The following is a 57,671-nucleotide window of genomic DNA, read 5'->3' on the forward strand; positions in this document are numbered from 1 at the left end:
GGTGCGGGTAAGGGCTCCGGTTCTACCGACACCGGCTCCGGCGCGGGCAAGGACGCCGGCTCCGGCGCCGGCAAGGGCTCGGGCGGCGGCCACGGTGGTGGCACCGGCGACAACGCCGGCTCCGGCGCGGGTCACGGCGATGACGCCGGCAAGGGTCACGGCGATGACGCCGGCAAGGGCACCGGCGACGATGCCGGCAAGGGCACCGGCGATGACGCCGGTACCGGGACCGGCGGCGGCTCCGGCGATGACGCCGGCAAGGGCGGGGACTCCGGCACCGGTGACTCCGGCTCCGGCGACCACACGCCGCCCGGCACGTACAAGCCCGGGCCCGACGGCGAGGTCCCGAAGATCAAGCGTCACGACGCGGACTTCTCGGACACCCACAACAGCAAGGGTCAGCGCAAGAGCTACCTCAACGAGGACGGCGACCTCGTGCCCGCCAACCCGCACGGTGACGCGTCGATCGTCGACCACATCGTGGGGCGTGAGCCGAAGAAGTCGGAGAGTCCTTACACCTCGACCAGTGAGGACGGCGCCAACGCCAAGGACTACGGCGGCCAGAAGATCCAGATCGATCTGCCCCGGCTCGTGGACGACATAGCCAAGGGCAAGGTCAAGGGCGTGGAGGTCTACTCGCCGAAGGAGGTCGAGGAGGCGATCCAGCAGGCCGCCGACAAGACCGCCGGCCGGCACGTGGACCTCACCGTCCCGCGGGACACCCCGCACGACGTGATCGACGCGAAGGCCGCCGAGATGGCCAAGGAGCTCGGCCTGGGCAAGGCCAAGACGAAGAGCCTCGCGCAGCGCATGAAGGACATGATGCACACACGCCGGGACTCGGAGTGGCTCATCAAGGGCGTCGTGCCGAAGGAATACATCACCGGACCGTGACGACGACCGACGGGCGGAATGCGAAAGGATGCCACTCATGACCCGCTTCAGTGAATTGCTCGGCACGGATTTCGACGGCGAGCCGACATCGGACATCGACGACGTGATCTACGGTGCCTTCGACGAGCCCGGACACCGGGACCGCGTCCCCGGGCTCGTCGAGTTGATGAACGACCCCGCCGAGCCGGAGATCGAGCGTTTCCTGGCCTGCGTGGCGCTGACGTACTGGGGCGAGGCGGCCGGGTACGAGGCGGTACTGCGGGCTGCCGCGGACCCCCGGAACACGCCCTGGTACGACTTCTCGATCGACCGCAAGTTCTCCGTCGACTGCACGTTCGCGCAGCTCGCGGACGCCGTGGCCGACCGGGACCTGACGCAGGAGAAGGGGACCGAGGGGCTGCGCCTGGAGGCCGCCCGCGCTCTGGTGCGGCTCGCCGACAGCGAGTACTTCGAGGACAAGCTGGGCGAGTTGTTCGACAGCGCCACGATGCTGGCGCTGCTGGACGACATCAAGGAGGTCGTCGGCCGGGGCGTGCGCTCTCTGGCCGCGGGGGAGAAGTACCGCTTCGAGCTCTCCACGCAGCTGGTCGACCTGGCGAGCGGGGTGTCGGCCGTCGACGGCCCCCTGGGCGTGGAACTGGCCATGAGCGTGCTGAACGTCGCTTCCCACCCCCGCGCGCTGAAGCACGCCGTCCCCGTCGTCGGCCGGGCCAAGGGCCCGGAGGGCCGGCAGTTCGGCGAGTACCTGATGTCGATCGGCGACGAGAAGGTGCAGCAGCAGGTCCGCGAGACGCTGAACGGGGTCTGAGCGGACCGCGTCGACCCGGGCCCGGCGGGTTCCCTCTTCGAGGACCCGCCGGGACGAGGTCGCGAGGGTGCGGCATTCGCCGGTCATCTGCGCAATGCCGGCGGCGCTTTGCGTTTCCCCGGCAATTGTTGATAGTCATGGCGAACGGTGCGTGTCATGCCCGCGCCGTTCCGACGTGAAGTGAATGATTCGGGGGACATTCGTGGCGACTCCGCCGCAGCAGCCGTTTCCGGCACAACAGCCGATTCCGGCACAGCAGTCCATTCCGGGGCAGCAGCCGTTCCAGCCGCAGCCCGGATTTCCGCCCCAGTCCCAGCCCCAGTTCCAGCAGGGCTTTCAGGGGCACGCGCCGCAGGGCGCCTACTGCCGCCTCTGCGGCGGTTTCCCCGCCGTCGAGACGACCGTTCGCGGGCACCAGGGCATTTTGATCATGATGCGGTTCCTGAGTCTCAAGGGGCCGTTCTGCCGCAATTGCGGGACGTCCGTGCTGCGGGACATGACCGGTAAAACGTTGCTGCAGGGCTGGTGGAGCCCCCTCTCCCTGGTCATCCTGACCCCGTTGACGCTCCTTTGGAACGTATTCGTCAGGGTCAAGCTCAATAAGCTCCCGCCCCCGGTCCCCGGTCAGCCCGGCCCGCAGCTGGACCCCGGTCTGCCGCTGCGCCGGCGGCCCGCCGTCTGGGGTGCGCTGATCCCGGTGCTCTGGCTGGCGTTCATGGCCTTTCAGATCGCCCGGGGTTCGTAGGCCCGTAAGGCCCACCCGGTCCCTACCGTCCATACCGGTTCAACCGAGCCGGCAGAGCGGGGAATGATGGCGAAGGATTACGACAGTCAGCTGCTGGAGTCGGTGTCGGTACGACGCCGGCGGATGCGTGATGCCCTGCTCTTCGGCGCCCAGCGGGCCCGCCGTACGGCGGACGAAAGGCTGGGCAAGATATTCGCGGGAATCGCCATCGCGGCGGTGCTGTGCGCGGGGTGCGTGGGGTGGTCGTTCATCCAGCACACCCTCGCCAAGCAGAAAGAGCAGCAGAAGCAGCAACAGCAGCGCTATGCGCCGCAGGTGACGCCGTCACCGTCGTTGTCTCCTTCGCCGTCCCCCTCGCACACGAAATCGGCGAAAAATCCGAAAGGAACGCACAAAGTGACGGAGCCGGCCCAGTGATAGGTTCTGCCGCGTGGTGAGCGTGGGGGCGAAGCAGCGTACGGAATTGAGCAGGGTGACGCTCGTCGGCGACCGCCGCCGGGTGGATCTCGTGCTGCCCGCGGACGAGCCCATCGGGCGGCTCCTTCCCGACGTCCTGCGGCTGTTGGGCGACAAGGTCGGCGACCGTCCGGCCGCACGACACCTGATCACCGCTGACGGAACGGTTCTGCCGCAGGACGGCACCCTTGCCGAGGCCGGCGTGCCCGACGGCGCGCTGCTCCGGCTCGTCCGCGTGCACGACGCGCCCTCCGCGCCCGTCGTGCACGACGTCACCGACGAGCTCGCCGAGGACCTGGACGTACGGGCCTGGCGCTGGCGTCCCGCGGCCCGGCAGTGGACCGCGAGCCTCGCCACGATCGTGCTGGCCCTGACCGCCGGAGTGCTCGCGCGCGACAGCCTCGGGGCGGCCGCCGTGGCCGGCGGCCTCGCCGGGATCGCCGCGCTCGTCGCCGCCGTCGGTGCCGTCTCCGCGGCCCTCGGCGGCCGGAAGGCCCGCGAGGAGCGGGGCGGCGCCCCCGCCGGCCGTGAACTCGGCACCACCCTCATGCTCACCGGCGGCGCGCTCGGCCTCCTCGCCGCGTGGACCGCCGCCGACGCGCACGCCTGGTCCGGGCCCGCACGGCTCGCCGCCGTGGCCGGTGCGCTGGCCGTGACGCTCGCGCTCCTCGGACTGTTCTCGCCGCTCGGCAAGGGCGGACTGATCGGCGCCGCGGCGATCGTGGCGACCGCCGGGGCGTGGGAGGGCGTCGCGCTGCTCCAGGACGAACCGGCCCGCGTCGGCTCCGTCATGGCCGTCGTCTCCGTGGTCGTCCTCGGTCTGCTGCCGCGTCTGGCGCTGATGGCGGCCGGTCTCACCGGGCTCGACGACCGCCGCTCCGGCGGCGCCTCCGTCAGCCGGCACCAGGTGGAGACCGCACTGGCCGCCACCCACCGCGGGCTGGCCCTGGCCACAGTTGTCGTCGCGGCGTCCGCGGTCGGCGGCGGGATGCTGGCCGTCACCGCGCCCACGTGGTGGACGGTCCTGCTCACGGCCGTGCTCGCCGTCGTCCTGCTCTCCCGGTCCCGGGCCTTCCCGCTCGTCGCCGAGGTCGTGGTGCTGCTGGCCGCCGCCCTGGTGCTGCTCGTACGCCTCGCGGTGCTCTGGATCGACCACATCCCCGGTACCCCGGCCGGGCCGCTGGCCGCGCTGTGCGTCGTGGCGGTCGCGCCACTGGCCGCGCTGGCCGTCCGGCTGCCGGAACACGTCGGCGTCCGGCTGCGCCGCGCCGTGGACCTCGTCGAGACCATCGGTGTGATCGCGCTGTTCCCGCTCGCGGTCGGGGTGTTCGGCGTCTACGTGCGCCTGCTCCACCAGTTCTGACCCAGGAGTTCCAGGAGAGACGCATGGCCCAGGACGACTGGCAGGGCGACGTGCTGCGCAACCTGCGCGGCGTGACGGACAGCCTCAAGCAAGAGACGGACGAGGCGAAGGGGGCGGGCGAGCAGGACGCCCCCGCCGCCCCGCCCGCGACCGCACCCCCGGTGGCCGACGCGGCCCCGGGGGCCGTCGCCGACCCCCGGCCCGTACCGGCCCCGAGGCCCCTGCCCACGCCCGTCACCATGGAGCTCCCGCTCCCCGAGGAGCTGATCAAGGGCAAGCCGCTCAGCGGGGACTCCGCCGCCAAGCGGACCTCCCGCTCGCTGCGCCGCCTCGTCGGCTCCTCCGCCACCCGCGAGGTGGAGGAGGCGACCCGCGTCGCCCAGGCGCTGCAGCAGCCGCTCACCACGGGCCGTCAGATCGTCGTCACCAGCATCCGCGGCGGCGCGGGCAAGACGACCGTGAGCGCGCTGCTCGGCCGTACGTACGCGCACTACCGCCAGGACCCCGTGCTGATGCTGGAGGCCGACCCCGCGCTGGGCACGCTCCCGGCCCGGCTCGGTGCCACCAAGGTGCGCTGGACCACCAGCGACCTGGCCCGGATCCTCGATCCGTCGATGCAGCTGAACGACGTCGTCGGCTATCTCGTCCAGCTCCCCGACCGGGGCTGGCTGCTGCCCGGCAGCCAGGGCCGGGTCGGCAACCGGCTGGAGCTCGACGAGTACCGCTCGGTGATGGTCGCCCTGCGCCGCTACTTCGGCATCACCGTCGTCGACTGCGACACCCTCCCCAGCGAACTCTCCCGCACGGCCCTGGCCGCGGCCCAGGCCCGGGTGCTGGTCACCCCGGCCACCGCCGAGGGCATCACCAGCACCCGCGCGGTGCTGGACTGGATGGTCTCGCTGGGCAGGCCCCGGTTGCTGGAGGGAACCGTGGTGCTCGTCGCCGCGTCGTCCCCCCATATGACGCTTGACGTGACCGCGGCGAGCGAACACCTCAGGGTCGACGGCGTGAAGGTGCTGACCCTCCCTTACGACCGGCACCTCGCCACCGGCGGCCGGATCCACACCGACCTGCTCGGCCAGGCCACCCGCGAGGCCGTCACCGAGCTCGCCGCCGACGTCCTCACCCGAGCCATGAGCAGGCGAAGCACCCGATGACCACCCGCATAGTCCACCGCCCCGCCCGGACCACCCGGCCCCTGGCGGCCCCCGAGGCACGCACCATAGAGCCGCCGCCCAACCTGCCGGAGGGCAAGACGGGCGGCGCCCTGCACACCCTCATGCCCATCGCGGGCGTGATGAGCTCCGTCGTGATGATGACGATGGTGCGCAACAGCCAGTTCGCCGGGCTCGGCGCGATCGTCCTCGTCGTCACCGTCATCGGCTCGGTCGGCATGCTGCTGTCCCAGCGCGGCAAGGCCCAGCGCACCCGGCGCCAGCAGCGCGAGCGCTATCTGGAGTACCTCGAGGAGCTGCGCGAGGAGCTCGGCGCCGAGGAGCGCGAGCGCCGTGAGGCCGCCCGGCTGCTCGACCCGCCGCCCGAGGCGCTCTACGACCTCGTGCGCGACCCGGCCCGGCTGTGGGAGCGGCGCCGCCTGGACGGCGACTTCCTGCGCGTCCGCGTGGGCACCGGCCGGATGCCCGCCCGGCAGCTGACCATCGGTGAGCAGGGCAGCAGCGTCCTCACCCCGCCCGACCGGTTCATGCTCAATGAGGCCGGGGCGCTGAAGAATCGATTCTCCACTGCTGCCGACCTGCCCCTGACCGTCCCCCTCGACCGGGCCGGCAACATCAGCGTCGTCGGCGACCGCGACGGCGTCCTGCGCGTCGTGCGCGCCCTGCTCACCCAGGCCGCCGTCGCCCACGCCCCCGACGACGTCGCCTTCGCCCTCGCCTGCCCCGGCGACCGCATGGACGACTGGGCCTGGATCAAGTGGCTGCCCCACACCCTCGACCCCGAGGAGCACGACGGGCCCGTCAACGCCCGCCGCATCGCCCCCGCCCTGGCCCCGCTCGCCCGCCTGATGAGCCGCGACCTGCGCGCCCGCGCCTCCTACGCCGCCGAGGTACGCCGCGGCCTGTCCGGCAAGGACGCCCTCGAGATGGCCGGCCGGCTGCTGGTCGTCAGCGACGAGTACGGCGAGGACGCCCACGAACTGCCCCGCCCCGACGACGCCGTGACCCTGCGGGACATGGGCGTCACCGTGCTGCACCTGGTCGCCGAGCGCGTCCAGGAACCCGGCCAGGTCTCGCTGCGCATCACCGTCGACGGCGACCAGGTCCACATCGAGGACCTGCGCCCCGCCGAGCCCCTCACCTCCGAGGGCACCAGCGACCGCGCCACCGCCGCCGGCGCCGAAGGACTCGCCCGCCTGCTGTCCCCCCTGCGCCTGTCCGCCGAGTCCCTCGTCGACGCACCCCTGTCCGGCCCCGTCGACTTCGCCGAAATGCTCGGCATCGACGACCCGGCCGCACTCGACGTCGCCTCCCTGTGGCGGCCCCGCGGCGAACGCGCCTTCCTGCGCGTCCCCATCGGCGTCAGCGACAGCCGCGAACCCGTCCTGCTCGACCTGAAGGAATCCTCCGAACTCGGCATGGGCCCGCACGGCCTGTGCGTCGGCGCCACCGGCTCCGGCAAGAGCGAACTCCTGCGCACCCTGGTGCTGGCCCTCGTCGCCTCGCACCCGCCGGAGGACCTCGCCATGGTCCTCGTCGACTACAAGGGCGGCGCCACCTTCGCCCCCTTCGCCGACCTGCCGCACGTCGCCGGCGTCATCACCAACCTCGAGAACCAGGCCGGCCTCGTCGAGCGCGTCCACTCCTCCCTCGCCGGCGAGGTCCAGCGCCGCCAGCAGGTCCTCAAGGACGCCGGGAACATCGCCGACATCGGCCACTACGCCGCCCTGCGCGAGACCCGCCCCGACCTCGACCCGCTGCCCCACCTCTTCGTGGTCATCGACGAGTTCGGCGAGCTGCTCACCGCCAAGCCCGACTTCATCGACCTGTTCCTGTCCATCGGCCGCATCGGCCGCTCCATCGGCGTGCACCTGCTGCTCTCCAGCCAGCGCATCGAGGGCGGCAAGCTCAAGGGCCTGGACACCTACCTCTCCTACCGGCTCGGCCTGCGCACCTTCTCCGCCGACGAGTCCCGCACGGTCCTGGACACCACAGACGCCTTCCACCTGCCGCCCATCCCCGGCTTCGGCTACCTCAAGGTCGACACCAGCGCCTACGAGCGGTTCAAGGCCAGCTTCGTCTCCGGCCCCTACCGCGGCCCCGCGCTGCCCACCGAAGAGGACGGCGGCCCCGTCGTCCTGCCCTACCCGGACTTCAACACACTCGGCGAGCCCGAGACGGCCGCCGGCGACGCGGAACCGTCCATGCGCCACCGCAACCCCGGCCCCACCACCATGTCCGTCGTCGTCGACCAGCTGCGCGGCGCCGCCGCCCCCACCCGCGCCATCTGGCTGCCGCCACTGCCCAAGGCCATCGCCCTGGACGCCTCGGCCGGCCCTGTCCAGGCCGGCGTGCGCGGCCTCCAGCTCGCCGTACGGCCCGGCCCGCTCAAGGTGCCGCTCGGCCTCCTCGACGACCCGGCCAAGCAGTGGCAGGGCCAGTGGGTCCTCGACCTGACCGTCGCCGGCGGCCACGCCGCCGTCATCGGCGGCCCCCAGTCCGGCAAGACCACCCTCCTGCGCACCCTGGCCCTCTCCCTGGCCATGACGCACACCCCGCGCGAGGTCGGCATCTACGGACTCGACCTCGTCGGCGGCGGCCTCGCGGCCCTGGCCGGACTCCCGCACGTCGGCGGCATCGCCGGCCGCGCCGACCGCGAACGCGCCGCCCGCACCGTCGAAGAGGTCCGCGGCATGCTCGCCGCCCGCGAGGAGCTCTTCCGCGAGCACGGCATCGACTCCGTCGAGCGCCTGCGCGAGCTGCGCGCCGAGGGCCGCCTGCCGGAGCTGTCCTCCACCGAGATCGTGCTGATCATCGACGGCTTCGGCGCCCTGCGCGACGACTTCGAGGAGATCGAGGACGCGGTCACCGACCTGCTCAAGCGCGGCGGCGGCTACGGCATCCACGTCGTGGCCGGCATGCTGCGCTGGAACGACGTCCGCATCGCCACCCAGGCCATGTTCGGCACCCGCGTCGAACTGCGCCTGAACGACCCCGGCGACTCCAGCATCGACCGCAAGCTCGCCGAGACCCTGGGCCCGGACGAGAAGGGCCGCGTCCTGACCGACGGCAAGCTCTTCGCCCAGACCGCGCTGCCCCGCATCGACGCCCTCGCCTCCACCACCGAGCTGGGCCCGGCCGTCGAACAGGCGGCCATGGTGATCCGCTCGGCCTGGTCCGGCGACGGCGCCCAGCGGGTCCGGGTGCTGCCCGCGCGCATCCCCGCCGCCTCCCTGCCGTCGGTGACGGCCGAGCCCAACCGGGTGCCCCTCGGAGTGGACCAGACGGCGCTCGCGCCCGTCCTGCTCGACCTCTTCAAGCGCGACCAGCACCTGATGATCCTCGGCGACAGCGAGTGCGGGAAGACCAACCTGCTGCGCCTGGTCACCCAGGGGCTCATGGAGCGCTACTCCGACGAGGAGATCGTCTTCGCGGTCATGGACCCCCGCCGCGGCCTGCGCAAGCTGGTGCCCGAGGAGTACCGCGGCGGCTACGCCCACAACTCCAAGCTCTGCGGCGCCCTGGCCACCGGCATCGCCACCGAGCTCGAGAAGCGCATGCCCGACGACCTCGCCGCCCAGGACGCCCTCGCCTCCGGCACCTGGTACTCGGGCCCGCGCATCGTCATCCTCATCGACGACTACGACATCCTCACCACCGCCGGCCAGCAACCGCTCGCGCCGTTCCTGCCGTTCATCCCCTCCGCACAGGACATCGGCCTGCACTTCGTCGTCACCCGACGCGTCGCGGGCTCCTCCCGGGCGCTGTACGAGCCGTTCCTGATGACGCTCCGCGAGAGCGGTACGACCGCGGTCGTCATGACCGGCGACCGGCAGGAGGGCCAGCTCTTCCCCGGGGTGTACGCCAGCGCCCAGCCGCCCGGCCGGGGCACCCTCGTGCGCCGGGGCGAGACCACACGGCTGATCCAGACGGCGCTGGCCGAGGACGACGGCGACAAGGACATCTGATGACCAAAGACGTGATCGCGCTCACCGAGCGGATGCCCGACACCGTGAGCATGCTCGCGGGCCTCCTCTCCGGCGGCCCCGACCTGCAGGTACGGACCCTCGGCGACGGGGCCGTGGTGCAGCTGTGCAACGCCGAGGGGCGGCCGCTCGTCTCCATCGAGGCGCCCATGCTGCTCCAGGTGCCGGGCGAGGCCGCCCGGCTGCTCGGACCCGACGCCGAGCCGGCCTCCGGCACGGCCTGGTGGATCGAGGCCCGCGCCGCCACCTCCGTGCCCCAGGCCGAGGAGCTCGCCGGGGCCTTCGCGGCCCGCCTGACCATGATGCTGGGCGGGACGATCTGGCCGCCGGACGTCCCCGGCACCACCGACCCCGCCCACCCCGTCGACACCTCCGGCATCACCGCCGTACCGGCCCCCGCGGCCGCCCAGCCGGCGGTCGACATGCTCACCCCGCGCACGGCCATCGTCCTGCAGGACCGGCCGGTCGTCCCGATGACCAGCTGGCTGTCGGAGGCGCTGCGCGCCGCGCTGGAGAGCGACCGCGGCCTGCAGATCGTCACCCCCGGCCACTGCCGCATCTCCCCGGCCCTGCGATCGGTGCTCGACGCGCCCACGCGCTGGGTCGTCCAGGACGAACGGTGCGGCTACTACGACGGGACGTCCGGCGCGGTGCTGCGCTGGGAGGACGGCGCGTTCGTACCCGACCGCGACGAGAGCGGCGAGACCCCGGTCGCCGAGTCCTTCGCCGACCTGCGGCCCACCGACGAGCGCAGGCTCATCGTCTCCTTCCGCACCGTCCACGCACCCGAGGCCGACCTCGTCCTCGGCGGGGCCCTGGAGACCGTCTGGCGGAAGCTGACCGGCGCCCCGCCGGCGGGCTGGAGCACCGCCGAACCGGTGAACGTGCCGTGGTCGCGGCGGCAGCTGACCGACCTGGCCTACGAGCGCGCCCCCCGGCCCACCTGGACCGCGGTCGTCGGCCACCCCGACCGCCCGGCCTTCGCCACCCTGCGGGTCATCCGCACCCCCAAGGGCGTCGAGGAGGACGTCACCCTCACCCTGGGCTACGGCCCGGGCGAGGAGGTGCCCCTCGCGGAGCTGCCCGCGCTGGCGGACGAGCTCGTGACCCGGTACGGGCTGGCGTCGCTGGTGTGCCAGCTGCGCGAGGCGGGCCGGGACCTGAGCGTCCCGCCCCGCCTGGAGCTGCCGCCGGTGCCGGTCGGCTTCGCCCTGGGATCCGAGGAGGTGCGGGAGGTGGGCAGGGCCCACGCGTCCCGCACGCCGCTCCGCGAGGCCCCGGTGCGGCTCGGCCCGGCGTCCCGGCCCGGCTACTACTACGGGCTGGGCGACGGCGAGGGCCCGGAGGGCTGGGAGGCCATGAAGACCCTCATGCACTACCTGAGGTCGGGCGGGGAGGACTTCGCCGGGGCGGCCGGCTGACGGCCCCGCGCGCGGGACCGCCCACGGCCCCGCGCGCACGGCCCGCGCCTCACTTGGCGGAGGTGCGGAACGCCCAGTCCATCCGCGGCTCCACCACGCAGCGGAACACCCGCCGCACGGGGGCGGTGCACAGCACGGTCATCATCCCGATCGCCAGCACCGTCACCACGACCCCGCCCACCGGCCGGCGGATCCACTCGGCGGCGTCGTACCACTCCCACCACCGCGAGAGCTTGATCAGGAAGCCGTGCAGCAGGAACCCGTACAGGGTCCCGCCGCCCAGCGCGGTGAACCACATCCTCCGGCGCGGCACCCACGCCAGGAAGCAGGCCGTGAGCACGGCGGCGCAGGCGAAGAGGGCGAGGAGGGCGACCGGGGCGGTCCAGGCCGGCTCGTGCAGGCCCTGGGCGCTGTCGTTGTGGAAGAACCACTCGGTGTTCAGCTGCGGCGGCGGCCAGTAGTTCACCGCGATCACCGCGGCGAAGACCGGCACCGCGGCGATCCGCACCCAGCGCCGCCGCACCAGGTCGAAGTGGTGGCGCTCCAGGTGCAGGCCGATCACGAAGAAGGGCAGGAACTGCAGCACCCGCTGCAGGTCGAAGTCGCTGCCGATGTCGGGGGAGACCGCGGCCAGGACGGAGATCACCAGGGCGACCGGCACCGGCCAGCGGATCGCCTTCCAGATGGGTGTGGTCAGCCGCCAGACGAACAGCGCCGCCAGGAACCAGTTCAGGTACCAGGGGTTGGTCAGCGAGATCGACTCCGGCGGAGCATCGTCCTCCGCCCAGTGCTGGAAGTACGTGTAGGCGACCTCGAAGACCACGTACGGCACGACGACGCCCGTGACCAGACGTTTGACCTTGGCGGGACTCAGATCGAAGCTACGCGAGAAGTAGCCGGATATGAGGATGAACGCCGGCATGTGGAAGGCGTAGACCGTGTAGTACAGCGCTGTCGCCGTACGGCTGGTGTAGGTGAGCGGCTGCCACGCGTGACCGAGGGCGACCAGCACGATCGCCAGGTACTTCGCGTTGTCGAAGAAGGGGTCGCGCCCCGTGGGGGCGGTGGCGCCGGCCGTGGCCGGACCGGGCGCTGTGACCACCGTGGCAGGGGTGGCTGTGGGGGACATCCGAGGCACCCTAGCCCGGTGGGTGATCTCGTGGAACCCCCGTCCCCGGGTCGCCGACCGGTCCGACAACTGCTCCGTCCGCGTGGATTCCGGCCGGAACCCTCCGTCAAGAACCCCTGGTAATACCCCGATGAATCGTCACGGCATCGCCCAGGACGGCGAGTTGGTGGCACGATGGTTGCGAGTGGGGGGCGTGCGGAAGGGCATGGCTCCCGGGCCCGGCCAGGCGTTTCCGAGCGAAGGTGTGATCAGTCGTGGTCGTTTCACTGTCCGTGGTGCTGCTCTTGGCCATCGTCCTGGTGGTGATGATCCGTAGCAACAACATCAAGGCGGGCCCGGCGATCGTCGCCATCCTCTTCGGGTTCTTCCTCGCCTCCACGGGCATGGCGCCGTCCATCACGAGGTTCCTGAACTCGCTCGCGGTGACGATAAGCAACATCAAGCTCTGATGTCTCCCGGGCAACGCAGAACGCCCCCGGCGAAGGCCGGAGGCGTTGCGGTGGAGCGGGCGACGGGAATCGAACCCGCGTAGCCAGTTTGGAAGACTGGGGCTCTACCATTGAGCTACGCCCGCGTGCGCCGTCGAACACCCGGAAGTGGTGCGGCACGTTGTGCATCGTAGCGGGTCGGGGTGGTGCGTCGCACATCACCCCCGCGCTGCGGGCGGATCGCGCCACCGACGGCCGGGTGCCAGTGCCCCGAATGCGGCAACCGACGCCCTCCCGGGCATGTACCCTACGTCTCGCACCGACGGGGTGTGGCGCAGCTTGGTAGCGCGTCCGCTTTGGGAGCGGAAGGTCGTCGGTTCGAATCCGGCCACCCCGACCAGCAAGATCACATTGTGGGGCCCATCCTGCTTGCGGTTACTATGCAAGCTGCGCGTCTGTGTGTCTTCCTACCGGGCGCGGTCCGCTGAACATCAGCACCCGCTGAGCAGCAGAAACCCAGAAGTCAGCCCCAAGGAGACCGAACCGTGAAGAGCGCCGTGGAGACCCTGAACCCGACTCGGGTTCGGCTCACTGTCGAGGTGCCCTTCGAGGAGCTCAAGGCCAGCCTCGACGCGGCGTACAAGAAGATCAACCAGCAGGTCACGGTGAAGGGCTTCCGCTCGGGCAAGATCCCGGCGCGCGTCATCGACCAGCGCTTCGGCCGTGGTGCCGTGCTGGAGGAGGCCGTCAACGACGCGCTTCCGAAGTTCTACACCGAGGCGGTCAACGAGGCCGACCTGAACCCGCTGGGTCAGCCCGAGGTCGACATCACCGAGCTGAAGGACGGCGAGCTGCTGGCCTTCACCGCCGAGGTCGACGTCCGCCCGACCCTCGAGATCCCGGACTACTCCGGCATCGAGGTCACCGTCGACGCGGTCGAGGTCACCGACGAGGACGTCGAGAAGTCGGTCGAGCAGCTGCGTGAGCGCTTCGCGACCACCTCCCCCGTCGAGCGCGCCGCCGCCGAGGGCGACATCGTCACCGTCGACCTGGAGGCCAAGGTCGACGGCGAGGTGCTGGAGGACGGCGTCGCGTCCGACGTCGACTACACCATCGGTTCCGGCCAGCTGCTGGACGGCATCGACGAGGCCGTCAAGGGCCTCGAGGCCGGTGCCTCCGCCACCTTCACCTCGCAGCTCAAGGGCGGCAGCGCCGAGGGCAAGGACGCCGAGATCAAGGTCGACGTCAAGTCCGTCAAGGCCCGTGAACTGCCCGAGCTGGACGACGACTTCGCCCAGATGGCGAGCGAGTTCGACACCCTCGAGGAGCTCAAGGCGGACAGCCGCAAGCGCCTCGAGCGGATGAAGACGTTCGACCAGGCCACCCAGGCCCAGGAGAAGGTCCTCGAGGAGCTGCTGCAGCTCGTCGAGGTCCCGATGCCCGAGAAGCTGCTCGAGGACGAGGTCAACACTCGTAAGCACAACCTCGAGAACCACCAGCTCGCCCAGATCGGCATGACCCTGGACAAGTACCTGGAGATGCAGGGCAAGTCCGCCGAGGAGTTCGACGCCGAGCTCAAGGAGCAGGCCGAGAAGGGCATCAAGACCCAGTTCGTCCTCGACGAGATCGTCAACAAGGAGAAGGTCTCCGTCGGCCAGGAGGAGCTCACCGAGCACCTCATGCGCCGTGCGCAGTCCTCCGGCATGAGCCCCGACCAGTTCGCGCAGGCCGTCGTCGAGCAGGGCCAGGTCCCGATGCTCGTCGGCGAGGTCGCCCGCGGCAAGGCCCTCGCGACCGTCGTCGAGGCCGCCACGGTCAAGGACTCCAACGGTGAGGTCGTCGACCTCGAGGACGAGGACGAGACCGAGGCCGCCGCCGAGACGGTCGAGGCCGCCGAGGACAAGACCGAGGCCTGAGCCCCGCTCCCCTCGTAGGTCCTCCGTACGGACCCGTAAGGGTCCCGTACGGGCCTCGTACGGATCCCGTACCGAGCGTGTTCAGGACGGGCCCGGACGTGAGCCCCCCGCCATCCGGCGGGGGCCCGCGGCCGGGCCCGTCCTGTTCCCTGCGGGGCCGTTGTGCGCAGTGGCCGAACCTGCGCTCAGAGCGAACAGTTACTGATGCGGGATGGCGCCTGCCGACCAGCGCGTTAGGGTCCGTAGATACGAGGGCAGGGGAGACATGGCAGCGCGCCGGGACCGTTCCGGCCACGCCATCCCCCGGTCCCCAGAGAAGACGCGGAGACGGCCCGTTGCCGTCAGAGACGAGCAGGTGGATACGTGACTAATCTGATGCCTTCCGCCGCCGGTGAGATCGCCATCGGTGGTGGCCTCGGCGACCAGGTCTACAACCGGCTGCTCGGGGAGCGGATCATCTTCCTGGGTCAGCAGGTCGACGACGACATCGCCAACAAGATCACGGCGCAGATGCTCCTCCTGGCCGCGGACCCGACCAAGGACATCTACCTCTACATCAACAGCCCCGGCGGTTCGGTGACGGCCGGCATGGCGGTCTACGACACCATGCAGTACATCCCGAACGACGTGGTCACCATCGGCATGGGCCTCGCCGCCTCCATGGGCCAGTTCCTGCTGACCGGCGGCACCGCCGGCAAGCGCTTCGCGCTGCCCAACACCGACATCCTCATGCACCAGGGCTCCGCGGGCCTCGGCGGCACCGCCACGGACATCAAGATCCAGGCCGAGCAGCTGCTCCGCACCAAGAAGCGCATGGCGGAGATCACCGCCGCGCACACCGGCCAGACCGTGGAGACGATCATCCGCGACGGTGACCGCGACCGCTGGTTCACCGCCGAGGAGGCCAAGGAGTACGGGATCATCGACGAGATCATCACGCACGCCGCTGGTGTTCCGGGCGGCGGCGGCACGGGCGCCTGACGCCCCCTGCCGGACCGCCGACAGCCGTATTCCAGCCCACCGACCGCCATCAGGATGGTGAACACCCGCATGAACATCTCGTCGCCCAGCGGCCTCTACACCGGCCCCCAGGCTGAAGCCCGCTACGTCGTGCCGCGCTTCGTCGAGCGCACCTCGCAGGGCGTGCGCGAGTACGACCCGTACGCGAAGCTCTTCGAAGAGCGCGTGATCTTCCTCGGCGTCCAGATCGACGACGCCTCGGCCAACGACGTCATGGCGCAGCTGCTGTGCCTGGAGTCGATGGACCCGGACCGCGACATCTCGATCTACATCAACAGCCCCGGCGGCTCGTTCACGGCCCTCACGGCCATCTACGACACGATGCAGTTCGTGAAGCCGGACATCCAGACGGTCTGCATGGGCCAGGCCGCCTCCGCCGCCGCGATCCTGCTCGCCGCCGGTACCCCCGGCAAGCGCATGGCCCTGCCCAACGCCCGCGTGCTGATCCACCAGCCCTCCAGCCAGACGGGCCGCGAGCAGCTCTCCGACCTGGAGATCGCCGCCAAGGAGATCATGCGCATGCGCACGCAGCTGGAGGAGATGCTGGCCAAGCACTCCACCCAGCCGATCGAGAAGATCCGCGACGACATCGAGCGCGACAAGATCCTCACCGCTGAGGACGCGCTCGCATACGGTCTGGTCGACCAGATCGTCTCGACGCGCAAGTCGTCCGTGACGGTCTGACCGGTCTCACCCACCGGTCGGCCGGTTCACTCCGGCAGACCCTCCCGGCCGGTCCTTCCGGCCGGTCCGGTCTCGGCCACCGTGCCGCCGACGACGGGCTCTCCCTTGGCCGAGTAGGGCCAAGGGGGGCCCGCACGGGGGGCCCGGCAAGGTACCGTCGATAGGCAAGCACCCGGGTCCGCAGAGCAAGGCGGATCCCAGGCGAAGGGGAAGCACCTCGTGGCACGCATCGGTGACGGCGGCGACCTGCTCAAGTGCTCGTTCTGCGGCAAGAGCCAGAAGCAGGTGAAGAAGCTCATCGCGGGTCCTGGTGTGTACATCTGCGACGAGTGCATCGACCTCTGCAACGAGATCATCGAGGAAGAGCTCGCGGAGACCTCCGAGGTGCGCTGGGAGGAGCTGCCCAAGCCCCGTGAGATCTACGAGTTCCTCGAGGGCTACGTCGTCGGCCAGGAGGCCGCGAAGAAGGCCCTGTCCGTCGCCGTCTACAACCACTACAAGCGTGTCCAGGCCGGCGAGAACGGCGGCCACAACCGCGACGACGGCATCGAGCTGGCGAAGTCCAACATCCTGCTGCTCGGCCCCACGGGCTCCGGCAAGACGCTGCTCGCCCAGACCCTGGCCCGCATGCTGAACGTCCCGTTCGCCATCGCCGACGCCACGGCCCTGACGGAAGCCGGCTACGTCGGCGAGGACGTCGAGAACATCCTGCTGAAGCTGATCCAGGCCGCCGACTACGACGTCAAGAAGGCCGAGACCGGCATCATCTACATCGATGAGATCGACAAGGTCGCCCGAAAGAGCGAAAATCCGTCGATCACACGGGACGTGTCGGGCGAGGGCGTCCAGCAGGCCCTCCTCAAGATCCTCGAAGGCACCACGGCCTCCGTCCCGCCCCAGGGCGGCCGCAAGCACCCGCACCAGGAATTCATCCAGATCGACACGACGAACGTCCTGTTCATCGTGGGCGGCGCCTTCTCCGGCCTCGAGAAGATCATCGAGTCCCGGGCCGGCGCGAAGGGCATCGGCTTCGGCGCCACGATCCGCTCCAAGCGCGAGATCGAGGCCAGCGACCAGTTCCAGGAGGTCATGCCGGAGGACCTGGTGAAGTTCGGCATGATCCCGGAGTTCATCGGCCGCCTCCCCGTCATCACCTCCGTCCACAACCTCGACCGCGAGGCGCTGCTCCAGATCCTCGTCGAGCCGCGCAACGCCCTGGTGAAGCAGTACCAGCGGCTGTTCGAACTCGACGGCGTGGAGCTGGACTTCGACCGCCCGGCCCTCGAGGCCATCGCCGACCAGGCGATCCTGCGCGGCACCGGCGCGCGCGGCCTGCGCGCCATCATGGAAGAGGTCCTGATGTCGGTGATGTACGAGGTGCCGTCCCGCAAGGACGTCGCCCGCGTCGTCATCACGGCGGACGTCGTCCAGTCCAACGTCAACCCGACGCTGGTCCCGCGCACACGGGGCAACGAGCCGGGCGAGCGGCACGAGAAGAGCGCGTAGCGCTCGGGGTTCTACGGACGTACGAGAGGGGGCGCCCGGCTTGTTGGCGGGGCGCCCCCCTCAGCGCTTTATCGCGAGGACTCAGCCGCCGTGGACGAAGATCTCTTCGGCAGTGGATACGGTGACAGCCGCCTCCAGCCAATACCCCAAGGTGTCCATGTAGGCGCAGGTCATGATGCGCTCACGGACTGCGGGTGACACGGGAATGTCCCGGCTTTCCAGGACACGCAGCACCGACAGCGCACTTTGCTTCAGTCGGCCCTCGGCCTCGCCTTCCAGCCACGTCTCCTCGATGAGGGTGCCACGGCCGGGGAAGAAGGTACGCGGCATGAGTTTCCTCCAGATCTCTCGCGCCGGGGTGTTCCCCAGGCCGATCTCCAACAGTTCCGAGTAGTAGGCGTTGGACTCCGGGTCGGCGGACGCCAGGGCGCTCGCCAGTGCCTCCAGTATGGCCGGAGCCTCCTGCTCGCGGGCATGAGTCATGGCGGAGAACGCCGTCAGAGCCAGGTTCCGGGCGGCGCGGTCCGGACTGGTGATGACTGGAACGTTCTCGGGCCCGAGGACCAGCGGATGCACTGACAGCGCGGTCCAGCCCTCGGGGCCGAGGCGGAACGGGCCGGCCGCCCAATCGGCTGTCGCCTTGTCGTGGCAGACGACGAGAAGCAGCGCGGGACAGGCGTACTTGGCCTTCAGGAACGACAGGTAGTACGCCCAGCTGACTGACTTGTCCGGGTCGCGGCGCCCCTGTGCCTCGATGGCGAGGATGAAGCCGCTGCTGTTGTCGGGCGGCTTGATGCGCAGCACGCTGTCCACGCGCCGCTCCAGCGGCCTGATCTCCGTGGCATCCGCCGAGAGCACCTCGACGGATGCCTTCTCCGGTAACGGCACGTCCAGGATTCGGAACACTGGCGCGAGCAGCTCCGGACGGTCCTGAAAGATCCGGTGAGCCGCCTCGTGGTGTGAAGTGACCATGGCCTGACGTTATGACCGCAGGGCGGGGGTGTGTGCGGGCATTCGCGGGCGATCACCCGTTCGAGTGGCTCCCGGGTGTTCTTCCGCTACCGCTGGGTCACTTCGCCTGCTTCGGGATTTCGACGCGGGTCTCCGTGCGGACCTTCACGGTGAGGTCGGCGGCCACGTTCAGGGGGACGTCCTTGGTGGCCAGGGCCGCCGACGCGTCGGTGAGGATGGTGACGCCGACGGTGCTGCGGTCGGCCCAGAAGCAGATCGGCATGGTGACGCCGTTCTTGAACTTGCTGTTCACGTACTTGGCGTTCTGGCACTTCATCACGGCGTCGCCGAGCCCCGCCGGGGTCATCTTCTGCGGGCTTCCCACGAGTTCCACGGTCCCGCCGCCTTCGGCGCGCTGCTTCCTCTTGCTGGCCTCGAAGAAGCCGTCCACCACCCGCTCGGGGTTCCTGACCTTGCCCCAGGCGCCGCTGAACTGCAGGTACCGGCCGCTCTCGCCGTCGCCGGCCTTGTAGTCGGCACCGGTGGTCTCGGCGTCCGCCACACCCAGCGCGCGGAGCTCGGCCATGTCGCCGGAGTCGAAGCCCTCGCCGGGGTCCTCGGTGTCCTTCTTGAACTCACCCGCGACGGTGTCGGGCGTGGTGAGCTTGTACCGCTTGCCGTCGTCCGGCACGGAGCTGGTGCCTCCGCCACGGCTGGCCAGCAGCAGGAAGCCGCCGCCCGCGACGGCGCCCACCAGCACCAGGACGCCGATCGCGATGGCGATGCCCTTGCCCGCGCCACCGCCCTGCGGCGGCACCGGCGGCGGATACATGCCGGGCCCACCCGGCTGCTGCCCCCACCCGTACGGCGCCTGCTGCTGCGGCGCCCCGTACGGGCCGGGCTGCTGCGGGTACCCGTAGCCGGGCTGCCCTTGCTGCGCCTGCGGCTGACCCCAGGGGTTCGGCTGCTGGGGCGGCATCGGCTGCGGGGCGTACGGGCCCGGCTGGTGGTGGCTCATCGGGGTCCCCCTGAGGGCTTCGGCTGATCGGGTGAGGACAACCCGCGAATCCTGCCATGGCCCCTCGGCGCCGCTTCTACCGGCTACTTCGCCTTGCGGACCTCGCTGCGGACCTTGGCGGTGGCCTCGGACAGGTCCTTGGCGGACATGACCTCGCCGGTGGCTTCGGACGAGCTTCCCGAGCCCTTCGTGACCCGGTGCTCGACGATGCCCATCGCGCTGGCGTCGCCCCAGATGCAGGTGCTCACGTCGGTCGCCGTCGAACTGCTGAGCGAGCTCTTGACGCGCTGCGTCTTGCACTTGAGGGACACACCGTCGAAGCCGAGGGGTCGGTACGCCGCGGTCTCCGACACCGTCTCGATGCGGTCCTTGTACTTCGCCTGGCTCTTCTCCATGTCGGCGAACAACGCGTCCACGGTCTTCGCCGGGTCGGCGAGGTCGCCGTAGACCGTCGTCACCTTCAGCCGCTGCTTCTCGCTGTTCTCGTAGGAACCCTTCTTGCCGGTCCCGTTGGCGATGCCGAACTCCTTGGCCTTCGCGTCGTTGCTGAGGTCTTCGGAGTCCTTGCCCGAGGACGTGGAGCTCTTGGTGTACTTCCCGTCCAGCAGCGTCTGCGGCATCTCGATCGTGTAGGGCGCCATCTTGGCGGGTGCCCCGCCGCCACCGGCGTCCCCACCGCCGTTGCCGCTGTCGCTGCCACCGGTGAAGAAGAGGACCCCGCCCACGATGGCGCCCACCACCACGAGCGCTCCGATCGTGATCCCGATGGCCTTGCCCTTGCCGCCGCCCCGGGGCGGCACCGGCGGCGGGTACTGGGCGTACGGCCCCGGGGCCTGGGGCTGGCCCCAGCCACCGGGTGCCGGCTGCTGGGGGTAGCCCTGGTCGAAGCCCTGGTTGTACGGGTTCGGCTGCTGGGGCGGTATCGGCGGCGGGGCGTACGGGCCCGGTTGGTTGTGGCTCATGGCTACTTCTCCTTGCGGACCTCGTTGCGGATCTTGGCCGTCGCTTCGGCAAGTTCCTGGGCGGACATGACGTTGCCGGTGGCGCCGGCGGCCCCCGCCATGCCGGAGCTCTTGCTGACCTGGTGTTGCACGACGCCCAGTGCGCTCTTGTCGCCCCAGATGCAGGCAGAGGTCTCGGCCGAGGACGAGATGCTGCCGAAGGAACTGGTGATCTTCTGCGTCCTGCACTTCATCACCGCGCCGTCGAAGCCACTCGGCGAGAACGCGGTCCAGGGCGTGACCGTCTCGACGGTTGCCTTGAACTTCTCCGCGTTCTCCTTCTGCTTCTTGTCGCTCAAAGCGATCATCGCGTCGACCGTCTTCGAGGGATCGGCGACCGTGCCGTAGGCACCGCTGACCGAAAGCGCCTGCTTCTCGGCATTGGTGTAACTCGAGCCGACGGACGTGCCGTTCTCGATGCCCATCGCCTTGGCTTCCGCGTCATCGGCGATGCTCTTGGGCTGCTTGTCCGGCGTCGTCGCAGACGCCTTCGTGAACTTCCCGCCCAGCAGCGACTCCGGCATCACCATCGTGTACGGCTTCACATCGCCGTCACTCCCGCCGCCCAGGAAGAACACCGCACCGCCCACCAGCGCGCCCACCACCACGAGCGCCCCGATCGTGATCCCGATGGCCTTGCCCTTGCCGCCGCCCTGGGGCGGCATCGGCGGCGGGTACTGGCCCGGCATGCCCGGCTGCTGGCCCCAGCCGGCCGGGGCCTGGGGCTGCTGGCCCCAGCCGCCGGGGGCCGGCTGCTGGGGGGCGCCGTACGGCGGCGGGGGCTGCTGGCCGTAGGCGGGGGCCGCGGGGGGCTGCTGGGGGTAGCCGTAGCCGGGCTGGCCGTAGGGGTTGGGGCCCTGCGGCGGCTGGGGAGGCTGGCCGTACGGGCCCGGCTGGTTGAAGCTCATCGGTGTCTGCGTCTCTTTCGCTGAGGGAACTCTCGCGTCAGTTCTGCGCCATCCTTCCGGACGCCTTACCGGCGCTTTACCCCGGGGCCGCAACGGTTTCGGAACAGTTGACGTCCAGACCCATTTGTTGATCTTGATGGGCGTGGCATTGCGGAGTTTTCGCTCCGACTTCGGCCCATTCGGCTATTTCTGCGGTTCGCCGACGTCCTCAGCGGACCTCTACGCGTACGTCCTGCCGCAGCTTCGTCACCCGCTTGGCGGCCTCTTCGAGGGTGAGGTCCTGGCCCTGCACCATCAGCGCCGTGTCCAGGGCGAACACCGTGCCGACCGTGCTCTTGTCCGACCAGATGCACAGCGGCATCCGCAAGGGCCTGGGCAGAGCGGTGTCCACGTACTTGCCCATCTGGCATTTCATCACCGCGTCACCGATCCCCTCCGGGGACATCCGCTGAGGGGTGCCCTCGAATTGGATCTTGGAGGGGTCGGTGTCGTTCTTGGCGCCCTTCGTCGCGTCCTCGAACATTCCGTCCACCACCGCCTCGGGGTTCCGTACGTCATCGCCCCACGCGCCGGTGAACCGCAGGGTCTTCTGGGCGCGCTTGTCCTCGCCGGACTTGTACACGGCCGTGGCCTTCTGCGGGTTGGTGACGCCCAGGACGGTGAGACGCGCCAGGTCCCTGGAGCTGAATCCGCTGCTGGTGTCGGCGGTGTCCCTCGTGTACTCACCCGCCACCGTGTCGGGCGTGACGAGCTTGTAGCGCTTCCCCTCCGGTGTCGCCGACGGCGAGGCGGAGGCGCTGGGCGAGGAGCTCGCGGGTGCGGTGGGGGAGTCGGCCTTCGCCTTCTTCTCCCCGTCGCCTCCCGCGAGGACCAGGACGCCACCCACGATCGCTCCCACCAGGGCCAGCGCGACGACCGCGATCCCGATCGCCTTGCCCTTGCCGCCGCCCTGGGGAGGGACCGGCGGCGGGTACGGGGGCGGCATGCCCGGGCCCCAGCCGCCCGGCTGCGGCTGCTGGGGCTGCTGCGGATAGCCGTACCCGGGCGGCTGCGCGTAGGGGTTCGGCTGCTGCGGCGCCCCGTACGGGCCCGGCTGGTGCTGGCTCATCGTTGCCTCTGCGTCTCACGGGAGATCGAATTCGAGACCATCCTTTCGGATGACATGTTCGCGCCTTGTCCCGGGGCGGAAACGGGTTCGTGAGCTGTCACCCCCGCCCCGTAGAATTCCGTCCGTGACCGATAACACTCAGCGCCCCGACAGCGGGCCGAACGACAGCACCCCCGAACTGCCGACCCAGTACGCGCCGGCCGAGGTAGAGGGGCCGCTGTACGAGCGCTGGGTAGAGCGGGGCTACTTCGAGGCCGATGCGACGAGCGACAAAGAGCCGTACACGATCGTCATCCCGCCGCCGAACGTCACCGGCTCGCTCCACCTGGGCCACGCCTTCGAGCACACGCTGATCGACGCCCTCACCCGCCGCAAGCGCATGCAGGGCTTCGAGGTGCTGTGGCAGCCCGGCATGGACCACGCCGGCATCGCCACGCAGAACGTGGTCGAGCGCGAGCTGGCCAAGGAGGGCAAGTCCCGCCACGACCTCGGCCGTGAGGCGTTCGTCGAGCGCGTGTGGCAGTGGAAGGCCGAGTCCGGCGGTCAGATCTCCGGCCAGATGCGTCGTCTGGGCGACGGCGTGGCCTGGAGCCGCGAGCGGTTCACCATGGACGAGGGCCTCTCCAAGGCCGTCCAGACGATCTTCAAGAAGCTCTACGACGACGAGCTGATCTACCGCGCCGAGCGCATCATCAACTGGTGCCCGCGCTGTCTGACCGCCATCTCCGACATCGAGGTGGAGTACCAGAACGACGAGGGCGAGCTCGTCTCCATCCGGTACGGCGAGGGCGACGCCTCCATCGTGGTGGCCACCACCCGCGCCGAGACGATGCTCGGCGACACCGCCGTGGCCGTCCACCCCGAGGACGAGCGGTACAAGCACCTGGTCGGCACCGAGATCGAGCTGCCGCTCACCGGCCGCCGCATCCCGGTCGTCGCCGACGAGCACGTCGACCCGGAGTTCGGCACGGGCGCCGTCAAGGTCACCCCGGCCCACGACCCCAACGACTTCGAGATCGGCCAGCGGCACGACCTGCCGTCCATCACCGTCATGGACGAGCACGCGGTCATCACCGTCCACGGCCCCTTCCAGGGCCTGGACCGGCTGGAGGCCCGCAGCGCCATCGTCGGCGCCCTGCGCGCCGAGGGCCGCATCGTCGCCGAGAAGCGCCCCTACGAGCACTCCGTCGGCCACTGCTCCCGCTGCAAGACGACCATCGAGCCGCGCCTGTCGATGCAGTGGTGGGTCAAGGTCGGCCCGCTGGCCGAGTCCGCCAGCAAGGCGGTCCGTGACGGCGACGTCGCCATCCACCCCAAGGAGATGGAGTCCCGCTACTTCGGCTGGGTCGACAACCTCCACGACTGGTGCATCTCGCGCCAGCTGTGGTGGGGCCACCGCATCCCGGTCTGGTACGGGCCGAACGGCGAGATGGTCTGCGTCGGACCGGACGACGAGGCGCCCACGGGCGAGGGCTGGCACCAGGAGACCGACGTCCTGGACACCTGGTTCTCCTCCGGCCTGTGGCCCTTCTCCACGCTCGGCTGGCCCGAGAAGACCGACAGCGTCGCGAAGTTCTACCCGAACTCCGTCCTCGTCACCGGCTACGACATCCTCTTCTTCTGGGTCGTCCGGATGATGATGTTCGGCATGTACGCGATGGACGGCACCCCGCCGTTCCACACCATCGCCCTGCACGGCATGGTCCGCGACCAGTTCGGCAAGAAGATGTCGAAGTCCTTCGGCAACGCCGTCAACCCGCTGGACTGGATGGACAAGTACGGCTCCGACGCCGTCCGCTTCACCCTCGCCCGCGGCGCCAACCCCGGCGTGGACGTGCCGATCGGCGAGGACTGGGTCCAGGGCTCGCGGAACTTCGCCAACAAGATCTGGAACGCCACGCGCTTCGCGCTCATGAACGGCGCGACGGTCGAGGGCGAGCTGCCGCCCGCCGAGCAGCTGTCCGCCACCGACCGGTGGATCCTCTCCCGGCTCAACTCGGTCGTCGCCGAGGTGGACGCGTACTACGACGACTACCAGTTCGCGAAGCTCTCCGACACGCTGTTCCACTTCGCGTGGGACGAGGTCTTCGACTGGTACGTCGAGCTGTCCAAGGCCACGTTCGCCAAGGGCGGCCCCGAGGCCGAGGCCTCGCGCCGCGTGCTGGGCGAGGTCCTGGACGTCACGCTGCGCCTGCTGCACCCGGTCGTCCCGTTCGTCACCGAGACCCTGTGGACCGCCCTCACCGGCCGCGAGTCCGTGGTCATCGCCGACTGGCCGGCCGACAGCGGCTTCCGTGACGCCGCGGCCGAGCAGGAGATCGCGACGGTCCAGCAGGTCGTCACCGAGGTCCGCCGCTTCCGCTCCGACCAGGGCCTGCAGCCGGGCCAGCGGGTCCCGGCCCAGCTGGACCTGACCGGCACGGCGCTGGCCGCCCACGAGGACGCGATGCGTCTGCTGCTGCGCCTCCAGCCGGCCGGCGAGGGCTTCGCCGCCACCGCCTCGCTGCCGGTCGCGGGTGCGACCGTGGCGCTCGACCTGTCCGGCACGATCGACGTCGAGGCCGAGCGCAAGCGGCTGACCAAGGCGCTGGCCGCGGCCGAGAAGGACAAGGCGCAGTCCACGGCCAAGCTCGGCAACGAGGCGTTCCTCGCCAAGGCCGCCGAGGCGGCCGTGGCGAAGATCCGCACCCGCCTGGCGACGGCCGAGGCCGACATCGAGCGGATCACCGCCCAGCTGGCCGCCCTGCCGGCGAAGTAGAGGCCCAAGGCCTCGTACGACCCGGGTCCCACATGGGACCCCACGGCCCTTCCACAGGCCCCTCTTCCACCCGGTCGAGGGGCCTGTGCTGGTTGCGGTCCCGCCGGTCCCGTACGGGGGCGAACAGCACGTACGCCGTCGACACGGCCACGAAGCCGAGCCGGATCAGGCCCTTGACCGACTCGTCGGGCACCATGAACACGCTGCCGTAGAGGACGATCAGCGCGATCCAGCTCCACCACGGCACCAGGCGCCGCTGTCCGCACACGTCCCACAGCAGGGTGCCCAGCAGCACGGACGCCGTGTAGTAGGTGTAGACGCTGGGGTCGAGGACGATGCGGGCGTTGGCGCCCAGCAGCACGACCGCCGCCCACCGGCCCCGCCAGACGGCGATCGTGCCGAGGGCGAGGCCGAGCGCGGCCTGGGCGGGCCGGGCCCAGTCGGGGGTCACGGGGGTGTTGCCGCCCAGCCAGCGCAGCGCGGAGGCGGGGCTGTTGGGAATGGTGAACTTCGCCGCGGCGAAGGACTGCGGGTCGACGACGAAGAACGGCAGCCAGGCCACCGCCACCAGGCCCACGCACCACAGGCCCGCGCGCAGCCACCGCTCCTTGGGCAGGGCGAGCAGCAGCGGCAGGAAGGCCAGCGCGGTGGGCTTGGAGTCCAGGGCCAGGGCCATGCAGATGCCGGTCGCGGCGGCATTGCAGCGCGTCAGGTAATAGACCGCCAGGGCGGTGAAGAAGAGCGCGAGGACGTCGTCCAGATGCGCGAAGCGGACCGCGACCTCGATCCACATGGGGATGAAGGCCAGGCCCGCGACGAGGACGCGCTGCCGCAGCCGCTGGTGGTTCGTGCCCGTGCCCAGGAAGTGCCGGGCGGCGCTGCGGCCGGCGAGGACCAGGATCACCAGGCCCAGCACCGACATGAACGCCTCGGCCAGCACCTGCCCGACCTCGGCGGGGAAGGGGTTGAACAGGCCCGCCACGAGGAAGCTGATGGGCCCCATCTGCAGCTCGGGGTGGCGGGCGTAGAGGTTGAGCCCGCCGTCGCCCGAGGAGCCGTAGATCAGCTCGCCGCCGGTGCGCAGGTAGTGCCAGGAGAAGCCGCCGCTGGGCTCGACGATCACGAACCAGAGCACCGCCCACGCGGTGAGCAGCAGCAGATGCGTCCGATTGCTCAGTTGTGGTATCCGCACAACGCTCCGTTCCGCCACCCGGAACCGTTCCGGGCATAAATATCACCGGCGGTCAGATGACGGAAGGGAACGGAAAGTTGCCTCGTCGGTCTCTTCTGTGACCGATCTCATGAGGCCCGTGCGGCCCGTGCGGCCCCATGCGGCCCGTGAGGGGGCTCAGGCCTCGATGGCCACCGGCCCGGACTCCACGCGCTCGGCGTTGCGCCGGGTCTTCGCCCAGCCGTTGCGGCCGCGCAGCATCCGGACGAACCCGCGCGCCGAGGCGGGGAAGAGGTGGTACGCGTACAGCCACAGGGCCAGCCCCCACAGCAGCGCGGTCAGCATCGACCGGTCGGCGGCGCGGTCACGGCGGTAGAGCGGGCCCCACAGCACGAACGGCAGCACGGAGACGACGGCCAGCGCGAGCACCAGCGGCCACAGGGCCAGCATGCCGTCGAACGCCTCGCCCACGCCGTCCTGAGCGGCCGTCAGGCCGAGGAGGGTGAACATGACCGCGCACAGCGCGAGGGTGACCAGGTGGGCGACGGGCTGGAGGAAGGTGTAGAGCGTCTCCAGGACGCCCTTGCCGCCGTAGTGGCGCGAGGAGACGATGCGCGGCGCGTAGCGCACGCACTGCAGGTTGCCCTGGGCCCAGCGGGTGCGCTGGGTGAGGAAGCGGCGGCCGTGCGGCAGGCCCTCCTGGGAGACCCAGGTGTCGGCTATGTGGGCTATGCGGTCACCGGCCAGGATCATGTGCAGGCCCAGCTCGTAGTCCTCCAGCAGCGCGCCGCGCTGCCAGGGGCGGCGCTCGGCGGCGGCTATGCGGTCCAGCGAGGTCAGCCGGGTGAACTGGCCGTTGCCGCCGAGGCCCACGGAGCCGGTGCGGCCGCGCAGCAGCTGCATGCCGGCGTTGGAGACGGAGAACTCCATGTCCTGCATCCGGACGAGGAGGCGCGCGAAGGCGTTGCTGACGCGGCCGCGGTCCTCGCCGAGCGGGCGGGGGTCGTCGGTGTTGCGCATCCGGACGCTGACCTGGACGCCGCCGATCTCCGGATCGCCGAAGCCCTGCGGGCCGGCGACGCGGGGGAGGGCGTGCGGGTCGAGCTGGCCGTCGGCGTCGATGACGCACACCACGACGCGCTCGCGGTCGGCGTCCTTGGACAGGAACTGGTTCAGCTCGTCGTACGCGGCGTTGAGCGCGGCGCCCTTGCCCTGGCGGGCGTGGGGGCGGCGACGGCTCACGAGGTGGACGCGGCGGTCGTCGTCGGCCAGGGCGGCGACGATGGCGCCGGTGCGGTCCTCGCTGTCGTCGTCGATGACCCACACGTGCGCGCCCGGGTGGTCGGCGCGCAGCCGGCGCACGGTGGTGCCGACGACGGCCTCTTCGTCCCGGCACGGGACGAAGAAGTGCCAGTCGAAGGCACCGGGGTCGCCGTGGCCGGCCTCGGGGCGGCGGGTGTAGGCGTGGCGGGCGCCGGCCCAGTAGAGCAGGAAGCACAGGAGGAGGAAGAAGGGGAAGGCGAGGAGGAGGGGGCTGGAGAACATGCGGGTGGGGGCTCCGGGGGGGGGTGCGTTTACGGGGGCGGTGCGTGCGGTGCGGTGCGCGTTGCGGAAGGGGCCCCGGTCCCGCCCTTTCACCGTTTCTTGTCCTCAATCGCCGGACGGGCTGGAAGGTCCAGCCCGTCCGGCGTTTGAGGACCGGGGGTCCGGGGGCGGAGCCCCCGGTTGCGGGAAGGGGCGGGGTGGGGGAGGGATCAGGCCGCTGCCGCCAGTTGTTCCGGCGCGCCGATCGCCGTCAGCAGCGCCACGATGCGGTCCGACGCCAGCCCGTCCCCGAAGGGACTCGGCAGGGCGGCCAGTCGTTGCAGTTCCTGCGCGCCGGAGGCCAGCCGGCGGCGGGCCGCCTCGCCGATCTGCCGGCCCGGCTCGACCAGGTCCGCGAAGTCCCCCATCGCCTCCGGCCGCTCCGTCGAGCGGCGGACGACCACCAGCGGGCGGCCGAGGACCGTGCACTCCTCCTGGATGCCGCCCGAGTCGGAGATCAGCAGCGCGGCGTGCCGGGCCAGGGCCAGGAACTCGGAGTAGCCCAGGGGAGCGGTCACCGTCAGCGGGGTCAGCAGGCCGGTGAGGCCCGCGGCCTCGATGCGGGCGCGGGTGCGCGGGTGGAGCGGCAGGACGACCGGGCGGTCGGCGGTGGCCAGGGCGGCCAGCTCGGTGAGGATGGCGCGCAGGGCCCCGGGCGAGTCGGTGTTCTCGGGCCGGTGCACGGTGGCCAGGACGTAGCCGTCGGCGGTCAGGGCGTGCCGGGCCAGCAGCGCCGTGCGCTCCGCCGCGTCGGGGAGCTGGTTGCGGACGGCCTCGACGACGGTGTTGCCGGTGACGGCGATGCGGGCGTCGTCGATGCCCTCGGCGAGGAGGTTGGCGCGGTTGTCCTCGGTGGCGGCGCACAGCACGTCGGCGATGCGGTCGATGAGGACGCGGTTGTGCTCCTCGGGCATGTCGCGGTCGTGGCTGCGCAGCCCGGCCTCGACGTGGAGCAGGGGGATCCCGCGGGCGTTGGCGGCGAGAGCGCCGGCGAGGGCGGCGTTGGTGTCGCCCTGGACGACGACGGCCAGCGGAGGCTCGGCGGTGAACAGCTCGTCGAGCTGCGCGAGGGCGGCGGAGATCTGCACGGCGCGCGGCTGTCCGCCCACGCCGGTCAGGAACGTCGGCTCCGGCAGGCCCAGCTCGGTCAGGAAGCGGCCCGACAGCTCCTCGTCGTAGTGCTGCCCGGTGTGGACCAGGTGGGCGGCGGGGCCCAGGAGGCGCACGAGGTCGGTCAGCTTGACGAGCTCGGGGCGGGTGCCGAGAACGAGGGCGACGCTACGCGGGGGCAGGGACAGCACGAGGGGGACTCCTGAGGCCGGCGGCGGGGACGGCTACGAGCCTGCGGTGCCCCGGTTGCGCGTCAGGAGGGTCTTCGGTTGCCGGACGGTTGCGAAGGGATGATCGAGGACCATGGTCCCGGGCCGGTCAGGGACCTTCGACCCCCTCGTCCTCGCCATTGCCGCCGCCGTCGGGGCGGTAGCGGTAGCCCAGGCCGCGTACGGCCTCCAGGGGGTCGGCGGCCTCGTCGCCGGCGGCCTGGCGCAGCTTGCGCCGCAGCCGCAGCACCGCGAACTTCACCCGCTCGCGGCCGGTGCCCTCCGGGTCGTCCCACACCCGGTCCAGCAACTGGTCGGTGGTGATCACCCGGCCCCGGTTGCGGACGAGCACCTGCAGCAGCCGGTACTCGATGTCGCTCAGCCGCGCCTCGTGGCCCTGCCACACGGCCGAGCGCCGTTCGGGCACCAACCGCAGCCCGTCCCCGCCGAAGGAGTCGCCCGCCCAGCGGGTGGGCTCGCTGCGGCGCAGCAGCGCCTCGACGCGGGCGAGGAGCTCGTCGTTGCCGAAGGGCTTGGGCAGGTAGTCGTCGGCGCCGGCGCGCAGGCCGCGCACCCGGTCGGACTCGGCGCCGCGGGCGGTGAGCAGCAGGACGGGCAGGTCGCTCATGTCGCGGGTGCGTTCGAGCACCTCCCAGCCGTCGAGGCCGGGCAGGCCGATGTCGAGGATCATCAGCCCGGGCCGCTCGGCGAACAGCAGGCGCAGGGCCTCGCGGCCGTCCTCGGCGCGGACGGCCTCGTGGCCGGCGCGGGTGAGCAGGACCCGCAGGGCGAGGGCGAGGTCGGGGTCGTCCTCGACGAGGAGGATGCGGGTCATGGCCGGGTCCCCGCTCCGGGTGCGGGCGGCGGCCCCTCCAGGGGCAGCCGGATGCGGAAGACCGCGCCCTCGCCCTCCCGGCCGCCGACGGTGATCGTGCCGCCGTGCAGCTCGACGACGGTACGGGCGATGGCCAGGCCCAGTCCGGTGCCGGGGTAGCCGCCGGAGCGGGCGTTGGGGGCCCGTACGAAGCCGGTGAAGATCTCGTGGCGGGCCTGCTCGGGGACGCCGATGCCGGTGTCGGCGACCTCGATGTCCCAGTGGACGCCGCGGGGGGCGGCGGTGACGGTGATCCGGCCGCCGGGCGGGGTGAACTTGGCGGCGTTCTCCAGCAGGTTTCCCAGGACGTGCTGGAGGCGGTGGCGGTCGCCGCGCAGGGCGGGGCCGGGCGCGCAGTCGAGGACGGCGAACAGTTCCGCCCGTTCGATCGCGCCCATCTGGTCCATGACGGCGTCCTCGAGCATGTGCGGTACGTCCACGGGGGCGAACTCCAGCTCGGGTCCGGCGGCCCGCATCCGGGTGGTGAGCAGCAGGTCGGAGATCACCCGCTGCATCCGTTCGGCGTTGCGCCGGATGGCGTCCAGGAAGGAGGACTGCTCGGCGCCGAGGCTGCCGAAGGCCGGGTCGGCCAGCAGCTCGCCGAAGCTGCAGATCGAGGTGAGGGGGGTGCGCAGCTCGTGGGAGGCGGCGGCGGTGAAGGCGTTGCGCTGTCCGGCGAGCTCGGTGAGCGTGCGGTTGTCGCGCTCCAGGTCGCGCTCGCGCCGCTTGGCGTCGGTGATGTCGGCGAACACCCACAGGGAGCCGAGGTAGGCGTCGCCGTGCCGCAGCGGCTCGACCTGGCGGCGGATGGTCCGCCCGTCGGTGAGCGGGATCTCGGCCACCCGGTGCACATGGCGGCCGGCCAGGATCTCGCCGGGGGTGCCCGGTCCGGTGTGGCCGGGGGCGAAGAAGGCCCGTACGAGCGGGGCGACGGGCCGCATGGGGGCGCCGGGGGAGAGGTCGGCCCGCCCCTCCAGGTCGAACATGCGGACGAACCGTCGGTTGACGGCCAGCACCTCGTCGGCCGGGCTCTGCAGCAGCGCGCCGGCCGGCAGCGCCTCCAGGACCGCCTGGAGCCGGTCCCGGTCCTCGGACCCCATGGCTCTCCTTCGCGCGCACCGCCGAAACTCACTCAAGGGATCTTCCGGAAAAACCGTATGCCAAAGCGGATGCACGCGCTCCCGATGTCGTGGGAGGTGCCCCCGCTCTCCCGGGCGCCCCGGTCCGTAGACTGGGCCCCGTGAGCGAGCGCCCCCTGAACGACGAAAACGGCGAAAACGAACCCGGCGAAAACGGTGAAACCGACCGGTTCGCCGAGATCGTCGAAGCCGAGACCGACCGCGACCCCGACCTCGCCGTGATCGAGGCCGGCAGCCGCACCCTGCGCGCCCAGTCCGGGCCCCCGCAGGGCGACGGCGTCCCGGCCCGGCCGCAGGACCCGGAGGTGGACCGGGCGCTGCGCGAGGTGGAGAGCGAGCTGGCGGGCCGCTGGGGCGAGACCAAGCTGGACCCGTCGCTGGTGCGCATGGAAGCCCTGATGGACATCCTCGGCCAGCCGCAGCGCGCCTACCCCGCGATCCACATCACCGGCACCAACGGCAAGACCAGCACCGCCCGCATGATCGAGGCCCTGCTGGCCGCCTTCGACCTGCGCACCGGCCGCTACACCAGCCCGCACGTGCAGTCCGTGACCGAGCGGATCAGCCTGGACGGCGCCCCGATCGCCGCCGAGCGCTTCATCGAGACCTACCGCGACATCGAGCCGTACGTCCGGATGGTCGACGAGCGCGAGGAGTACCGCCTCTCCTTCTTCGAGGTGCTCACCGGCATGGCCTTCGCGGCCTTCGCCGACGCCCCCGTGGACGTGGCCGTCGTCGAGGTCGGCATGGGCGGCACCTGGGACGCCACCAACGTCGTCGACGGAACGGTCGCCGTGGTCACCCCGATCGCGCTCGACCACACCGACCGGCTCGGCTCCACCCCCGGCGCCATCGCCGCGGAGAAGGCCGGGATCATCAAGCCCGACGCCACCGTCGTGCTGGCGCAGCAGCCGGTGGACGCGGCGCAGGTGCTCCTCAAGCACTCCGTCGAGGTGGACGCGACCGTCGCCCGCGAGGGCATGGAGTTCGGCGTCACCGCCCGCGAGGTCGCGGTCGGCGGCCAGCTGCTGACCCTGCGCGGCCTGGGCGGCGAGTACGAAGAGGTCTTCCTCCCGCTGTACGGGGCCCACCAGGCGCACAACGCCGCCGTCGCCCTGGCCGCGGTCGAGGCGTTCTTCGGCATCGGCTCGCAGCACGCCCGCATCCTGGACATCGACACCGTCCGCCGCGCCTTCGCCTCCGTCACCTCCCCGGGCCGGCTGGAGGTCGTGCGCCGCAGCCCCACCGTGGTGCTCGACGCCGCCCACAACCCGGCCGGCGCCCGGGCCGCGGCCGAGGGCGTCACCGAGGCGTTCGGTTTCAGCCGTCTCGTCGGCGTCGTCGGCACCAGCGCCGACAAGGACGTGCGCGGCCTGCTGGAGGCCTTCGAGCCGATCTTCGCGGAGATCGTCGTCACCCGGAACTCCACCCCGCGCGCCATGGACGTGGACGAGCTGGCGGCGCTGGCCGTCGAGGTCTTCGGTTCCGAGCGCGTCCAGGTCGAGCCGCGGCTGGACGACGCCCTCGAGGCCGCGATCACCCTCGCGGAGGAAGAGGGCGAGTACGCGGGCGCCGGTGTGCTGGTGACCGGCTCGGTGATCACGGTCGGCGAGGCCCGGCTGCTGCTGGGAAGGGGCTGACATGAGGACGCTGTGCGCGAGCACCCTGATCGGTGAATTCTTCGTCATCGGCTTCGCCGGCCTGGTCGCCATGCAGACCTCCGACCTGTCCACGGGCACGGTCTGGGCCGTCAGCGGCACCGCCATGGTGCTCAGCGTCCTGCTGTGCGGGATGCTCACCCGGCCCGGCGGCGTCCAGCTGGGCTGGCTGCTGCAGATCGGCCTGATCGCCAGCGGCCTGGTCGTCCCGATGATGTTCATCCTCGGCGCGGTCTTCGCCGGCCTGTGGTGGGCCTCGGTCCACTTCGGCCGCAAGGTGGACGAGGCCAAGGCCCGCTTCGCCGCGGCCGCGGCCGAAGCCTCGTAGTCCGGTTGTCGGTGGGCCGGGGCGTCCCTGTACCCTTCGGCCCACCGCATCCGTTTGCCTGCCCGCAAGGAGCCCGCAGTATGAGCCAGCGCACCCTCGTCCTTCTCAAGCCGGACGCCGTCCGCCGCGGCCTGGTCGGCGAGATCGTCGGCCGCATCGAGCGGAAGGCCGGCTGGACGATCGCGGCGCTGGAGCTCCGCACCCTGGACCGTGCCACCCTCGAGCAGCACTACGCCGAGCACGTCGGCCGTGACTTCTACGAGCCGCTGATGGGCTTCATGTCCTCCGGCCCGGTCGTGGCCCTGGTCGTCGAGGGCGAGCGCGTCATCGAGGGCGTCCGCGCGCTGGCCGGCCCGACCGACCCCATCGCGGCCGCTCCCGGCTCGATCCGCGGCGACTTCGGGACCATCACGCGCGAGAACCTCATCCACGCCTCGGACTCCCCGGAGTCCGCGGAGCGGGAAATCAAGATTTTCTTTCCCGGCCTCGCCTGATACCGGATCAGCCGAACGTCCATTCTGATCAGGGGCGACCGATTTCTTTTCGGTCGCCCTCAGGCATATGCCGCGCCGAACGAGGGAACCTCTCACTCCGACACGACGTCACCATTACTGGGGCCAGCTCGTGTTCCACCCACAATGGCGGAGGAACCCTCGCACCGCGTTCGAGTGGGCGAGACTACGATGAAGCCTCGGCGCCCCGCAGCGCACCACACCTGCCGTCCTCAAGTAAGCAATCGCTCAAACTGGGAAGGCCAGACGTATCCTCATGGGGAACAACATGTCGTTCATCGGCCGTGACATGGCTGTCGACCTCGGGACCGCCAACACGCTGGTTTACGTCAGAGGCCGCGGGATCGTCCTCAACGAGCCGTCAGTCGTCGCGATCAATACCAACACCGGTGGGATCCTCGCGGTCGGTGCCGAGGCCAAGAAGATGATCGGCCGAACCCCCGGCAACATCGTCGCGGTCCGCCCGCTCAAGGACGGTGTGATCGCCGACTTCGAGATCACGGAGCGGATGCTCCGTTACTTCATCCTCAAAATCCACAAGCGCCGCTGGATGGCCCGCCCGCGCGTCGTGGTCTGCGTGCCCTCCGGCATCACCGGCGTCGAGCGCCGCGCCGTCATCGAGGCCTCCACCCAGGCCGGTGCCCGGCAGGTGCACATCATCGAGGAGCCCATGGCCGCCGCCATCGGCTCGGGGCTGCCCGTCCACGAGGCCACCGGCAACATGGTCGTGGACATCGGCGGCGGCACCACCGAGGTCGCCGTGATCTCCCTGGGCGGCATCGTCACCGCGCAGTCCATCCGGGTCGCCGGCGACGAGCTGGACAACGCGATCATCCAGCACATCAAGAAGGAGTACAGCCTCCTCCTCGGTGAGCGCACCGCCGAACAGATCAAGATCACCATTGGTTCGGCCTACGACCTGGAGCAGGACGAGCACACCGAGATCCGCGGCCGGGACCTGGTCAGCGGCCTGCCCAAGACCGTGGTCATCTCCGCCGCCGAGGTCCGCAAGGCCATCGAGGAGCCCGTCAACTCCATCGTCGACGCGGTCAAGACCACCCTCGACAAGTGCCCGCCGGAGCTCTCGGGTGACGTCATGGACCGCGGCATCGTTCTCACCGGCGGCGGCGCCCTCCTGCGCGGCCTCGACGAGCGGCTGCGCCGTGAGACCGGCATGCCGATCCACATCGCCGAGGACCCGCTGGACTCCGTCGCCCTCGGCTCCGGCAAGTGCGTCGAGGAGTTCGAAGCCCTCCAGCAGGTCCTGGACGCCCAGCCCCGTCGGTGACGAAAGGGGCGTCCCGTGCCGGACCGGAGGCGCTCGCTCCATGGCGCGCCGACGGCGCCTGCCCCAACTGATATACAGGCAGAACGCTCCCCGATGACCGTCCGGACCCGCAGCCCGGCGGTCCGACGAGAAGGGCCCGCCGCCGCACGTGAGGGACACACGAGAGAGCCGGCTGCTGCTGGTGCTGCTGATCGCGATCGCCTTCGCGCTGATCACGGTCGACATCCGCGGCGGTGAGCAGTCCCCGCTCGACGGCGCGCGGCACGCCGCCGCCTCGGCCTTCGGCCCGGTGGAGAAGGGCGTGGCCGCCGCCGTCGACCCGGTCGGCGACGCCATCGCCGCCGTCCGCGACTCCGGCGACCGCAGCGACCGCATCAGCGAGCTGGAGCGCGAGAACACCACCCTCAAGCAGCGGCTCGGCAGCGACGACCGCAACCGCGGCCGGCTGCGCGAGCTCGACGCGATGCTCAAGACCGCCGGCCGGGGCCAGTACGGCATCAAGGGCGCCCAGGTCATCGCCATAGGAGCCGCGCAGGGCTTCTCCTGGACCGTCACCATCGACATCGGCGGCAACGACGGCGTCAAGCGCGACATGACCGTCCTCAACGGCGACGGCCTCGTCGGCCGCGTCACCACCGTGGGCCCCACCACCTCCACCGTCCTGCTCGCCAGCGACCCCAAGTTCACGGTGGGCACCCGCATGGAGAAGACCGGCGAGATCGGCTTCGCCAACGGCCAGGGCGACCGCTCCCTGCGTGTGGAGCTCCTCAACGGCAAGGCCGCCGTCCGCGAGGGCGACCGCCTGACCACCTTCGGCTCCAGCCGCGACAAGCCCTTCGTGCCCGGCGTCCCCGTCGGCGAGGTCACCCGCGTCGAGCCCTCCGGCGGCGGCCTCACCCGCACCCTGCAGGTGCGGCCCTTCGTCGGCTTCAGCAAGCTCGACCTCGTCGGCGTGGTCGTCCAGCCGCCCCGCGAGGACCCCCGCGACACCGTCCTGCCGCCCAAACCCGAGGCTCCCAAGCCGGCCCCCACCGTGACCGTCACCGTCACCCCCTCCCCGAGCGCCAAGCCCCAGGACTGACCGATGCGCCTGAACCGGATCCTGCTCTCGACCGCGCTCGTGGTGGTGGCACTCGTCGTCCAGGTGAGCGTCTTCGCCCGCCTCCACCTGCCCGGCGCCGTCCCCGACCTGCTGCTCCTCGTCGTCGTCGGCCTCGCCCTCGTCTACGGACACACCGCGGGCGCCCTCATCGGCTTCGGGGCCGGCCTGCTCGCCGACCTCGCGCCCCCCGCCGACCACGCCACCGGGCGCTACGCCCTGGTGCTGTGCCTGATCGGCTATCTCATCGGCCTGGCCAGACCCGAGAGCGGCCAGCTGCGCTCGGCCACCGCGCCCATGCTCGCCGTCGTCGGCGCCGCCATCGCCTCCACCCTGCTCTACGCGGGCGTCGGCTCCCTCGTCGGCGACACCGCCGCCCGGCACGTCGGCCTGACCGGCCTCGTGGCGACCGCGGCCCTCTACGACCTGCTGCTCGCGCCCTTCACCGTGCCCCTGATCATGGCCGTGGCCCGGCGCACCCTCGGTGATCCGCTCACCGGCGACGGCACCGCGGTCGCCGGCGGCGGCGAGCCCGCCTACCGGCGCAACACCGGCGGCAGCTTCCGCCTCGGCCGCATCAGCCGCAAGGGGCGCCTCGGCGGCCGCACCAGCCGCATCGGCAGCCAGCGCACCAGCCTGCTCGCCAAGCCGCGCAAGCCGAAGCTCAAGGGGGTCAAGCGGCTTTGACCAGTCGTCCTGAGACCGGGCGGACCTCGCGCATCACGATCCGGCTGGTCGTCATCCAGATCCTCGTCTTCTCGCTGCTGCTCACCCTCGGCGGCCGCCTGTGGTACCTGCAGATCCGCAACGGCGACCAGTACACCGCCGAGGCCGCCGACAACCACATCCAGCAGGTCGTCGCCCCCGCCACCCGCGGCTCGATCCTCGACGCCCGCGGGGTGCCGCTCGCGGACAACGAGACCCGGCTGGTGGTCTCCGCCAGCCGCACCGACCTGATGAAGATGAAGGACAGGGGCAAGGCCGTCCTCGCCCGCCTCGCCGGCGTGCTGAACCTCAAGCCCGAGGACGTCGCCGCCAAGGTACGGCTGTGCGACGCCAAGACCCCCAAGCCGTGCTGGGCCGGCTCGCCCTACCAGCCCATCCCCATCACGGACGAGGCCACCACCCAGCAGGCCCTGCAGATCCGTGAGCGCCAGGAGGACTTCCCGGGCATCACGGCCGAGCCCACCGCCGTGCGCCGCTACGCCGGCCCGGGCGGTTCCAACACCGCGCAGGTCCTCGGCTACCTCTCGCCCGTCAGCGACGAGGAGATCACCAAGGCCAAGAACGGCCGCTCCCCGCTGCTGCGCTCCGACCAGATCGGCCGCTCGGGGATAGAGCGCCAGTACGACACCGAGCTGCGCGGCAAGGCCGGCGTGACCCGCTACGAGGTCGACAACCTCGGCCGCGTCATCGGCAAGGCCAAGAGCGACAAGGCCGAGCCCGGCGCCAACGTCGTCACCAGCATCGACGCCCGCGTGCAGGCCATAGCGGAACGCGAACTGGACCAGGCGATGAAGGACGCCCGCAAGGAGATCGACCGCAACACCGGCGTCCCCTACAAGGCCGACGCCGGCGCCGTCGTGGTGATGGAGTCCAAGACCGGCCGGGTCGTCGCCATGGCCTCCAACCCCACCTACGACCCCAACGCCTGGGTCGGCGGCATCTCCGGCAAGGACTACAAGGAACTCACCGGCAAGGACTCCAACTACCCGCTGCTCAACCGCGCCATCCAGGGCCAGGCCGCCCCCGGCTCCATCTTCAAGGTCATCTCCACCACGGCGGCCGTCAACGCCGGATACGGCTTCGACGACGGCTACAACTGCTCGAGCTCGTACAGCATCGGCAACCAGGTCTTCAAGAACTTCGAGTCCCAGAGCCACGGCTCCATCAACCTCGGCCGGGCGCTGGAGGTCTCCTGCGACACCGTCTTCTACGACCTGGCCTACCGTCAGTGGCAGAAGGACGGCGGCAACAAGCCCAAGAACCCCGCCGACTGGTTCTACAAGACCGCCCACCAGTTCGGCCTCGCCAAGGAGACCGGCATCGACCTCCCCAACGAGGTCCGCGGCCGCGTCCCCGACCGCGAGTGGAAGAAGAAGTACTGGGAAGCCAACAAGGACACCTGGTGCAAGCAGGGCGACAAGGAAGACACCAGCTACGCCGGGAAGATCGCCAAGGAGAACTGCGAGTCCGGCATGCGCATGCGCGCCGGTGACTCCGTCAACTACTCCATCGGCCAGGGCGACACCCTCGTCACCCCCATCCAGATGGCCACCATCTACGCCGCCATCAGCAACGGCGGCACCCTGTACAACCCCACCGTCGGCAAGGCCATCGTCTCCAGCGACGGCAAGCGCGTACGGGAGATCAAGCCGGCCTCCCACGGCCGGCTGCCCTTCGAGGGCCGGACCCGCGACCAGATCGACGCCGCCCTCGCCGGCGTCGCCACCAACGGCACCGCCGCCTGGCGGTTCCAGGGCTGGCCCCAGAAAGAGATCCCCATGCACGCCAAGACCGGCACCGCCGAGGTCTACGGCAAGCAGACCACCTCCTGGTTCGCCACCTACACCGCCGACTACACCGTCGTCATGACGATCTCCCAGGGCGGCACCGGCTCCGGCGCCTCCGGCCCGGCCGTCCGCAAGATCTACAACGGCCTGTACGGCGTCGACGAAAAGGGCAAGATCGACGAGAGCAAGGCGCTGCTGCCGCACCCGCAGACCGGGCTGCCGAAGATCGAGAAGGACGGCACCATCGAGGCACAGCCCATCGCCTCGCCCACGCCCAGCCCCTCGGCGTCCGCCTCGGACGGCTCCTCGGCCCCGCCCTCGGGGGGACCGGCCTCGCCGGAGCAGTCCCCGTCCCGGAAGGAGGACGAGGACCGGTGAGTACCGCCAGCGGCTACCGCGTCCGCCGATTCACCCCCGAGCGCGGCACCTGGTCCCGGCTCACCGCCCGCGACTCCGTGCTGCGCCGCCTGGACTGGGTCATGCTGCTCGCGGCCCTGGCCCTGTCCGCCATCGGCACCCTGCTCGTCTACTCCGCCACCCGCAACCGCACCGAGCTCAACCAGGGCGACCCCTACTACTTCCTGCTGCGCAACCTCCTCAACACCGGCATCGGCCTGGCCCTCGCCCTCGGCGCGGTCTGGGTCGGCCACCGGGCGCTGCGCGGCGCCGTCCCCATCCTGTACGGCATCTCGGTGCTGTTCACCCTCGCCGTGCTCACCCCGCTGGGCGCGACCATCAACGGTGCCCGCTCCTGGATCCAGCTCGGCGGCGGCTTCTCCATCCAGCCCTCCGAGTTCACGAAGATCACCATCACGCTGGGGATGGCGATGCTGCTGGCCGGCAAGGTCGACGCCGGCGACCGGCGCCAGCCCGACCACCGCACCGTCATGGAGGCCCTCGCCCTCGCCGCGCTGCCGATCGTCATCATCCTGCTGATGCCCGACCTCGGCTCCGTCATGGTGCTCGTCGTGATCGTGCTGGCCGTGCTCCTGGCCTCCGGCGCCTCCAACCGCTGGATCGCCGGGCTCATCGGCACGGGCGTCGTCGGCTGCCTCCTCGTCTGGCAGCTCGGCGTCCTCGACGAGTACCAGCTCAACCGCTTCGCCGCCTTCGCCAACCCCGCCCTCGACCCGGCCGGCGTCGGCTACAACACCAACCAGGCCCGCATCGCCATCGGCTCCGGCGGCCTCACGGGCTCCGGCCTCTTCCACGGCTCCCAGACCACCGGCCAGTTCGTCCCCGAACAGCAGACCGACTTCATCTTCACCGTCGCCGGGGAGGAACTCGGCTTCGTCGGCGCCGGAGCGATCATCTTCCTGCTCGGCATCGTGCTGTGGCGGGCCTGCCGCATCGCCCGCGAGACCACCGAGCTGTACGGGACGATCGTGGCCGCCGGCATCATCGCCTGGTTCGCCTTCCAGAGCTTCGAGAACATCGGCATGACCCTGGGCATCATGCCCGTCACCGGGCTCCCGCTGCCCTTCGTCTCCTACGGAGGCTCGTCGATGTTCGCGGCCTGGATGGCGGTGGGACTCCTCCAGTCGATCAAGGCGCAGCGCCAGATGTCGGCCTGAGCCGCCGGAGGCGGTCTGCCGCGACGCCCGTTCGAGGACTAGATTCGGCGTCATGGCGGACACCGTGAGAGAGATCGAGCGGAAGTACGAAGCCGGCGACGGTACGGGCCCGGCCCACCTCCCCGACCTGAGCGGGGCCGCACCCGTGGCGGCCGCCCGCGACCGGGGGACGGCCGAGCTGGACGCCGTCTACTACGACACCGCCGACCGCCGCCTGGCCGCGGCCGGCATCACCCTGCGCCGCCGCACGGGCGGCACCGACGCCGGCTGGCACCTGAAACTGCCGGTCGCCCCGGGGGTACGCGACGAGATCCGCGCCCCCCTCGCGGCCACCGTGCCGCGCGCCCTGACCGCACTCGTCCGCTCGCGCACGCGCGACGCCCCGCTCCGGCCGCTGGTGCGGATCCTCTCCCGCCGGCAGGTGCACCACCTCCACGACGCCGGCGGCACCCTGCTCGCCGAGGCCAGCACCGACACGGTCACCGCCACCGCCCTCACCGACGGCGGCGCCACCGCCCGGTGGACGGAAGTGGAGATCGAGCTCGCCCGGGGCGGCGACGAGGACCTGTTCGACGCCCTCGAACCGCACCTGCGCAAGGCCGGCCTACGCCCCTCGGACGCGCCCAGCAAGCTGGCCCGGGCCCTGGCCGAGACGGGCATCGCGCCCCTGACCGAGCCGCCCGCCACCGGCCTGCCCCCCAAGGCCACCGCCGGCGACCACGTCCTGGCGTACCTGCGCGAACAGGCCGAAGCCGTCCTCACCCTCGACCCCGGCGCCCGCCTCGGCACCGAGGACGCCGTCCACCAGATGCGCGTCGCCACCCGCCGCCTGCGCAGCGCCTTCCGCACCTACGCGGGCGTCCTCGACCGGCGCGCCACCGACCCCCTCGCCGCGGAACTGAAGTGGCTCGCCGCCGAACTGGGCGTCGACCGCGACCGCGAGGTCGTCACCGAACGGCTGCGCGAACACCTCGACGAACTGCCCCGCACGCTCGTCCGCGGACCCGTGCGCGCCCGGCTGCGCATCTGGTCCAGCCGCAACCGCATCGAGTCCCGCAAGCGCCTGACCGGCGTCCTCGACGGCAAGCGCTATCTGGCGCTCCTCGACGGCCTCGACGCCCTCCTCGCCGACCCGCCGCTGCGCACCGCCGCCGCGAAGCCCCCGGCACCCGCGCTGGCCAAGGCAGTGCTGCGCGACTACGCACGCCTGGCCGCCCGCGTCGAGCACGCCCTGGCCACCGCGGCCCCGGGCCCTGAGCGCGACACCGCCCTGCACGACGCCCGCAAGGCCGCCAAGCGCACCCGCTACGCGGCGGAGGCCGCGACGGCCGGCCTGGGCAAGCCCGCGAAACGCTTCGCCAAGCAGCTGAAGACCGTCCAGTCCCTGCTGGGCGACCACCAGGACAGCCTCATGGCACGCGGCGCCCTGCGCACGATCGCCGCCCAGGCCGACGGGGCGGGGGAGTCCGCCTTCACGTTCGGGCTGCTCTACGGGCGGGAGGAACGGCGGGCGGAACGGGCCGAGCGGGAGCTGCCCGAGGTGTGGGCGGCGGTGTCCGACAAGCGGTGGCGGGAGGGACTGGAGGCCCAGTAATTCCGGGCGCCCCCTGTACGGCCGGCGGGCACGTTACCCTTGAGGGTCACCCCTGCCCGCTCATGAGAGACACCACTGCGAATGCCTGTCGAGTCGGTCTTCCCGCGCCTCGAAGCTCTCCTCCCGCACGTGCAGAAGCCCATCCAGTACGTCGGCGGAGAGCTGAACTCCACCGTCAAGCCCTGGGAGGAGTGCGACGTCCGCTGGGCGCTCATGTACCCGGACGCCTATGAGGTGGGACTGCCCAACCAGGGCGTCATGATCCTCTACGAGGTCCTCAACGAGCGCGAGGGCGTCCTCGCCGAGCGCACGTACAGCGTGTGGCCGGACCTCGAGGAGCTGATGCGTGAGCACAAGGTGCCGCAGTTCACCGTGGACAGCCACCGGCCCGTCGGCGCGTTCGACGTGTTCGGCCTGAGCTTCTCCACCGAGCTCGGCTACACCAACATGCTCACGGCCCTGGACCTCGCGGGCATCCCGATGGAGTCCAAGGACCGCGGCCTCGACGACCCGATCGTCCTCGCGGGCGGCCACGCGGCGTTCAACCCCGAGCCCATCGCGGACTTCATCGACTGCGCGGTCATCGGCGACGGCGAGCAGGCCGTCCTGGAGATCACCGACATCATCCGGGCCTGGAAGGCCGAGGGCCGCCCCGGCGGCCGCGACGAGCTGCTGCTGCGCCTGGCGAAGACCGGCGGCGTGTACGTCCCGCGCTTCTACGACGTGGAGTACCTGGCCGACGGCCGCATCGCCCGTGTCGTCCCCAACCGCTCCGGCGTGCCGTGGCGGGTGTCCAAGCACACCGTCATGGACCTGGACGAGTGGCCCTACCCCAAGCAGCCGCTGGTGCCGCTCGCGGAGACCGTGCACGAGCGGATGTCGGTGGAGATCTTCCGCGGCTGCACGCGCGGTTGCCGCTTCTGCCAGGCCGGCATGATCACGCGCCCCGTGCGGGAGCGAAGCATCACCGGCATCGGCGAGATGGTGGACAAGGGCCTCAAGGCGACCGGCTTCGAGGAGGTCGGCCTGCTGTCGCTGTCCTCCGCCGATCACACCGAGATCGGTGACATCGCCAAGGGCCTGGCCGACCGCTACGAAGAGGACAAGATCGGCCTCTCCCTGCCGTCGACCCGTGTGGACGCGTTCAACGTCGACCTCGCGAACGAGCTGACCCGCAACGGCCGTCGTTCCGGTCTGACGTTCGCCCCCGAGGGCGGCTCCGAGCGCATGCGCAAGGTCATCAACAAGATGGTCTCCGAAGAGGACCTCATCCGGACCGTCTCCACGGCCTACGGCAACGGCTGGCGCCAGGTGAAGCTCTACTTCATGTGCGGTCTGCCGACCGAGACCGACGAGGACGTGCTGCAGATCGGCGACATGGCGGTCAACGTGATCGCCAAGGGCCGCGAGGTGTCGAAGTCCAACGACATCCGCTGCACGGTCTCCATCGGCGGCTTCGTGCCCAAGCCGCACACCCCCTTCCAGTGGGCGCCGCAGCTCTCCGCCGAGGAGACCGACGCCCGCCTGCAGAAGCTGCGCGACAAGATCCGCGGCGACAAGAAGTACGGCCGCTCCATCGGCTTCCGCTACCACGACGGCAAGCCCGGCATCATCGAGGGCCTGCTCTCGCGCGGCGACCGCCGCGTGGGCTCCGTGATCCGCGCGGTCTATGAGGACGGCGGTCGCTTCGACGGCTGGCGCGAGCACTTCAGCTACGACCGCTGGATGAAGTGCGCCGAGCAGGCGCTGCCCGAGCAGGGCGTCGACGTCGCCTGGTACACCACGCGCGAGCGTACGTACGAGGAGGTCCTGCCCTGGGACCACCTGGACTCCGGTCTGGACAAGGACTGGCTCTGGGAGGACTGGCAGGACGCGCTCGACGAGACCGAGGTCGAGGACTGCCGCTGGACCCCGTGCTTCGACTGCGGCGTCTGCCCGCAGATGGACACGACCATTCAGATCGGCCCGACGGGCAAGAAGCTGCTGCCGCTGACGGTCGTCAAGTAGTACGAGTGTTCCAACGAGGGCCCTGCCGGATCGGCAGGGCCCTCGTTGCACGTACTCTAGGTAGCAGAATGACCGCACTCACGAGGGACTGAACGACACTGGGCAAGCGACAGCCCGAAGGCCCGCCGCCCGCACCCGCGGTGCAGCGCATTCGTCTGCGCTACACCAAGCGCGGCCGCCTCCGGTTCACCAGCCACCGCGATTTCCAGCGCGCCTTCGAGCGGGCGCTGCGCCGCGCCGAGGTGCCCATGGCCTACTCGGCGGGCTTCACCCCGCACCCCAAGGTGTCGTACGCCAATGCCGCACCCACCGGCACGGGCAGCGAGGCCGAGTACCTGGAGATCCAGCTCGCCGAGCGACGCGACCCCGAGGTCCTGCGGGCGCTGCTCGACGAGTCGCTGCCGGACGGGCTCGACATCACCGACGCGGTGGAGGCGCACACCTCCTCCTTCGCCGACCGGCTGCAGGCGTCCGTATGGGAGCTGCGGCTGGAGGGCGTCGAGCCCCAGGACGCCGAGAAGGCCGTCGCGGCCTTCCTGGCGGCGGAGACGGTCGAGGTCCAGCGCCGGACCAAGAACGGCATGCGGACCTTCGACGCACGCGAGGCGGTACGCCGACTCGAGGCGCTGGAAGCCCCGGCCGATAGGCCCGGCGACGGTGCCTGTGCGATACTGCGGCTGGTTGTTCGGCACTTGACACCTGCCGTGCGACCCGACGACGTCCTGTCCGGTCTCCGCGCTACGGCCGACCTGGCGCCGCCGGTCCCCGCTGCGGTGACCAGGCTGGCGCAGGGGCTGCTCGATGAGGAGTCCGGCACGGTGACCGATCCGCTCGCGCCCGACCGCGACGCCGCCCCGGCCGCCCCATCCACGGCCGCCGGGCCGAGTGCCGCGCAGCAGGTGCCGGAAGGTTCCGCGTAAGGACGGCCGTCGAAGCGCCGCCGGTCCACCAGGGAGCCACCCGGTGCGGCAGGCGCACTGACCAGGAGACTTTCGCCGGTGCCGATGAGCTTCGGAGCCGGCGAGCGAGACGACAGCTCCCGTGCGGCGACCGCGCCCCGGACGGCGGTACCGCGCTCATTACGCGGACCGGCGGGTCGGACCACGACGCGGCGCCCGGGAGCGTGACGGGAGAACCGCCCGCATGCTCGAATCCATTGAGCCCACCGAGGCCGGGGCCGCGCAGAACGCGCCCGGCAACACCACAGACGCTTCCCCCAGCGACACGCTGCCCCCGCGGCGTCGTCGCCGGGCGGCGTCCCGCCCGGCGGGTCCGCCCGCCGGGGAGGCGGCCGTGACGGCCGCCGCCGAGCCGGCCGCGGAGGCCGCCGAGACTCCGGCCGCGCCGGAGACCCCGGCCCGCCCGCGCCGCCGTGCGACCCGCAAGACCACCGCCGCCGCACCCCAGGCCGCCGAGGCCGTGGCCGAGCCCGCCGCCCCGGCGGAGGAGGCCGAGGCGGAGAAGCCCGCCCGCACCCGTCGCCGCGCCACGCGCAAGGTGGCCGCGCCGGCCGCCGAGGCCGTCGTCGAGGCGCCCGAGGCCGCTGCGGAGGAGGCTCCCGAGGCTGCTGCCGCCGCTCCGGCGCGTACGCGTCGTCGTGCCACTCGTAAGGCGACCGCTCCGGCGGGTGCGCCGCAGGTGGAGGCCGAGGAGGCCGCCGAGGTCGTCGCCGAGGTGGAGGCCGAGCCGGTCGCCGAGGAGGCGCCCGCCGCCCCCGCTCGTACGCGTCGTCGTGCGACCCGTCGTGCGTCGGCTCCGGCCGGTTCGCCGCAGGGCGCCGCCGAGGTCGTGGAGACCCCGGTCGTCGAGGCCCCCGAGGCCGTCGCCGAGGCGCCTGCCGAGGAGCCCGCCGCCCCCGCCCGTCCGCGTCGTCGTGCGACGCGCCGTGCGTCGGCTCCGGCCGGTGCGCCGCAGGGCGCCACCGAGGCTGCCGAGGTCGTCGAGACCCCGGCTGTCGAGGCCGCTGCGGAGGAGGCTCCCGAGGCTCCTGCCGCCGCTCCGGCGCGTACGCGTCGTCGTGCCACTCGTAAGGCGACCGCTCCGGCGGGTGCGCCGCAGGTGGAGGCCGAGGAGGCCGCCGAGGTCGTCGCCGAGGTGGAGGCCGAGCCGGTCGCCGAGGAGGCGCCCGCCGCCCCCGCCCGTCCGCGTCGCCGTGCCACGCGCCGTGCGTCGGCTCCGGCCGGTGCGCCGCAGGTGATCGAGCCCGTCGAGGCCACCGAGGTGGCCGAGGAGGCCGTCGAGGCCCCCCAGGCCATCACCCTGGCGCCCGCCGTCGCGGCCGAGCCCGTCGCCGAGGAGGCCGCCGCCCCCGCTCGTACGCGTCGTCGTGCGACGCGTCGTGCGTCGGCTCCGGCCGGTTCGCCGCAGGGCGCCGCCGAGGCTGCCGAGGTCGTCGAGGCCCCCGCTGCCGAGCCCGCCGAGCCCGTGCGGGCCCGTCGTACGCGCCGCCGTGCCGCCGAGCCCGTCGCCGAAGCCGTGGAGCAGGCCGCCGAGCCCGCCGCCGAGGCGCCGGCCGAGGGCACCCGTGGCCGTCGTCGCGCCGTGCGCGCCGGTACCGCCGCTGCCGCCGAGGCCGAGCAGGCTCCCGCCGAGGGCGGCCGTACGCGCCGCCGGGCCGTGCGCCCGCCGACCGCCGTGTTCCAGGCGCCGGTGTTCACCGAGCCGATGTTCCAGACGCCGGAGACCGCTGCCGCCGCCGCTGCGGCCGCCGCCGAGGCGCCGGAGGAGGAGCAGCCCGCCGCCGAGGCCGCGCAGCCCGCCGCCGGTGGCCGTCGCCGTCGCCGCCGCCGTGGCGAGCCCGCCGAGGCCGAGGTCGTCGTCGAGCCCACCGTCGTGACGGCGGAGCCCGAGGCCGAGGCCGAAGAGGAGGAGCCGGAGACCGCCGAGGAGACGGAAGCCGCGGCCGAGGACGAGGAGCAGGGCGAGCGTCCCTCGCGCCGTCGTCGTCGTGGTGGCCGCCGTCGTCGCCGTGGCGAGGCCGCCGAGGCCGAGGCCGGCGAGGAGGAGCCGCAGGCCGAAGAAGCCGAGGCCGCCGCCGAGGAAGAGGCCGAGGAGGACGAGGAGGGCGCCTTCGCGTCCGCCGGGAGCCGCCGTCGTCGCCGTCGCCGTCGTCGCAGCGGCGAGGCGCTGGAGACCGAGCCGGGCGCGGACGAGCCGGAGCGTACGGTCGTCAAGGTCCGCGAGCCGCGTGAGCGCGCCGCGCGCACCGAGGGCGGCACGGGCTTCGACGAGGTCCAGTCCATCAAGGGCTCGACCCGCATGGAGGCGAAGAAGCAGCGCCGCCGCGAGGGCCGCGAGCAGGGCCGCCGCCGCGTGCCGATCATCACGGAGGCCGAGTTCCTGGCCCGCCGTGAGGCCGTCGAGCGGGTCATGGTCGTGCGCCAGAACGGCGACCGCACCCAGATCGGTGTGCTGGAGGACAACGTCCTCGTCGAGCACTTCGTCAACAAGGAGCAGGCCACCAGCTACGTCGGCAACGTCTACCTGGGCAAGGTCCAGAACGTCCTGCCGTCCATGGAGGCCGCGTTCGTCGACATCGGCAAGGGCCGCAACGCCGTGCTGTACGCCGGCGAGGTCAACTTCGAGGCGCTCGGCATGGGCAACGGCCCGCGCCGCATCGAGACCGCGCTGAAGTCCGGCCAGTCCGTGCTCGTCCAGGTCACCAAGGACCCGATCGGTCACAAGGGCGCCCGCCTGACCAGCCAGGTCTCCCTGCCCGGCCGCTACCTGGTCTACGTGCCCGAGGGCTCGATGACCGGCATCAGCCGCAAGCTGCCCGACACCGAGCGCGCGCGCCTGAAGCAGATCCTCAAGAAGATCGTCCCCGAGGACGCCGGCGTGATCGTGCGCACCGCGGCCGAGGGAGCGAGCGAGGACGAGCTGCGCCGTGACGTGGAGCGCCTGCAGGCGCAGTGGGAAGAGATCCAGAAGAAGTCGAAGCAGATCTCGACGAGCTCGCCGAGCCTGCTGTACGGCGAGCCGGACATGACCGTCCGCGTCGTGCGCGACATCTTCAACGAGGACTTCTCCAAGGTCATCGTCAGCGGTGACGGCGCCTGGGAGACCATCCACGGCTACGTCTCGCACGTCGCCCCCGACCTGGCCGACCGGCTGCAGAAGTGGACGTCGGACGTCGACGTCTTCGCCACGTACCGGATCGACGAGCAGCTGATGAAGGCGCTGGACCGCAAGGTCTGGCTGCCCAGCGGCGGTTCGCTCGTCATCGACCGGACCGAGGCGATGGTCGTCGTCGACGTCAACACCGGCAAGTTCACCGGTCAGGGCGGCAACCTCGAGGAGACGGTCACCAGGAACAACCTGGAGGCGGCCGAGGAGATCGTGCGCCAGCTGCGGCTGCGTGACCTCGGCGGCATCATCGTGATCGACTTCATCGACATGGTGCTGGAGTCCAACCGGGACCTGGTGCTGCGGCGCCTGCTGGAGTGCCTGGGCCGGGACCGTACGAAGCACCAGGTCGCCGAGGTCACCTCGCTGGGTCTGGTCCAGATGACCCGCAAGCGGGTCGGCCAGGGCCTGCTGGAGTCCTTCTCCGAGTCCTGCGTCCACTGCAACGGCCGCGGCGTCATCGTCCACATGGACCAGCCGACGACCGTCGGTGGCGGCGGCGGTGGCGGCAAGCGCGGCAAGAAGAAGGGCAAGGCGGCCGTCGAGGCCCCCGAGCCCGCCGTCGAGCCCGCCGCCCTGGCCCCCGAGGCCGTCGCGGAGGAGCCCGAGCTGGAGCCCGTCGCGGTGACCGAGGCGGAGCTGCAGCCGGCGGTCGAGTCCGAGGACGAGTGGTACGGCAGCGCTGCCGAGGCCGAGGCCGCGGCGTCCCGCCGCGGTGGCCGTACGCGCCGCCGGGCGACCCGCAAGGCGTCCGCCCCGGCGGGTGCCCCCAAGGCCGCGCAGCCGGAGCCGGAGATCGTCGTGGAGCAGGCCGAGCCTGCCGCGCCGGCCGAGGTCGTCGAGGTCGTCGCCGAGCCGGTGGCCGAGCCGGTCGTCGAGGAGGCCGCGCCGGTCGCCGAGCCCGAGGCCGCCCCGCAGGCGGCTCCGGCACGGCCGCGGCGCCGGGTGACGCGCAGGGCGTCCGCCCCGGCGGGTTCGCCCGCCACGGCCGAGGACACGGCCGTGGTCGTCGTCACCGCGCCCGCCGCCCCGGCGGAGCCGGAGCCGGCGCCCGTCGAGGAGCCGCTGGTCGTGGCCGAGGCCGACGTCGAGGTGATGGCCGAGGAGGCCCCCGCCAAGAAGACGGCCCGCAAGACGGCGGCCAAGAAGGCCCCGGCGAAGAAGGCCGCCACGGCGAAGAAGGCGGCGGCGAAGAAGACCACCACCGCCAAGAAGGCGACGGCCAAGAAGGCGGCCACCAAGACCGCCAAGAAGGCCCCCGCCAAGAAGACGGCGAAGAAGGCCGCCGAGTCCTCCACGGAGGCCTGACGGTCCTCACCCGCCGGGCGGGCCGGATTCTCCGGCCCGCCCGGCGGGGCCCGGTTTGACCCCCTGGTCAAGGCCCCGTAACCTTGACCGTCGGCGTCTGTTTGGCGCCACACCACTGAGCACATCCCTCCCGGCCGTCGAGGCGGGGAGAGGCCGCTCGTCCTCCTGGACTGTCATGGGCCCCGGCCCGTGCGAGCGGCTGGCATCAGAGGTCCCGTTTACTAGCGAGAGTGAGATCCGCGTGTACGCAGTCGTGCGTAGCGGTGGTCGCCAGCACAAGGTTGTTGTGGGCGACATCGTCGAGGTTGACAAGATTTCCGACGGCAAGGTGGGCGACGCGGTCGAGCTCTCCACGCTGCTCGTGGTCGACGGCGAGTCCGTCACCAGCGACCCGTGGGTCCTGGCGGGCATCAAGGTCCAGGCCGAGATCGTGGACCACCACAAGGGTGCCAAGATCGACATCCTGAAGTACAAGAACAAGACCGGTTACCGCAAGCGCATTGGTCACCGCCAGCAGTACACCGCGCTGAAGATCACCGGCATCCCCACGGCTGCGAAGTAAGGGACTGAGAACACATGGCACACAAGAAGGGCGCATCGTCCACCCGGAACGGTCGCGATTCCAATGCCCAGCGGCTCGGCGTGAAGCGCTTCGGCGGTCAGGTCGTCAACGCTGGTGAGATCCTGGTCCGCCAGCGTGGCACCCACTTCCACCCGGGCGCCGGTGTCGGTCGCGGTGGCGACGACACCCTGTTCGCGCTGCAGGCCGGTGCGGTGCAGTTCGGCACCCACCGTGGCCGCAAGGTCGTCAACATCGTTCCGGCCGTCTGATCCAACGGGATCCTGACGCCGTAGAGCGATAAGCGAGGGCGGACCTCCCTTCCCTGCGGGGAAGCGGGTCCGCCCTTGCTGCGTTACAACAGAGACATCCCCTGTACGTATCTGGAGGCACACCGCTATGACCACCTTCGTGGACCGCGTCGAGCTGCATGTCGCCGCGGGTAACGGAGGCCACGGCTGCGCCTCCGTCCACCGTGAGAAGTTCAAGCCGCTGGGCGGCCCCGACGGCGGCAACGGCGGCCGTGGCGGTGACGTGACCCTGGTCGTCGACCAGTCCGTCACGACGCTCCTGGACTACCACCACAGCCCGCACCGCAAGGCCACCAACGGCAAGCCGGGCGAGGGCGGCAACCGCTCCGGCAAGGACGGTACGGACCTGGTCCTGCCGGTCCCGGACGGCACGGTCGTCCTCGACAAGCGCGGCAACGTCATCGCCGACCTCGTCGGCGAGGGCACCACGTACGTGGCCGCCGAGGGCGGCCGCGGCGGCCTGGGCAACGCGGCGCTGGCCTCGGCCCGCCGCAAGGCCCCCGGCTTCGCGCTGCTGGGCGTCCCGGGCCAGGAGCAGGACATCGTCCTGGAGCTCAAGACCGTCGCCGACGTGGCGCTGGTCGGCTACCCGAGCGCCGGCAAGTCCTCGCTGATCTCGGTGCTCTCGGCCGCCAAGCCGAAGATCGCGGACTACCCCTTCACCACGCTCGTCCCGAACCTGGGCGTCGTCACGGCCGGTGCGACCGTCTACACCATCGCCGACGTCCCCGGCCTGATCCCCGGCGCCAGCCAGGGCAAGGGCCTGGGCCTGGAGTTCCTGCGCCACGTCGAGCGCTGCTCGGTGCTGGTGCACGTCCTGGACACCGCGACCCTGGAGTCCGAGCGCGACCCGCTGACCGACCTCGACGTCATCGAGGCCGAGCTGGCGGAGTACGGCGGCCTGGAGAACCGGCCGCGCATCGTCGTCCTGAACAAGGTCGACATCCCCGACGGCCAGGACCTCGCCGACATCATCCGCCCCGAGCTGGCGGCCCGCGGCTACCAGATCTTCGAGGTCTCGGCCGTCTCCCGGCACGGTCTGAAGGAGCTGTCCTTCGCCCTGGCCGGCATCGTCGCCGAGGCGCGCGCCGCCAAGCCGAAGGAGGAGGCGACCCGCATCGTCATCCGCCCGAAGGCCGTCGACGACGCGGGCTTCACCGTCACCCTGGAGGAGGACGGCATCTACCGCGTGCGCGGCGAGAAGCCGGAGCGCTGGGTGCGCCAGACCGACTTCAACAACGACGAGGCCGTCGGCTACCTGGCCGACCGCCTCAACCGCCTCGGCGTCGAGGACGCGTTGATGAAGGCCGGTGCCCGCGGGGGCGACGGCGTCGCCATCGGCTCCGAGGACGACGCGGTCGTCTTCGACTGGGAGCCGTCGATGGCCGCCGGTGCGGAGATGCTGGGCCGCCGTGGTGAGGACCACCGCCTCGAGGCCCCGCGTCCGGCGGCGCAGCGCCGCCGTGACCGTGACGCCGCGCGCGACGAGGCGGACCAGGAGTACGAGGGCTTCAACCCGTTCTCGTAATCCCTGACGGGCCGGACGAAAACGCCGGACGGGCTGCACACGCAGCCCGTCCGGCGTTTTCGTTGCGGAGTCCGGGGCCGAGCCCCGGGTGCTCTCAGGTGACGGAGACCGCCGGCTCCTCCGCCGGTTCCGGCAGGGCTTCGGCCTCGGCCTCGTCGGCCGTCGCCGACGCCCGCGGGGCCGGGATGTCCGAGGAGCGGGCCTCCATCCGCTCCCGCCGCTCGTCCGCCTTCGCGGCGAGCGCCAGCGCGGCCCGGTTGAAGCGGACCAGCGAAGGTGGGTCGGAGGGGCCCAGGAGGCGCTCCTTGAGCTCCGCACGGGCCCCGGCGAGGGTGTCGAGGGCGGGGTCGCGAACCGTGGCCAGGAGGCCGTCCACGCCCTCCGCCTCGGGCGTGAGGATCGTGGCCGCGCTCACCGTCGGGAAGTTCGCGCGGAACTCCTCCTCGTCCATGCCGCTGGTGTTGGCCACGGCGTACGGCTTCTCGCTGATCAGGTAGTCCGACACGACGCTCGAGACGTCACTGATCAGCAGCTCCGACTCGTTGAAGCAGCTGAACAGCGCCGGGCGCGCGGTCGTGATGACCTGGTGCTCCCAGTCGGGCAGCGAGGCCCAGTAGGCGTTCTCCCAGTCGGTCGTGGCGGCCTCTACGGTCGCGGCGCGGCCCGTCTCCGGGGTGGACTGCACCAGCATCCGCTCGATCTCGTCGGCGCTGTCGCGGAAGGCGCTGGTGGTGAGCCGCTCCAGCTCGGCCGTGCGGCGCGCCAGTTCCGCCGCCGCCTCCGCTCCCGGGCGGGACCCCGACCGGGCCGCGTTGGCCTCGTGGATCAGCGCCTGGATGCGCGCGTTGGCCTGGCCGGCGCGCGGGTCGACCGAGCCGGTCATGGGGTGCGGCTTGTACAGGAGGCGGACCTTGGGGTCGGCGAGCAGGGCGCGGACGATGTTCTCGCCGGCGAGCATCACCGAGGTGTTGCCGGGGTTGCCGTCCCAGCCCTCCCAAGTGGGGGCGTACAGGACGGTGGTGAAGCGTTCGGCCGCGGCTTCGCCCGGGGCGCCGGCGGGCCTGATGGGGGCGAGCTGGGGGCGGCCGACCTCGACGACGTCCTTGTCCTCGACGCCGATGTCGGCGAGCTGGTAGCGCTCGCGGGCGGCCGGGCCGGCGACCCAGACCTCGTCGTACGCCTTGGAGTACGGGTTGCAGCTGGAGAGCTTGTCGCTCTCGCCGTGGTTGGTGAAGGCGTGCTTGATGGAGGGCATGCGCAGGACCTGGGAGGTCTTGCCGGAGTTCGCCGGGTGCAGCAGCACCTTCAGCGAGGACTTCTCCAGGGCCATCAGATGGACGACCTTGGGGATGCACACGATCGGCACGTCCGTGGCCTCGATCTTCTGCACCATGAAGCGCTCGCGCAGCACGATGACGGGCTTGCCGTCCAGCGCGGCGAGGGTCGAGAGCCACATGTTGGCCTGGTAGGCCGAGCTCGTGCCGCCGGAGAAGTACATGCCGACGGTGGGCTTGTAGGCGGCCAGCCACCGGTCGAGCCACTCCAGTGCCTGCTGTTCGCCCGCGATGCGCTTGGCGGGGCGCAGCCAGCTCGCCAGGTGCACCGTGCCGCCCAGGGCCAGGGCGAGGGCGACGCCCACGCCGGCCTCCGCCCACAGGGTGTCCTCCGTGGCCGCCGTGACCAGCAGGCCCGCCGTGGCCGGCGTGGTGAAGCGCAGCAGCCGTCGGCCGTGCTGGCGGGCCAGCAGGCGCGGCGGCGCTTCGGTCAGGTGCAGCCCCGAGGCGTCGATGTTCCGGGTGAGGAACGGCAGGGTGCGGCTTCTGCGGACGAGGATCGCGGTGACCTGGCAGCCGAGGTGGGCCGCGTAGAACAGCGCGAGACCGACGATGACGGGTGCGTAGCCGCGCAGGGATCCGTCGCCGTGCAGCCGCAGCAGCCCGATCAGGACGAGCATGTCGCGCAGCAGCTGGCGCACCATGACGTCGAAGCGGATCTTTCCGAGCACGGCGACCAGACCGGGGTCGCGATGCTGCAGGTACAGATCGAGGGCGAGACCCGTCGCCGAGGCGGTGATCAGCAGCGGCACATGGGGCAGCAGCGCGCCGACGAGCTGGAGTGTGAAGAACACCAGCATCGAGAGCAGCACCGCGAGCTGCACTGCTCGGCGGGAGGCTGTTCCGGCAGAAGGCACTGGAGGGGCTCCTGGCAGGAGGGCTTGGGGCAGGGGGGAACCGTCGGAAGACACTGTGGAGGACGACGGTCGACCACCGACCGTATGACGGCCGCTGGGCAAGGAGCAATCTTCCACGACGTCAACCGTCACAAAACAGGGTCGAACGCCCGCAATCGTCAGACGGTAGATTTGCGGACCTCAGCAGATACGGCCGCAGGCACAGCATCGGTGAAGACAGAGGTGTACTTCCGTTGATAGGGGCAGGGGCGTCGGACACGGCCCGGCAAGAGGTCATGGCAGCCCGCAGGATCGTCGTCAAGGTGGGATCCTCGTCACTCACCACCGCGGGCGGGGGTCTGGACGCCGACCGGGTTGACGCCCTCGTCGACGCGCTGGCCAAGAGCGTCGGGGACGGCAAGGACGCGGCCGCGGACAAGGAGATCGTGCTGGTCTCCTCCGGCGCCATCGCCGCCGGGCTCGCGCCGCTGGGCCTGGACCGGCGGCCGCGCGACCTGGCCCGCCAGCAGGCCGCCGCCAGCGTCGGCCAGGGGCTGCTGGTCGCCCGCTACACCGCTTCCTTCGCGCGCTACGGCCGCCGCGTGGGCCAGGTGCTGCTGACCACCGACGACACCAGCCGCCGCGCGCACTACCGCAATGCCCGCCGGACCCTCGACCAGCTGCTGTCGATGGGTGCCGTCCCGGTCGTCAACGAGAACGACACGGTGGCCACGGACGAGATCCGCTTCGGCGACAACGACCGGCTGGCCGCGCTCGTAGCCCATCTCGTACGGGCCGATCTGCTGGTGCTGCTGTCGGATGTCGACGGACTCTACGACGGTGATCCCAGCACCCCGGGCACCTCGCGGATCGCCGAGGTCCGCGGGCCGGCGGACCTGGAGGGGATCTCCATCGGCAGCGCCGGCAAGGCCGGCGTGGGCACCGGCGGCATGGTCACCAAGGTGGAGGCCGCCCGGATCGCGGCGGCGGCCGGCATCCCGGTCGTGCTGACCTCCGCCAGCCAGGCCGCCGACGCCCTGCGGGGCCGGGCCACCGGCACCCTCTTCCACCGCACCGGCCGCCGCTCCGCCGACCGGCTGCTGTGGCTCGCGCACGCCTCCACCCCGCGCGGCGCCCTGACGCTGGACGACGGGGCCGTACGGGCCGTGATCGAGGGGACCGGTTCGCTGCTGCCGGCGGGCATCGCCGCGGTCGAGGGTGAATTCAGCGCGGGCGACCCGGTCGAGCTGCGCGACCCCGCGGGCCGGGCCGTCGCGCGCGGGCTGGTCACCTACGACGCGGGCGAGATCCCCCAGCTGCTGGGCCGCTCCACCCGTGATCTGGCCCGTGACCTGGGACCGGGCTACGAGCGCGAGGTCGTGCACCGTGACGATCTGGTCGTCCTGCGCCGCTGATACGGGCATGCCGCACGGCGATGCGGGCATGCCGCATCGCTGACGGGCGTTATCCACGGACGAGAAACCGCCGGTAAGGACAGCCTTTCCATGGGGCCTTTCCGTAAAACCGCCACGCGGCCGCCCGCCGACTGGTCAACTTTGATGCAGGGCGCCGTGAAGGACGCACGGGCCCACGCACCACAGGCTCCGCCGCACGCGCGCGGAGCGGCGAACAACAGGAGGCCGCCGGTGAGACGAGGGCGCCCAGGGGCGCTGCCCCGAGGGACGGCTGGGCGGACACTGACCAGCGTCGGGTCAGGTGACACGGGGGAGCGGGCGGATGCTGACGACGTGGCGCGGCTGTGGCACATCACCCTCAGCGTCTCGGGCGCGGAGTCGCCGCTCAAGGAGGTCCGGCGGGCGCTGGAGCAGCTCGCCCACGACCATCCGTTCCTGCTGACCAGCCGCTATGCCAACGACCACGCGGAGATCCGCTACTGGGAGGAGGCGCGCGATCTGCACGACGCGGCGGCCGTGGCGCTGCGGCTGTGGGGCGAGCACCGCTCCACCGCCCAGCTCCCGCCCTGGGAGATCGTCGGCCTGGAGGTCATCGACCGCGAGACCTACCACCAGCGCATCGCCGAGGGCTGCGGACCCCTGCCGGCCACTCCGGTCGGGGTGCACCCCTTCTAGCCGACCGCCGGCCCCGGCACCTTCCCGCTGCCCGGTACCGGACGTCCCGCAGTGTGGAATACCGCTCGGTCGCGGCCTGTCGCACGGTTAGGCTGCGGCCATGAGCAGTGTCTTCCCCTCCCCCCTTGCCGACCCGATGCCGCAGTCCCCGGTGCTGCGTGCCGCCTACCGTGCCCGTGCCGCGGCCGCCGAGCTCGCGCCGCTGCCACGTTCGGTGAAGGACGAGGCGCTGCTGGCCATCGCCGACGCGCTGGAGGTCCGTACCCGCGAGATCCTCGACGCCAACGCCGAGGACGTCGCCAAGGCCCGGGCCGCCGGCACCAGCGAGTCCGTCGTCGACCGGCTGACCCTGACCGCCGAGCGGGTGCGGGCCATCGCCAAGGACGTGCGCGACGTGGCCGCCCTGCCCGACCCGGTGGGCGAGGTCGTGCGCGGCTCCACGCTCCCCAACGGCATCGACCTGCGCCAGGTGCGGGTGCCGCTCGGCGTCGTCGGCATCATCTACGAGGCCCGACCCAACGTCACCGTGGACGCCGCCGCCCTGTGCCTGAAGTCGGGCAACGCCGTCCTGCTGCGCGGCTCGTCCTCCGCGTACGCCTCCAACACCGCCCTGGTGCGCGTCGTGCGCGACGCGGTGGGCGGGGCCGGGCTGCCCGCGGACGCCGTGCAGCTGGTGCCGGGCGAGAGCCGGGAGTCCGTCCGGGAGCTGATGCGCGCCCGGGGCATGGTCGACGTGCTGATCCCGCGCGGCGGCGCCTCGCTGATCCGCACGGTCGTCCAGGAGTCCACCGTCCCGGTCATCGAGACGGGCACCGGCAACTGCCATGTGTACGTCGACGCCGAGGCCGACCTCGACATGGCCGTGGAGATCCTGATCAACTCCAAGGCCAGCCGGGTCAGCGTCTGCAACGCCGCCGAGACCCTGCTGGTCCACCAGGACATCGCCGGGCGCTTCCTGCCGCGCGCCCTGGCCGCGCTCGCGGAGGCGGGCGTGACCGTGCACGGCGACGAGCGGGTGGTGGAGGCGGCCGCGGCCGCGGACACCGGCGCCACCGTGGTGCCCGCGACCACGGAGGACTGGGAGACCGAGTACCTCTCGTACGACATCGCCGCCGCCGTCGTGGACGACCTGGACGCGGCCGTGCGCCACATCCGGCTGTGGACCTCCGGCCACACCGAGGCGATCGTCACCACCTCGCAGGCCGCCGCTCGCCGGTTCACCCAGTTGGTGGATTCCACGACGGTCGCGGTCAACGCCTCCACCCGCTTCACCGACGGCAGCCAGTTCGGTTTCGGGGCCGAGATCGGCATCTCCACGCAGAAGCTGCACGCACGCGGCCCGATGGGTCTGCCGGAGCTGACCTCGACCAAGTACATCGTCACCGGCGACGGTCACGTCCGGGGGCGGTAGGCCGAATTCCCGTACCGGTCGCGCGGATTGACCGGTTCGGGTCTACGCTGGACGGGTGCCGGACGACGTGGGGGGCAAGCCGTTCCCGGACGGCGAGGAGCCCGAGAGCCACCGCCATGGAGACGCGGACGACGTGTTCGCCTCCGTGGTCTTCGACGAGGAGTTCGTGCGGTCCGCCGCGGTCCACGAACCCTCAGCGGTCGAGCGGATGCTCGCCGCCGACCGGGCCCGTGC

44 protein-coding genes, 2 tRNA genes and 1 pseudogene (1 of these 47 running past the window's edge) are annotated in these 57,671 nt (G+C 71.6%); 34 read left to right on the forward strand and 13 right to left on the reverse strand.

The genetic code is table 11. The features are described 5' to 3' along the window. From AB0G59_RS10010 to AB0G59_RS10045, 8 genes and pseudogenes are all read left to right on the forward strand, one after another. A pseudogene (locus AB0G59_RS10010) lies at positions 1-894 on the forward strand (hypothetical protein); the annotation flags it as partial. A gap of 37 nt (positions 895-931) precedes the next feature. Continuing rightward, entirely contained in the window at positions 932-1,702 is a 771-nt protein-coding gene (locus AB0G59_RS10015; protein ID WP_360909843.1) for a hypothetical protein, read from the forward strand. 202 nt (positions 1,703-1,904) lie between these two features. Further along, positions 1,905-2,447 (forward strand): hypothetical protein, encoded by a 543-nt coding sequence (locus AB0G59_RS10020; RefSeq protein WP_360909845.1) that lies wholly within the window; start codon positions 1,905-1,907, stop codon positions 2,445-2,447. A 66-nt stretch (positions 2,448-2,513) separates the two neighbouring features. Further along, positions 2,514-2,864 carry a hypothetical protein gene (locus AB0G59_RS10025; RefSeq protein ID WP_360910013.1) on the forward strand — a complete coding sequence of 117 codons (351 nt, stop codon included), beginning with the start codon at positions 2,514-2,516 and terminating at the stop codon, positions 2,862-2,864. 13 nt (positions 2,865-2,877) lie between these two features. Then, positions 2,878-4,266 (forward strand): type VII secretion integral membrane protein EccD, encoded by a 1,389-nt coding sequence (gene eccD, locus AB0G59_RS10030; protein ID WP_360909847.1) that lies wholly within the window; start codon positions 2,878-2,880, stop codon positions 4,264-4,266. A gap of 23 nt (positions 4,267-4,289) precedes the next feature. Further along, positions 4,290-5,423, forward strand: coding sequence for a MinD/ParA family protein (locus AB0G59_RS10035; protein WP_360909849.1), 1,134 nt, complete (start codon positions 4,290-4,292; stop codon positions 5,421-5,423). After that, positions 5,420-9,409 (forward strand): type VII secretion protein EccCa, encoded by a 3,990-nt coding sequence (gene eccCa / locus AB0G59_RS10040; RefSeq protein WP_360909851.1) that lies wholly within the window; start codon positions 5,420-5,422, stop codon positions 9,407-9,409. The genes AB0G59_RS10035 and eccCa overlap by 4 nt, the downstream gene beginning before the upstream one ends. Continuing rightward, entirely contained in the window at positions 9,409-10,848 is a 1,440-nt protein-coding gene (locus tag AB0G59_RS10045; protein ID WP_360909853.1) for a DUF6177 family protein, read from the forward strand. The genes eccCa and AB0G59_RS10045 overlap by 1 nt, the downstream gene beginning before the upstream one ends. A 49-nt stretch (positions 10,849-10,897) precedes the next feature. On the opposite strand, the gene AB0G59_RS10050 is transcribed toward AB0G59_RS10045, so the two are convergent. Continuing rightward, positions 10,898-11,977: an acyltransferase family protein gene (locus tag AB0G59_RS10050; RefSeq protein ID WP_360909855.1), complete on the reverse strand. Its 1,080-nt coding sequence runs from the start codon at positions 11,975-11,977 to the stop codon at positions 10,898-10,900. Between the two features lie 254 nt (positions 11,978-12,231). Here AB0G59_RS10050 and AB0G59_RS10055 point away from each other — a divergent pair, with 254 nt between their 5' ends. Then, a complete protein-coding gene (locus AB0G59_RS10055; protein ID WP_360909857.1) occupies positions 12,232-12,426 on the forward strand; it encodes a hypothetical protein in 195 nt (64 codons plus the stop codon). 51 nt (positions 12,427-12,477) lie between these two features. Here AB0G59_RS10055 and AB0G59_RS10060 read toward each other — a convergent pair. After that, positions 12,478-12,551 (reverse strand) — tRNA-Gly (locus AB0G59_RS10060). Positions 12,552-12,728: 177 nt separating this feature from the next. On the opposite strand from AB0G59_RS10060, the gene AB0G59_RS10065 reads away from it, so the two are divergent. From AB0G59_RS10065 to clpX, 5 genes are all read left to right on the forward strand, one after another. Continuing rightward, positions 12,729-12,805, forward strand: a tRNA-Pro gene (locus AB0G59_RS10065). Between the two features lie 145 nt (positions 12,806-12,950). After that, positions 12,951-14,321, forward strand: a complete 1,371-nt coding sequence (gene tig, locus AB0G59_RS10070; protein WP_360909859.1) for a trigger factor — start codon at positions 12,951-12,953, stop codon at positions 14,319-14,321. 375 nt (positions 14,322-14,696) lie between these two features. Next, complete coding sequence (locus AB0G59_RS10075; protein ID WP_071963360.1) at positions 14,697-15,302, forward strand: ATP-dependent Clp protease proteolytic subunit; 606 nt, start codon at positions 14,697-14,699, stop codon at positions 15,300-15,302. A gap of 54 nt (positions 15,303-15,356) precedes the next feature. Next, a complete protein-coding gene (locus AB0G59_RS10080) occupies positions 15,357-16,025 on the forward strand; it encodes an ATP-dependent Clp protease proteolytic subunit (protein ID WP_177337882.1) in 669 nt (222 codons plus the stop codon). 219 nt (positions 16,026-16,244) lie between these two features. Further along, the gene (gene clpX / locus AB0G59_RS10085) at positions 16,245-17,531 is read left to right on the forward strand and encodes an ATP-dependent Clp protease ATP-binding subunit ClpX (protein ID WP_086566545.1); all 1,287 of its coding nucleotides are present in this window, start codon (positions 16,245-16,247) and stop codon (positions 17,529-17,531) included. Between the two features lie 81 nt (positions 17,532-17,612). Here the strand turns inward: clpX and AB0G59_RS10090 are convergent, their stop codons facing one another. From AB0G59_RS10090 to AB0G59_RS10110, 5 genes are all read right to left on the reverse strand, one after another. Beyond that, positions 17,613-18,503: a hypothetical protein gene (locus AB0G59_RS10090; protein ID WP_360909861.1), complete on the reverse strand. Its 891-nt coding sequence runs from the start codon at positions 18,501-18,503 to the stop codon at positions 17,613-17,615. 97 nt (positions 18,504-18,600) lie between these two features. Beyond that, positions 18,601-19,500, reverse strand: coding sequence for a hypothetical protein (locus AB0G59_RS10095; protein WP_360909863.1), 900 nt, complete (start codon positions 19,498-19,500; stop codon positions 18,601-18,603). An 83-nt stretch (positions 19,501-19,583) separates the two neighbouring features. Continuing rightward, complete coding sequence (locus AB0G59_RS10100) at positions 19,584-20,462, reverse strand: hypothetical protein (RefSeq protein WP_360909865.1); 879 nt, start codon at positions 20,460-20,462, stop codon at positions 19,584-19,586. 2 nt (positions 20,463-20,464) lie between these two features. Next, positions 20,465-21,409 carry a hypothetical protein gene (locus AB0G59_RS10105; protein ID WP_360909867.1) on the reverse strand — a complete coding sequence of 315 codons (945 nt, stop codon included), beginning with the start codon at positions 21,407-21,409 and terminating at the stop codon, positions 20,465-20,467. A 208-nt stretch (positions 21,410-21,617) separates the two neighbouring features. Further along, positions 21,618-22,517 (reverse strand): hypothetical protein, encoded by a 900-nt coding sequence (locus AB0G59_RS10110; protein WP_360909870.1) that lies wholly within the window; start codon positions 22,515-22,517, stop codon positions 21,618-21,620. 124 nt (positions 22,518-22,641) lie between these two features. On the opposite strand from AB0G59_RS10110, the gene AB0G59_RS10115 reads away from it, so the two are divergent. Then, the gene (locus tag AB0G59_RS10115; protein WP_360909872.1) at positions 22,642-25,275 is read left to right on the forward strand and encodes a valine--tRNA ligase; all 2,634 of its coding nucleotides are present in this window, start codon (positions 22,642-22,644) and stop codon (positions 25,273-25,275) included. Here AB0G59_RS10115 and AB0G59_RS10120 read toward each other — a convergent pair. The 5 genes from AB0G59_RS10120 to AB0G59_RS10140 form a co-directional block, all read right to left on the reverse strand. Beyond that, on the reverse strand, positions 25,241-26,461 hold the full coding sequence (locus AB0G59_RS10120) for a hypothetical protein (RefSeq protein ID WP_360910016.1): 1,221 nt from the start codon (positions 26,459-26,461) through the stop codon (positions 25,241-25,243). The two genes, AB0G59_RS10115 and AB0G59_RS10120, sit on opposite strands and share 35 nt — an antisense overlap. 162 nt (positions 26,462-26,623) lie before the next feature. Further along, positions 26,624-27,991 carry a glycosyltransferase gene (locus AB0G59_RS10125; protein WP_360909874.1) on the reverse strand — a complete coding sequence of 456 codons (1,368 nt, stop codon included), beginning with the start codon at positions 27,989-27,991 and terminating at the stop codon, positions 26,624-26,626. 209 nt (positions 27,992-28,200) lie between these two features. Beyond that, positions 28,201-29,328 (reverse strand): UDP-N-acetylglucosamine 2-epimerase (non-hydrolyzing), encoded by a 1,128-nt coding sequence (gene wecB / locus AB0G59_RS10130; RefSeq protein WP_360910018.1) that lies wholly within the window; start codon positions 29,326-29,328, stop codon positions 28,201-28,203. 130 nt (positions 29,329-29,458) lie between these two features. Next, complete coding sequence (locus tag AB0G59_RS10135; RefSeq protein WP_360909876.1) at positions 29,459-30,184, reverse strand: response regulator transcription factor; 726 nt, start codon at positions 30,182-30,184, stop codon at positions 29,459-29,461. Beyond that, positions 30,181-31,323: an ATP-binding protein gene (locus AB0G59_RS10140; protein ID WP_360909878.1), complete on the reverse strand. Its 1,143-nt coding sequence runs from the start codon at positions 31,321-31,323 to the stop codon at positions 30,181-30,183. Before AB0G59_RS10140 ends, AB0G59_RS10135 begins: the two co-directional genes overlap by 4 nt. A 140-nt stretch (positions 31,324-31,463) precedes the next feature. Between AB0G59_RS10140 and AB0G59_RS10145 the strand changes: the two genes are divergently transcribed. From AB0G59_RS10145 to obgE, 15 genes are all read left to right on the forward strand, one after another. Further along, a complete protein-coding gene (locus AB0G59_RS10145) occupies positions 31,464-33,002 on the forward strand; it encodes a folylpolyglutamate synthase/dihydrofolate synthase family protein (RefSeq protein WP_360909880.1) in 1,539 nt (512 codons plus the stop codon). A 1-nt stretch (position 33,003) separates the two neighbouring features. Next, entirely contained in the window at positions 33,004-33,348 is a 345-nt protein-coding gene (locus AB0G59_RS10150) for a DUF4233 domain-containing protein (protein ID WP_360909882.1), read from the forward strand. 80 nt (positions 33,349-33,428) lie between these two features. Then, a complete protein-coding gene (gene ndk, locus AB0G59_RS10155) occupies positions 33,429-33,842 on the forward strand; it encodes a nucleoside-diphosphate kinase (protein ID WP_071963346.1) in 414 nt (137 codons plus the stop codon). Positions 33,843-34,128: 286 nt separating this feature from the next. After that, the gene (locus AB0G59_RS10160) at positions 34,129-35,148 is read left to right on the forward strand and encodes a rod shape-determining protein (protein WP_004950903.1); all 1,020 of its coding nucleotides are present in this window, start codon (positions 34,129-34,131) and stop codon (positions 35,146-35,148) included. A gap of 148 nt (positions 35,149-35,296) precedes the next feature. Beyond that, a complete protein-coding gene (gene mreC, locus AB0G59_RS10165) occupies positions 35,297-36,229 on the forward strand; it encodes a rod shape-determining protein MreC (protein WP_360909884.1) in 933 nt (310 codons plus the stop codon). A gap of 3 nt (positions 36,230-36,232) precedes the next feature. Continuing rightward, the gene (gene mreD, locus AB0G59_RS10170) at positions 36,233-36,934 is read left to right on the forward strand and encodes a rod shape-determining protein MreD (protein ID WP_360909886.1); all 702 of its coding nucleotides are present in this window, start codon (positions 36,233-36,235) and stop codon (positions 36,932-36,934) included. After that, on the forward strand, positions 36,931-39,138 hold the full coding sequence (gene mrdA / locus AB0G59_RS10175; RefSeq protein WP_360909888.1) for a penicillin-binding protein 2: 2,208 nt from the start codon (positions 36,931-36,933) through the stop codon (positions 39,136-39,138). The genes mreD and mrdA overlap by 4 nt, the downstream gene beginning before the upstream one ends. Continuing rightward, positions 39,135-40,334, forward strand: coding sequence for a rod shape-determining protein RodA (gene rodA / locus AB0G59_RS10180; RefSeq protein WP_360909890.1), 1,200 nt, complete (start codon positions 39,135-39,137; stop codon positions 40,332-40,334). Before mrdA ends, rodA begins: the two co-directional genes overlap by 4 nt. A gap of 52 nt (positions 40,335-40,386) precedes the next feature. Then, positions 40,387-41,928: a CYTH and CHAD domain-containing protein gene (locus AB0G59_RS10185; protein ID WP_360909892.1), complete on the forward strand. Its 1,542-nt coding sequence runs from the start codon at positions 40,387-40,389 to the stop codon at positions 41,926-41,928. Positions 41,929-42,009: 81 nt separating this feature from the next. Beyond that, positions 42,010-43,935 carry a TIGR03960 family B12-binding radical SAM protein gene (locus tag AB0G59_RS10190; RefSeq protein WP_360909894.1) on the forward strand — a complete coding sequence of 642 codons (1,926 nt, stop codon included), beginning with the start codon at positions 42,010-42,012 and terminating at the stop codon, positions 43,933-43,935. Positions 43,936-44,075: 140 nt separating this feature from the next. Beyond that, complete coding sequence (locus AB0G59_RS10195; protein WP_360909896.1) at positions 44,076-44,855, forward strand: TIGR03936 family radical SAM-associated protein; 780 nt, start codon at positions 44,076-44,078, stop codon at positions 44,853-44,855. Between the two features lie 223 nt (positions 44,856-45,078). Continuing rightward, a complete protein-coding gene (locus AB0G59_RS10200) occupies positions 45,079-49,368 on the forward strand; it encodes an Rne/Rng family ribonuclease (protein WP_360909898.1) in 4,290 nt (1,429 codons plus the stop codon). Between the two features lie 241 nt (positions 49,369-49,609). Then, positions 49,610-49,930: a 50S ribosomal protein L21 gene (gene rplU / locus AB0G59_RS10205; protein WP_071963338.1), complete on the forward strand. Its 321-nt coding sequence runs from the start codon at positions 49,610-49,612 to the stop codon at positions 49,928-49,930. Between the two features lie 14 nt (positions 49,931-49,944). Beyond that, positions 49,945-50,199: a 50S ribosomal protein L27 gene (gene rpmA / locus AB0G59_RS10210; protein ID WP_071963337.1), complete on the forward strand. Its 255-nt coding sequence runs from the start codon at positions 49,945-49,947 to the stop codon at positions 50,197-50,199. Positions 50,200-50,326: 127 nt separating this feature from the next. Further along, positions 50,327-51,766: a GTPase ObgE gene (obgE, locus tag AB0G59_RS10215; protein ID WP_360909900.1), complete on the forward strand. Its 1,440-nt coding sequence runs from the start codon at positions 50,327-50,329 to the stop codon at positions 51,764-51,766. A gap of 94 nt (positions 51,767-51,860) precedes the next feature. Here the strand turns inward: obgE and AB0G59_RS10220 are convergent, their stop codons facing one another. Next, a complete protein-coding gene (locus AB0G59_RS10220) occupies positions 51,861-53,957 on the reverse strand; it encodes a hypothetical protein (protein ID WP_360909902.1) in 2,097 nt (698 codons plus the stop codon). Between the two features lie 275 nt (positions 53,958-54,232). Here AB0G59_RS10220 and proB point away from each other — a divergent pair, with 275 nt between their 5' ends. The 4 genes from proB to AB0G59_RS10240 form a co-directional block, all read left to right on the forward strand. Then, positions 54,233-55,351: a glutamate 5-kinase gene (proB, locus tag AB0G59_RS10225; protein ID WP_360909904.1), complete on the forward strand. Its 1,119-nt coding sequence runs from the start codon at positions 54,233-54,235 to the stop codon at positions 55,349-55,351. A 231-nt stretch (positions 55,352-55,582) separates the two neighbouring features. After that, a complete protein-coding gene (locus tag AB0G59_RS10230; RefSeq protein WP_360909906.1) occupies positions 55,583-56,026 on the forward strand; it encodes a hypothetical protein in 444 nt (147 codons plus the stop codon). Between the two features lie 100 nt (positions 56,027-56,126). Next, entirely contained in the window at positions 56,127-57,437 is a 1,311-nt protein-coding gene (locus AB0G59_RS10235; protein WP_071963331.1) for a glutamate-5-semialdehyde dehydrogenase, read from the forward strand. A gap of 55 nt (positions 57,438-57,492) precedes the next feature. Further along, positions 57,493-57,671, forward strand: partial view of a hypothetical protein gene (locus AB0G59_RS10240; protein WP_360909908.1) — the 5' end (the start) only. The gene runs 451 nt beyond the window's last position; 179 of the gene's 630 nt are visible here — the first part of the coding sequence; the start codon lies at positions 57,493-57,495; the stop codon falls past the right edge of the window.

The sequence above is a fragment of the Streptomyces sp. NPDC021096 genome (genome assembly GCF_040641275.1).
In the GTDB taxonomy this organism is placed as follows: domain Bacteria; phylum Actinomycetota; class Actinomycetes; order Streptomycetales; family Streptomycetaceae; genus Streptomyces.

What these genes read in the sequence shown, in the direction of transcription:
- obgE (WP_360909900.1), top strand. Translation starts at nt 50,327, where the DNA reads ATGACCACCTTCGTGGACCGCGTCGAGCTGCATGTCGCCGCGGGTAAC.
- AB0G59_RS10035 (WP_360909849.1), top strand. Translation starts at nt 4,290, where the DNA reads ATGGCCCAGGACGACTGGCAGGGCGACGTGCTGCGCAACCTGCGCGGC.
- AB0G59_RS10100 (WP_360909865.1), bottom strand. Translation starts at nt 20,462, where the DNA reads ATGAGCCACAACCAACCGGGCCCGTACGCCCCGCCGCCGATACCGCCC.
- AB0G59_RS10025 (WP_360910013.1), top strand. Translation starts at nt 2,514, where the DNA reads ATGGCGAAGGATTACGACAGTCAGCTGCTGGAGTCGGTGTCGGTACGA.
- AB0G59_RS10190 (WP_360909894.1), top strand. Translation starts at nt 42,010, where the DNA reads ATGCCTGTCGAGTCGGTCTTCCCGCGCCTCGAAGCTCTCCTCCCGCAC.
- AB0G59_RS10110 (WP_360909870.1), bottom strand. Translation starts at nt 22,517, where the DNA reads ATGAGCCAGCACCAGCCGGGCCCGTACGGGGCGCCGCAGCAGCCGAAC.
- AB0G59_RS10050 (WP_360909855.1), bottom strand. Translation starts at nt 11,977, where the DNA reads ATGTCCCCCACAGCCACCCCTGCCACGGTGGTCACAGCGCCCGGTCCG.
- AB0G59_RS10075 (WP_071963360.1), top strand. Translation starts at nt 14,697, where the DNA reads ATGCCTTCCGCCGCCGGTGAGATCGCCATCGGTGGTGGCCTCGGCGAC.
- AB0G59_RS10080 (WP_177337882.1), top strand. Translation starts at nt 15,357, where the DNA reads ATGGTGAACACCCGCATGAACATCTCGTCGCCCAGCGGCCTCTACACC.
- AB0G59_RS10135 (WP_360909876.1), bottom strand. Translation starts at nt 30,184, where the DNA reads ATGACCCGCATCCTCCTCGTCGAGGACGACCCCGACCTCGCCCTCGCC.
- eccCa (WP_360909851.1), top strand. Translation starts at nt 5,420, where the DNA reads ATGACCACCCGCATAGTCCACCGCCCCGCCCGGACCACCCGGCCCCTG.
- AB0G59_RS10185 (WP_360909892.1), top strand. Translation starts at nt 40,387, where the DNA reads ATGGCGGACACCGTGAGAGAGATCGAGCGGAAGTACGAAGCCGGCGAC.
- AB0G59_RS10105 (WP_360909867.1), bottom strand. Translation starts at nt 21,409, where the DNA reads ATGAGCTTCAACCAGCCGGGCCCGTACGGCCAGCCTCCCCAGCCGCCG.
- ndk (WP_071963346.1), top strand. Translation starts at nt 33,429, where the DNA reads ATGAGCCAGCGCACCCTCGTCCTTCTCAAGCCGGACGCCGTCCGCCGC.
- AB0G59_RS10045 (WP_360909853.1), top strand. Translation starts at nt 9,409, where the DNA reads ATGACCAAAGACGTGATCGCGCTCACCGAGCGGATGCCCGACACCGTG.
- AB0G59_RS10125 (WP_360909874.1), bottom strand. Translation starts at nt 27,991, where the DNA reads ATGTTCTCCAGCCCCCTCCTCCTCGCCTTCCCCTTCTTCCTCCTCCTG.
- AB0G59_RS10015 (WP_360909843.1), top strand. Translation starts at nt 932, where the DNA reads ATGACCCGCTTCAGTGAATTGCTCGGCACGGATTTCGACGGCGAGCCG.
- AB0G59_RS10200 (WP_360909898.1), top strand. Translation starts at nt 45,079, where the DNA reads ATGCTCGAATCCATTGAGCCCACCGAGGCCGGGGCCGCGCAGAACGCG.
- rpmA (WP_071963337.1), top strand. Translation starts at nt 49,945, where the DNA reads ATGGCACACAAGAAGGGCGCATCGTCCACCCGGAACGGTCGCGATTCC.
- AB0G59_RS10150 (WP_360909882.1), top strand. Translation starts at nt 33,004, where the DNA reads ATGAGGACGCTGTGCGCGAGCACCCTGATCGGTGAATTCTTCGTCATC.
- AB0G59_RS10160 (WP_004950903.1), top strand. Translation starts at nt 34,129, where the DNA reads ATGTCGTTCATCGGCCGTGACATGGCTGTCGACCTCGGGACCGCCAAC.
- AB0G59_RS10095 (WP_360909863.1), bottom strand. Translation starts at nt 19,500, where the DNA reads ATGAGCCACCACCAGCCGGGCCCGTACGCCCCGCAGCCGATGCCGCCC.
- mreD (WP_360909886.1), top strand. Translation starts at nt 36,233, where the DNA reads ATGCGCCTGAACCGGATCCTGCTCTCGACCGCGCTCGTGGTGGTGGCA.
- AB0G59_RS10090 (WP_360909861.1), bottom strand. Translation starts at nt 18,503, where the DNA reads ATGGTCACTTCACACCACGAGGCGGCTCACCGGATCTTTCAGGACCGT.
- proB (WP_360909904.1), top strand. Translation starts at nt 54,233, where the DNA reads ATGGCAGCCCGCAGGATCGTCGTCAAGGTGGGATCCTCGTCACTCACC.
- AB0G59_RS10140 (WP_360909878.1), bottom strand. Translation starts at nt 31,323, where the DNA reads ATGGGGTCCGAGGACCGGGACCGGCTCCAGGCGGTCCTGGAGGCGCTG.
- AB0G59_RS10235 (WP_071963331.1), top strand. Translation starts at nt 56,127, where the DNA reads ATGAGCAGTGTCTTCCCCTCCCCCCTTGCCGACCCGATGCCGCAGTCC.